The sequence below is a fragment of the Shewanella sp. 125m-1 genome, from assembly GCF_052977065.1.
Map to the genome: position 1 here is coordinate 1 of NZ_JBRILT010000025.1, position 57,671 is coordinate 57,671.

The 57,671-nt window shown below is 43.6% G+C and carries 44 protein-coding genes (1 of these 44 running past the window's edge); 29 read left to right on the forward strand and 15 right to left on the reverse strand.

Annotation, left to right across the window (positions count from 1 at the left end):
• The 3 genes from ACVBIK_RS12180 to ACVBIK_RS12190 all read right to left on the reverse strand — a co-directional run.
• The coding region (locus ACVBIK_RS12180; RefSeq protein ID WP_447169783.1) for a hypothetical protein at positions 1 to 471 on the reverse strand (471 nt) is incomplete at its 3' end.
• Between the two features lie 122 nt (positions 472 to 593).
• The gene (locus ACVBIK_RS12185; RefSeq protein ID WP_447169799.1) at positions 594 to 4,877 is read right to left on the reverse strand and encodes an EAL domain-containing protein; all 4,284 of its coding nucleotides are present in this window, start codon (positions 4,875 to 4,877) and stop codon (positions 594 to 596) included.
• A gap of 297 nt (positions 4,878 to 5,174) precedes the next feature.
• Positions 5,175 to 7,964 (reverse strand): insulinase family protein, encoded by a 2,790-nt coding sequence (locus ACVBIK_RS12190; protein WP_447169784.1) that lies wholly within the window; start codon positions 7,962 to 7,964, stop codon positions 5,175 to 5,177.
• 370 nt (positions 7,965 to 8,334) lie between these two features.
• Between ACVBIK_RS12190 and sixA the strand changes: the two genes are divergently transcribed.
• Positions 8,335 to 8,805 (forward strand): phosphohistidine phosphatase SixA, encoded by a 471-nt coding sequence (sixA, locus tag ACVBIK_RS12195; protein ID WP_447162024.1) that lies wholly within the window; start codon positions 8,335 to 8,337, stop codon positions 8,803 to 8,805.
• Positions 8,806 to 8,900: 95 nt separating this feature from the next.
• On the opposite strand, the gene smrB is transcribed toward sixA, so the two are convergent.
• A complete protein-coding gene (smrB, locus tag ACVBIK_RS12200) occupies positions 8,901 to 9,431 on the reverse strand; it encodes an endonuclease SmrB (protein WP_447162025.1) in 531 nt (176 codons plus the stop codon).
• A gap of 79 nt (positions 9,432 to 9,510) precedes the next feature.
• On the opposite strand from smrB, the gene prmB reads away from it, so the two are divergent.
• The 7 genes from prmB (at position 9,511) to ACVBIK_RS12235 (ending at position 16,485) form a co-directional block, all read left to right on the forward strand.
• Positions 9,511 to 10,455, forward strand: a complete 945-nt coding sequence (prmB, locus tag ACVBIK_RS12205; RefSeq protein WP_447162026.1) for a 50S ribosomal protein L3 N(5)-glutamine methyltransferase — start codon at positions 9,511 to 9,513, stop codon at positions 10,453 to 10,455.
• Positions 10,456 to 10,594: 139 nt separating this feature from the next.
• Positions 10,595 to 11,689 carry a chorismate synthase gene (aroC, locus tag ACVBIK_RS12210; RefSeq protein WP_447164122.1) on the forward strand — a complete coding sequence of 365 codons (1,095 nt, stop codon included), beginning with the start codon at positions 10,595 to 10,597 and terminating at the stop codon, positions 11,687 to 11,689.
• Entirely contained in the window at positions 11,689 to 12,852 is a 1,164-nt protein-coding gene (locus ACVBIK_RS12215; protein WP_447164123.1) for an MFS transporter, read from the forward strand. The genes aroC and ACVBIK_RS12215 overlap by 1 nt, the downstream gene beginning before the upstream one ends.
• 120 nt (positions 12,853 to 12,972) lie before the next feature.
• Positions 12,973 to 14,097 (forward strand): ATP-NAD kinase family protein, encoded by a 1,125-nt coding sequence (locus ACVBIK_RS12220; protein ID WP_447162029.1) that lies wholly within the window; start codon positions 12,973 to 12,975, stop codon positions 14,095 to 14,097.
• Positions 14,098 to 14,246: 149 nt separating this feature from the next.
• On the forward strand, positions 14,247 to 14,516 hold the full coding sequence (locus tag ACVBIK_RS12225; protein ID WP_447169785.1) for a YfcL family protein: 270 nt from the start codon (positions 14,247 to 14,249) through the stop codon (positions 14,514 to 14,516).
• 57 nt (positions 14,517 to 14,573) lie between these two features.
• The gene (locus tag ACVBIK_RS12230) at positions 14,574 to 15,098 is read left to right on the forward strand and encodes an RNA methyltransferase (RefSeq protein ID WP_447162031.1); all 525 of its coding nucleotides are present in this window, start codon (positions 14,574 to 14,576) and stop codon (positions 15,096 to 15,098) included.
• 664 nt (positions 15,099 to 15,762) lie between these two features.
• Positions 15,763 to 16,485, forward strand: coding sequence for a DUF3313 family protein (locus ACVBIK_RS12235; protein WP_447169786.1), 723 nt, complete (start codon positions 15,763 to 15,765; stop codon positions 16,483 to 16,485).
• 229 nt (positions 16,486 to 16,714) lie between these two features.
• On the opposite strand, the gene mnmC is transcribed toward ACVBIK_RS12235, so the two are convergent.
• Positions 16,715 to 18,625 carry an FAD-dependent 5-carboxymethylaminomethyl-2-thiouridine(34) oxidoreductase MnmC gene (mnmC, locus tag ACVBIK_RS12240; RefSeq protein WP_447169787.1) on the reverse strand — a complete coding sequence of 637 codons (1,911 nt, stop codon included), beginning with the start codon at positions 18,623 to 18,625 and terminating at the stop codon, positions 16,715 to 16,717.
• Between the two features lie 230 nt (positions 18,626 to 18,855).
• Here mnmC and fabB point away from each other — a divergent pair, with 230 nt between their 5' ends.
• Positions 18,856 to 20,067, forward strand: coding sequence for a beta-ketoacyl-ACP synthase I (gene fabB, locus ACVBIK_RS12245; protein WP_447162034.1), 1,212 nt, complete (start codon positions 18,856 to 18,858; stop codon positions 20,065 to 20,067).
• 214 nt (positions 20,068 to 20,281) lie between these two features.
• Here fabB and ACVBIK_RS12250 read toward each other — a convergent pair whose 3' ends face one another.
• A complete protein-coding gene (locus ACVBIK_RS12250; protein ID WP_447162035.1) occupies positions 20,282 to 21,205 on the reverse strand; it encodes a LysR substrate-binding domain-containing protein in 924 nt (307 codons plus the stop codon).
• Positions 21,206 to 21,351: 146 nt separating this feature from the next.
• On the opposite strand from ACVBIK_RS12250, the gene ACVBIK_RS12255 reads away from it, so the two are divergent.
• Together ACVBIK_RS12255 and ACVBIK_RS12260 are read left to right on the forward strand one after the other, a co-directional pair.
• A complete protein-coding gene (locus tag ACVBIK_RS12255; protein ID WP_447162036.1) occupies positions 21,352 to 22,518 on the forward strand; it encodes a DSD1 family PLP-dependent enzyme in 1,167 nt (388 codons plus the stop codon).
• A 1-nt stretch (position 22,519) separates the two neighbouring features.
• Entirely contained in the window at positions 22,520 to 23,449 is a 930-nt protein-coding gene (locus tag ACVBIK_RS12260) for an ornithine cyclodeaminase family protein (protein ID WP_447169788.1), read from the forward strand.
• A gap of 511 nt (positions 23,450 to 23,960) precedes the next feature.
• Here ACVBIK_RS12260 and ACVBIK_RS12265 read toward each other — a convergent pair.
• A complete protein-coding gene (locus ACVBIK_RS12265) occupies positions 23,961 to 24,131 on the reverse strand; it encodes a hypothetical protein (RefSeq protein ID WP_447164127.1) in 171 nt (56 codons plus the stop codon).
• Between the two features lie 321 nt (positions 24,132 to 24,452).
• Between ACVBIK_RS12265 and ACVBIK_RS12270 the strand changes: the two genes are divergently transcribed.
• The 12 genes from ACVBIK_RS12270 (at position 24,453) to ACVBIK_RS12325 (ending at position 43,011) form a co-directional block, all read left to right on the forward strand.
• Positions 24,453 to 25,583 carry a 4-phosphoerythronate dehydrogenase gene (locus ACVBIK_RS12270; RefSeq protein ID WP_447169800.1) on the forward strand — a complete coding sequence of 377 codons (1,131 nt, stop codon included), beginning with the start codon at positions 24,453 to 24,455 and terminating at the stop codon, positions 25,581 to 25,583.
• A gap of 2 nt (positions 25,584 to 25,585) precedes the next feature.
• Complete coding sequence (locus ACVBIK_RS12275; RefSeq protein ID WP_447162039.1) at positions 25,586 to 26,602, forward strand: aspartate-semialdehyde dehydrogenase; 1,017 nt, start codon at positions 25,586 to 25,588, stop codon at positions 26,600 to 26,602.
• A 179-nt stretch (positions 26,603 to 26,781) separates the two neighbouring features.
• Entirely contained in the window at positions 26,782 to 29,970 is a 3,189-nt protein-coding gene (locus ACVBIK_RS12280; protein WP_447169789.1) for a FimV/HubP family polar landmark protein, read from the forward strand.
• A 164-nt stretch (positions 29,971 to 30,134) separates the two neighbouring features.
• Positions 30,135 to 30,920 carry a tRNA pseudouridine(38-40) synthase TruA gene (gene truA / locus ACVBIK_RS12285; RefSeq protein WP_447162041.1) on the forward strand — a complete coding sequence of 262 codons (786 nt, stop codon included), beginning with the start codon at positions 30,135 to 30,137 and terminating at the stop codon, positions 30,918 to 30,920.
• Between the two features lie 75 nt (positions 30,921 to 30,995).
• Positions 30,996 to 32,288, forward strand: a complete 1,293-nt coding sequence (gene folC, locus ACVBIK_RS12290) for a bifunctional tetrahydrofolate synthase/dihydrofolate synthase (protein ID WP_447169790.1) — start codon at positions 30,996 to 30,998, stop codon at positions 32,286 to 32,288.
• On the forward strand, positions 32,281 to 32,874 hold the full coding sequence (locus ACVBIK_RS12295) for an SPOR domain-containing protein (protein ID WP_447169791.1): 594 nt from the start codon (positions 32,281 to 32,283) through the stop codon (positions 32,872 to 32,874). The genes folC and ACVBIK_RS12295 overlap by 8 nt, the downstream gene beginning before the upstream one ends.
• Positions 32,875 to 32,989: 115 nt before the next feature.
• Positions 32,990 to 33,478, forward strand: a complete 489-nt coding sequence (locus ACVBIK_RS12300) for a CvpA family protein (protein ID WP_447162044.1) — start codon at positions 32,990 to 32,992, stop codon at positions 33,476 to 33,478.
• A 98-nt stretch (positions 33,479 to 33,576) separates the two neighbouring features.
• A complete protein-coding gene (gene purF, locus ACVBIK_RS12305; protein ID WP_447164131.1) occupies positions 33,577 to 35,091 on the forward strand; it encodes an amidophosphoribosyltransferase in 1,515 nt (504 codons plus the stop codon).
• Positions 35,092 to 35,422: 331 nt separating this feature from the next.
• On the forward strand, positions 35,423 to 37,453 hold the full coding sequence (locus ACVBIK_RS12310; protein WP_447169792.1) for a DNA topoisomerase III: 2,031 nt from the start codon (positions 35,423 to 35,425) through the stop codon (positions 37,451 to 37,453).
• A gap of 255 nt (positions 37,454 to 37,708) precedes the next feature.
• Entirely contained in the window at positions 37,709 to 38,587 is an 879-nt protein-coding gene (locus tag ACVBIK_RS12315) for a helix-turn-helix domain-containing protein (protein ID WP_447164133.1), read from the forward strand.
• A 179-nt stretch (positions 38,588 to 38,766) separates the two neighbouring features.
• Positions 38,767 to 40,851, forward strand: a complete 2,085-nt coding sequence (locus ACVBIK_RS12320; RefSeq protein WP_447169793.1) for a hypothetical protein — start codon at positions 38,767 to 38,769, stop codon at positions 40,849 to 40,851.
• A gap of 105 nt (positions 40,852 to 40,956) precedes the next feature.
• A complete protein-coding gene (locus tag ACVBIK_RS12325; protein WP_447169794.1) occupies positions 40,957 to 43,011 on the forward strand; it encodes a glycoside hydrolase family 97 protein in 2,055 nt (684 codons plus the stop codon).
• A gap of 93 nt (positions 43,012 to 43,104) precedes the next feature.
• On the opposite strand, the gene ACVBIK_RS12330 is transcribed toward ACVBIK_RS12325, so the two are convergent.
• Together ACVBIK_RS12330 and ACVBIK_RS12335 are read right to left on the reverse strand one after the other, a co-directional pair.
• Positions 43,105 to 44,976 (reverse strand): methyl-accepting chemotaxis protein, encoded by a 1,872-nt coding sequence (locus tag ACVBIK_RS12330; RefSeq protein WP_447169795.1) that lies wholly within the window; start codon positions 44,974 to 44,976, stop codon positions 43,105 to 43,107.
• 269 nt (positions 44,977 to 45,245) lie between these two features.
• On the reverse strand, positions 45,246 to 46,139 hold the full coding sequence (locus tag ACVBIK_RS12335; RefSeq protein ID WP_447162051.1) for a LysR family transcriptional regulator: 894 nt from the start codon (positions 46,137 to 46,139) through the stop codon (positions 45,246 to 45,248).
• Positions 46,140 to 46,755: 616 nt separating this feature from the next.
• Between ACVBIK_RS12335 and ACVBIK_RS12340 the strand changes: the two genes are divergently transcribed.
• Positions 46,756 to 47,814: a UDP-glucose--hexose-1-phosphate uridylyltransferase gene (locus tag ACVBIK_RS12340; protein WP_447169796.1), complete on the forward strand. Its 1,059-nt coding sequence runs from the start codon at positions 46,756 to 46,758 to the stop codon at positions 47,812 to 47,814.
• 82 nt (positions 47,815 to 47,896) lie between these two features.
• On the opposite strand, the gene ACVBIK_RS12345 is transcribed toward ACVBIK_RS12340, so the two are convergent.
• Positions 47,897 to 48,091 (reverse strand): DUF4250 domain-containing protein, encoded by a 195-nt coding sequence (locus ACVBIK_RS12345; RefSeq protein WP_447162053.1) that lies wholly within the window; start codon positions 48,089 to 48,091, stop codon positions 47,897 to 47,899.
• Between the two features lie 219 nt (positions 48,092 to 48,310).
• The gene (locus ACVBIK_RS12350) at positions 48,311 to 49,612 is read right to left on the reverse strand and encodes an alpha/beta fold hydrolase (RefSeq protein WP_447164138.1); all 1,302 of its coding nucleotides are present in this window, start codon (positions 49,610 to 49,612) and stop codon (positions 48,311 to 48,313) included.
• A 296-nt stretch (positions 49,613 to 49,908) separates the two neighbouring features.
• Between ACVBIK_RS12350 and ACVBIK_RS12355 the strand changes: the two genes are divergently transcribed.
• From ACVBIK_RS12355 to ACVBIK_RS12365, 3 genes are all read left to right on the forward strand, one after another.
• A complete protein-coding gene (locus ACVBIK_RS12355) occupies positions 49,909 to 50,553 on the forward strand; it encodes an MBL fold metallo-hydrolase (RefSeq protein ID WP_447162055.1) in 645 nt (214 codons plus the stop codon).
• A 352-nt stretch (positions 50,554 to 50,905) separates the two neighbouring features.
• A complete protein-coding gene (locus ACVBIK_RS12360; protein WP_447162056.1) occupies positions 50,906 to 51,394 on the forward strand; it encodes a DUF1097 domain-containing protein in 489 nt (162 codons plus the stop codon).
• 108 nt (positions 51,395 to 51,502) lie between these two features.
• Positions 51,503 to 52,957 carry a methyl-accepting chemotaxis protein gene (locus ACVBIK_RS12365; RefSeq protein WP_447164139.1) on the forward strand — a complete coding sequence of 485 codons (1,455 nt, stop codon included), beginning with the start codon at positions 51,503 to 51,505 and terminating at the stop codon, positions 52,955 to 52,957.
• A gap of 72 nt (positions 52,958 to 53,029) precedes the next feature.
• Here ACVBIK_RS12365 and xthA read toward each other — a convergent pair whose 3' ends face one another.
• From xthA to ACVBIK_RS12380, 3 genes are read right to left on the reverse strand one after another with little or no spacing between them, the layout of a single operon-like run.
• Positions 53,030 to 53,836: an exodeoxyribonuclease III gene (gene xthA, locus ACVBIK_RS12370; protein WP_447162058.1), complete on the reverse strand. Its 807-nt coding sequence runs from the start codon at positions 53,834 to 53,836 to the stop codon at positions 53,030 to 53,032.
• Between the two features lie 17 nt (positions 53,837 to 53,853).
• A complete protein-coding gene (locus ACVBIK_RS12375) occupies positions 53,854 to 54,153 on the reverse strand; it encodes a YciI family protein (RefSeq protein ID WP_447162059.1) in 300 nt (99 codons plus the stop codon).
• Positions 54,153 to 54,698, reverse strand: a complete 546-nt coding sequence (locus tag ACVBIK_RS12380; RefSeq protein WP_447169797.1) for a septation protein A — start codon at positions 54,696 to 54,698, stop codon at positions 54,153 to 54,155. The genes ACVBIK_RS12375 and ACVBIK_RS12380 overlap by 1 nt, the downstream gene beginning before the upstream one ends.
• A gap of 344 nt (positions 54,699 to 55,042) precedes the next feature.
• On the opposite strand from ACVBIK_RS12380, the gene ACVBIK_RS12385 reads away from it, so the two are divergent.
• Positions 55,043 to 55,492, forward strand: coding sequence for an energy transducer TonB (locus tag ACVBIK_RS12385; RefSeq protein WP_447164142.1), 450 nt, complete (start codon positions 55,043 to 55,045; stop codon positions 55,490 to 55,492).
• Positions 55,493 to 55,564: 72 nt separating this feature from the next.
• Here the strand turns inward: ACVBIK_RS12385 and ACVBIK_RS12390 are convergent, their stop codons facing one another.
• Positions 55,565 to 56,968 (reverse strand): multiheme c-type cytochrome, encoded by a 1,404-nt coding sequence (locus tag ACVBIK_RS12390; RefSeq protein ID WP_447164143.1) that lies wholly within the window; start codon positions 56,966 to 56,968, stop codon positions 55,565 to 55,567.
• Positions 56,969 to 57,390: 422 nt separating this feature from the next.
• Between ACVBIK_RS12390 and rnm the strand changes: the two genes are divergently transcribed.
• Positions 57,391 to 57,671, forward strand: partial view of an RNase RNM gene (gene rnm, locus ACVBIK_RS12395; protein WP_447164144.1) — the beginning only. The gene runs 598 nt beyond the window's last position; the window shows 281 of its 879 coding nt (coding positions 1-281); the start codon lies at positions 57,391 to 57,393; its stop codon lies beyond the right edge, outside the window.

Here is a 57,671-nt window from a genome sequence, read left to right on the forward strand (position 1 = left end):
ATACTTGATATGTGGAATACCGGCAGTTTGCAGTGGCTCATACTTGATATGTGGAATACCGGCAGTTTGCAGTGGCTTATACTTGATATGCGGAATACCGGCAGTTTGCAGAGGCTCATACTTGATATGTGGAATACCGGCAGTTTGCAGTGGCTCATACTTGATATGTGGAATGCCGGCAGTTTGCAGTAGCTTATACTTGATATGTGGAATACCGGCAGTTTGCAGTGGTTCATACTTGATATGTGGAATACCTGCAGTTTGCAATGGCTCATACTTGATATGTGGAATACCAGCAGTTTGTATCGATTTATATTTTATGTGTGGGATGCCAGTTAATTCTAATACTTGTTTATGAGCAATTAGATCATCATGACTTAGTTGAGACTGCTGAGTATTCATAGAAGCAAAAGCTGGTAGGGCACATGTAACTGCAACTGAAGTAACTAAACCTTTAATAATTGTTTTCATTGTGTACCTTCTCGTAGAGTTTTAAATATAAAGTAATATTTTTTGACTTATGAGAAGGTTGTTGCAGTTGTTGTGCCAATGTTTTTTTGCGTGTTGTTTTTGTTTTCTTTTAGCTTGCTTTGTTAGCCTCTCTTTGCATTAAATTGTGAGATGGGGTGCTCGGTGGTGTCGTTGAGCAGTAGCTGAGTAAATTCAGGTTCTGTAACCGCTTTACTGAAAATATACCCCTGGATCTCTTCACACTTTAACGCGCGTAATATACTGAGCTGAGAAGCATCTTCGACTCCTTCGCCAACGACTGAAAGCCCCATGTTATGGGCGATAGTGATAATTGAATCAACCATTTTTAAATCACGGTCAGATTTATCAATATCATCCACAAAGGCCTTATCTATCTTTAGCGTGTGGATAGGGAATCGTTTTAAATAAGAGAGGGAAGAGTAACCCGTACCAAAGTCATCGAGGGCTAGACTGACCCCCATTTTAGATAATTGCTGCATAACTTTAATGGCTTTTTCAGGCTCTTTAATAACGGTGCCTTCTGTTATTTCCAGTTCAAGATTAGCGGCTGGTAATTGAGTTAGACGTAAAATTGACTCAATTCGTTGTTGTAAATCAGGTAATGCGAACTGTTTTGACGATAAATTGACGGCGACTCGACCGTTAAATAAACCTTGTGAACGCCATTTTTGCGCAGCAAAGCAAGCCTTTTTCAACACAAGATCACCAATTTCGACAATTAGGCCATTCTCTTCAGCAAGTGGAATAAACTTATTAGGTGGAATGAGGCCGTGTTCTGGGTGATTTAAGCGAACTAATGCTTCCATGCCCGCCATATGGCCAGTTTTAAGGTCGACCTTTGGTTGATAGTAGACTTCAAATAGATCATCTTTGAGCCCCTCTCTAATGAGGTTCTCAACTTCAAGCTGTCTGATTGCATTCTTATTAAGCGACTCTGAGTAGAACTGATATCGGTTACCACCAGCAGATTTTGCATGATACATGGCAATGTCTGCTTTTCTTAACAATGCTTGTTCATTTTGATCATCTTCAGGGTACAGCACAATGCCGATACTTAAACCCACGACGACTCTTTCTTTACTTAAATCAAAAGGTGCTTCGAAAGCATGAATGACATTTTTAGCTATGATTGCGCTGGTACCAATATCGGGGTTTTTATCAACTAGGATGGCAAACTCATCTCCGCCAAGGCGATATATACTAGTATGGCTAGGGACGGCGACTTGAATTCGCTCTGACACTTGAATAAGTAATTCATCACCGACCTGGTGACCTAAAGAATCATTAATTTTCTTAAAATTATCTAAATCGAGTACCATTAACGTATGGTGAGAGTCTCTTTTTACTAAGTTACCTAGGGTCACCATTAAGTTGGAACGGTTAGGGAGATTAGTTAACAGGTCATTATTGGTGAGCTTTCTCAGCTCCTCTTCTTGCTGTTTTCGACGACTGACATCAGAAAATACCCCTACGTAGTGAGACAGTTCCCCTTGTTCATCATATATAGCATCGATAGAGAGCTCCATTAAAAAGCTAGTACCGTTGCCACGAGTTGATTCGACTTCGTTATTCCAGCGCCCCTGCTGTTTCAAAATGGTGCGGATCTGTTCCGAGTAACTGTCTGGGTAAAGATCGAAATTAAATAGGCTACCAATAAAATCGTTTTTACTTTGCATCACCAAATCACAGCATGCTTCATTAACTTCTACAAATTTGAAGTCTCGATCCAGTATGAACATACCTTCGGAAATATTTTGAATTGCTCGCTCAAATAGCCTTAATTGTTCTTCAGCCTGCTTAAAGTTACTGATATTTTTAATTGTACCCGTCATGCGTAGGGCATTATCATCTTCATCACGCTCTACGATTTTTGCTCTGTCTAAAATCCAAACCCATTCATTATTCTTACCTTTAACACGATAGGCGGCTTCAAAATGATCTGTCTCGCCGTAAAAATGTTTGTTTAATGCTTCACGAACGCGCTCTTGATCCATTGGATGAATGTTACTCTCTTCTCCCTCACTGCCAGAGCGTTGACCATCTTGTGGGAATTCCAATGATCCCCAAATATTTGAGCGATAAATCTGGCCAGTTTCAATGTCCCAGTCCCACATCTCATCGCCACTACCCCATAAAGAAAGCTTTAATCGTTCTTCGCTCTTAGCTATCTGCTTTTGAATTTCTCGGCGACGCAAAATTGTTTTGATAATTAAGATTGATATTAATAATCCGCAGATAAAATACACAATTTTTGCCGCCGTTGAGAGCCACCAGGGAGGTGTGATTTCAATTTCTAATTTACGGGTATCCCCATGCTTTCCGGTAACGGGATCGATAGCATAGATAGAAAACTGATAATCTCCTGGAGATAGATTTGTGTAGGTAGCAGAATTTGTTCCTTTTGAGTGAATATAGGTATCAGAAAGGCCTTGCATTTTATAGGCATAATTAATGTTTTTAAAATTACTGCTTGGGCTGCTGAAAGTAATTGTAAACGGATAGTCAGAGTATTTAAGTTTTATGACATCGGTTTTAGATAGTTGCTTGTCTAAAATCTTACCATTTGTACCTTCGCGGATATTAAATATTAACAGATTTTCAAGTATGGCTCTTGGTGCTTCACTTGTCATTAAGTAGTTATTGATTTTTTCAATTGAAATTATACTTAAGCCAGATATCCCACCTATTAAAATGTTTTTATCTGCTTTCAATATAGAATGAGCATTGTATTCATCTTGGACCCCAAAATCACTATTTATTATTGCCACTTTTCCATTGTGTCGGTTGATAGTAATTAGCTCGTTTAATGAGGATGCAACAATATAACTTTTGCTATGTGATATTGAGAATATTGGTTTGTTATTTGAGTGTATAGATTTGATTGTTTTTGATTTAAAGCTGTAAGAATTAAGGCCTTTCCCTGTGCCAAAAAGTAATTCATCATTAAATACATCAATGCTAATAACTAGTTGTTCAGTGTATAATGATTTTACACTACCGTCGAATACTTTGAATAGCCCACCTTGGGTAGCTACATATAAATTGTTATTATACTCTTTTATATCAAATATTGGATTGCTTGAGTCGACGGTGAGTGTTGACACTTCATTTGTTTCAGTATTATAAGTTACTAACTCACCAATGCTAGACCCAATAATAATACTTTGTTTGTCTTTGAGAACCTTAGTTACAAAGAATGTTCCGTTAAGAATTTTTTTGATTTTACCTGAAATGATATCAATAACTTCAAAACCATTAGTACTTGCTACGTATATTTTTCCATTTAGTACCGATGCTGACTTAGGACCTTTAATGTTAGAGTTATACTGCTCCTTCAGTGTTAGATTAGAATCATATATTCGTATAAATGGATCATCAGTTGTAACTAGAACATCTGAAGTATTTGACTCTGAAATCGACCATACATTTCCACCCATCACTTTCTTTGTTTGAACTAAGTTTCTTTTATCGTCAACAATTAAAAAGCCATTATCTTGATTTGATATGAAGGTTCTATCTTTTCCTCTTGTTAATTTTGCGTACTCAATATTTTGAATTGGGGTATTGAGTGTGCCAATAAACTTCGTGTTTTGTATATCCGTAACGTCATAAATACGGTTGTCAGACAAAGCTAAGAATCCCTCTTTTAAGGAGGTGACGCTTGTGTAAGTGGTGTTATTAACTTTGTTTGAAATACCGTTTTCGTAGTGATACACACCTTTGCTTGTAAAAAATGATAGACCACTTTGTTTAGTTAACATGGAATGCACGTTATTGAATACAACTTCTTCACTATTTGTTATGTTTATAACACTGCCAGAATAATTTCGAATAAATATGCTTTTTTCTATGAATGCAATTTCTTTTATTCCTGAATAGTCACCCGTGTAAGCGTCTTCTATATTTAAATGCAACTTGTTGTCGTACATTTCATTAACTATATAAAGTGAGTTTTCAGTTCCTAGATAAAGTTTATCTTTGTTTTTAAATATTGACCAGATAGGTTCATCAAGGTTTAAGCCATATGCAGAAGAGGAAGCAATTCGATCCTTATCTCGATCATAAACAGCGAGGCCTTTATCTGTACCTATATACATCACACCTTGCTCACTGATAAACAGGCTGCGAATAAATGCGCTAGGTAACTCGTTCTCAGGCGAGGGGAAATAATGGCGGAACTCTTTACCGTCATATCGGTTAAGGCCATTAACGGTTCCAATCCAGATGTAGCCATCAGCATCTTCAACAATGGATGTGACATTGCTTTGGGATAAACCGTCCGGGACACCTAAAGAAATGGAGTTAAGCGTTAACGCGACAGCGGAATTCGCCATAAAAATGGTAAAGAGGAGGAAAGTCGCTATTTTTAATAGAGTTTTAGGCATATTTTTTGTTTGATTATTAGCCAGTTTTGACAGGCAACTGTTTGTTATCCCCACTTTTTCAGAAAGTGACTGCATTGTCAAAACCTTGGGTGGTAAATGTAGCTGATAATCATTCTTACCTCTCATATCCATATGTAAGTTAAACTTTATATCGTTGCCTTGGTAGAGTAATACCTTACTTAGGTGTCACTTTTTAGATGAAAGGCCTGCGTTAAGTTGAATTTTATGGTGTTTAAGCTAAAAGGTGTGCTTGGACATAATTGCATATTTATTAAATATTTTTATTAAGTAAATGTTCTAATAATCAAATTGCTGTGCACCTTGCTTAAATGCTCGCAGATCAGTGATCATTTTGTCTGATTCTAAAGGTGGCTGCTCTAAATGTGAGTCACCAGTACTAAACAAGACTAAGCGATCGCAGTGTTTTGTACGCATCTTCTGCATAATAAACTTGATCAAATCAGCACGAGTGAGCTGTTTTATTTGCTCTGAAACACACTCTCTTTGATTAAATTTGTAGTCTTTATTGCCGATACTCGACCAATAACGTTGACTACGAACTTTAAGGCTCGAGTCTTTTACTAGCACTTGATTGATGAGACCGAGTTTAGTTGATTCCCACTGCTCATTGGTTATTTGCAAAACGGCATAAGCAAAGTCGGCAATAAACTCATCTATTGCTTCTAGCAATAGCTTAGGTCCAGAGGTGGGAGATTGAATATAGAAAATAATACCGGGGTAGCGATTCAAAGGGAGATAGCCTGTACCGACCATATAGCCTAGTTGACGCTGGGTTCGCAACTCATGAAAGAAGGTCGACGACATGGTGTGGTTTAGCAGGCTAAACAGTGCCATGGTTTCAGGCGTCGCAACATCGGACTGGTAGTACACAATAATGCTACTGTCTGGATGAGAAACAGGGATCTCACGTAACAGACTGCCTTTGTTTGACAGGTCGATAAGCTCACGAGATGACTCTTTACTCGGGGTTGTTACTAGCGACAAGATTCTTTCTAATCGCTCGCCTAACACTTTGGCTTCACTCTTTAGCCAATCACCATAAACGAGTCCCTCTAAATGAATTTTCTCGTAGAAGCTTTTAACATGATCATGTAGATCATCGAGGGTGATTTCTTCGAGGATCTCAGCCATTCTTGAAGGCTCAAAACTGCGCTTTTGTAGGGTTACCGTTAGGCTGGTAAAGAGCTGTGAGATTGGCTTGGCTTGAGACTGATTATACCAAGCACGTAAAATTTGACGTTTAATTAGATCAAAACGGCTTTGGGTGAAGTTACGTTCTCTGGCTTTTGCGATAACCAGCTCAAGCAGGGCTTCTTGTTTGCCTGTGAAACCAGTTAGATGCAGGGTGATCCCTCCTTGATGAGGATAGATATTATAACTGAGACCCGCCACTTCTGCTTGATAGGTATATTCTGTTAAATAGTCGAGTAACATTTCAACGTATAGTCGGGTCAATGCGGCATGCCTTGGAGATGCAGCAGCTTGAGCCGAGTCAAGTGACAGATACAAATGACCCTTAGGTACATTGAATTCATCGTCTTTACGGTGCCATATACGATAACCCGCTTTTTGTGCAACTACTGTGGGTACTGCCGATTGACTCTTATCGGGTCGAGCAACACACTCTTTATTGATAAAAGGGTTTTTAGGCGGTAAACAAAGCTCGTCACGGATAACTGGCTTTGACCAACGGCTAATATCTTTGCTTGGAATTGCTTTTATCTGATAAGGGGAATGATACCAAGCGGCATTTGTATTGGTATCTAGCTCTGCAGCAATTAACTGTAGTCGCATGTTAGACGGTACCATAAGTGCCAAAAGCTGTTCAGTTTCCGCTATTCTGAGGCCGTCCATACGGTAATCACCGTAAATAATATCCTCAACATCATAATGATGCATATTGATACTCAAGTGGCTGGCTAAATCGAGAGAGTCAACTTGTTCCTGATATTGAAATGCAACTCTTAGTAAGGCAGCCCTTTCATCGTAGCGCCATGCTTGTAAACCTTCAGTACGGATTAACTCGATATATTCAAATGTTGATTCAATAACAGTATGTAAATCTGCAAGACCGCGGTCTGTAAGCTGAATGCTGATATTGAAGTCTTTAAAGTTGTAACCGTTAACGCCGCCACCGGCGGACAGGTTATTGGCAAGTCCTCGTTCTTTTAAATAGGACAATAAGCTTCCTTTACCTTCATAGCCTAATAAATGGCTGATAAAAGTCAGCGGCTTGTGTTGGTAAAACGGTTCTAGAGCGGGGAGGGCAAAAGTAATTGCGACACGCTTTTGTTCTTTAAGAGGCAAAATGTTGATTTGAGCTTGCAGTTGCTCTGGTAGATAAATCGATACATCTGGGTAGTTTTCGACAGGAGCGTGATCACTAATCTCATTAAAGTATTGTATAGCGAGTGACTCAAGTTCATCCAATGATTTTGGCGCAACTAGACACAGGGTCATCACGCTGGCACAGTATTTGGCTTGATAAAAATCAAGTAGTTCCTGCCTTAACAGACTCTCTTCTCCTGCTAGTGTCTTGAGGTTGCCTACTGAAAACTTTGAAAAAGGGTGCGCTGGGTTCACCGTCTCTTTTTGTACTTGGTATACTCTGCGAATATCATCTTTTAGCTTCATACTAAATTCAGATTCAATGGCATGCCGTTCTCGATCTACTAAATCGATATTAAACAGTGGCGCGATAAAGAATTGGCTAAATCTATCGAGTGAATTTTCAAACTGGTCAGCGTGAATACTGTAAAAAAAGTTAGTGTGTTCTGTACCTGTCCAGGCGTTATTGGTTCCGCCGTGATGATTGATAAATGCAGAATACTCCCCAGAATCAGGATATTTCTCGGTACCTAAAAACAGCATGTGCTCAAGAAAGTGTGCCATACCAGGACGTGCGATAGGATCGTCAAAGTGACCAACCGCCACTGCCATCGATGCCGCTGCTTGAGTGGCTTTTTGATCTTCAACCAGGAGTACAGATAAACCATTTTTAAGTGTTAAATGGCGATAGTGTCTGTGATCATTTGGGCTGGTTGTTATCTGTTTAGCTTTGGGCAAGGTATGACTCCAGTATCTGGAAGAGGCAAGTGGGTGACTAAGCCGCTTCCGTGCCAACATTTAGGCAAAACCAATAAACGTAACGCTTTGAGTAGTAACTGTTTGAGTAAAATATTGTTAATTCAATTTATTGAGTTAACTTGCCATCATTTTGGCGTATCTTCAAACACAACGGCTGTAAACTTAAAAATAAACTGATTTTTGGCTAAAAATTGTCACTCTCGTTCAGCTAAAGCGCTTAGCCTTTTAAAAAACATTTTAGTTGCTAGATATCTATTCGACTAATTAATAACTAAATAACGGTATGTTGGCGCATGGATTCGGACTACAATTAAAGCATAACAATAAAGAATCGGGAGTAGCCAGCAGCATGCAGCTATTTTTAATGCGTCACGGAGAAGCGGGTTATAGCGCTCATTCTGATAGAGAACGCACACTCACTGATAACGGACGTCACCACACCCAACTGATGAGTAATTGGTTAGGACTCACTATCAAGCAATTTGATTTAGTGCTAGTGAGCCCTTATTTAAGGGCGCAGCAAAGCTGGCAAGAGGTCAGCAAACACTTTCCAGAGCCTTCTAAATGGATAACCTTAGATGAATTAGTGCCTTCGGGAGATCCTGAGCAAGTCGCTCATCTCGTACTTGCCTACGCTGAGCAATATAAGGCAGAAAATGTGTTAGTGTTAGCTCACATGCCGCTATTAGGTTATTTGGTGAGTGAATTGGTTCCAGGTATCGAGCCGCCGTTGTTTGCCACTTCGGGAGTTACCTTGATTGAAAGACAAAATAACCGAAATACCTTGGTTTGGCAGCACGCGCCGCACTCAATTAGCTAACGCGAACTGAACGGGGTTAGCACTATAAAAAAGTGAGTCATTCTAATATAGAGAAGACTAACTTTTTTATTGGCTGATTTTTATCCACTTATGTATTAGCGGCGATAGGGTTGGTCACCAATGTCGATAAGAATCAACAAGGCCGCATCGCCGCCCCATTCTTTGGTCGCTTGATGAAAGGCTTTTACATGGGGATGTTGTGCAAGCCACATTGGGATATTTTGTTTCAAAATACCGGTGCCATGGCCATGCATAATGCAGCAGCAATGGCTCTGCTGTTTGATGCAGGCCTGGATTAATGCGGCAAGCTCTAGTTTGGCCTCGGTTTGGCGCATACCGTGCAGATCTAATAGTAGATCGGGCATGTAGTCACCACGGCGTAGGCGTTTGACCTCATAGCTGTCCACATCATCTCTGGCCCACTTCATCGGGCCGTTTACCGGCAAAAGGGGCTGATAGGTGTCAGAGAAATAGCTATCTGCATGTAGCTGCTGTTCTTTCTCTTCAATTATTTTTCGGTCTTTAGGAGCCGTAGTGAAATGGCGCTTATTTTGCTGAAAAGGTTTCATGCCTTTTGTAAGCTCAGCAAAAAGAGCCAAATCATCATTATCTTTGCTTTTATTCATCTCTCTATTTTATTGAATCCGATGCCATATGAATAGAGTTCAGTTACAATGAATCGGAATTAAAAAGTTGGAGTGAATTTTGGATAAGATTTTTGTTGATGAAGCGGTAACAGAATTACGCACTATTGGCGATATGCTACGTTGGGGGGTCAGTCGTTTTAATGATGCAAACATTTACTATGGGCATGGTACTGACAACGCGTGGGATGAAGCCATCGCGTTAGTATTCCATGCGTTGCATTTGCCGGAAGAAATTGGTCAGCAAGTATTTCACTCAAACTTAACCAGCAGTGAAAAGCATAAAATCGTTGAGCTTATCATTCGCCGCGTAAGAGAGCGTCTGCCCGTTCCATACTTAACTAATAAAGCAAAGTTTGCTGGGTTAGAGTTTTATGTGGATGAGCGTGTACTTGTTCCTCGCTCGCCGATTGCAGAGCTAATCGCAAATCGCTTTAGTCCTTGGTTATACAACAAGCCAGTTAACCGTGTACTTGACCTTTGTACCGGCAGTGGTTGTATTGCTATTGCTTGCGCTTATGAGTTTGAAGATGCTGAAGTCGACGCATTAGACATCAGTGTTGATGCGCTAGAAGTTGCGCAAATCAATATTGAGACGCTTGAGGTGATGGACAGAGTATTCCCAATGGAATCAGATCTATTCTCTGCTATTCCAAAAGGCCCTCACTACGATTTAATTGTGTCGAACCCGCCTTATGTAGATGCTGAAGATATCGGTGATATGCCTGATGAATATCATCATGAACCAGAAATTGGTTTGGCATCAGGTCGTGATGGCTTAGATCTGACTAAGCGTATTCTTGCCAATGCTGCTGACTATCTCACCGAAGATGGCCTGCTAGTGGTTGAAGTGGGTAACTCAATGGTGCATTTGAACGAGCAGTTCCCAGATGTGCCGTTTACTTGGGTTAACTTCGAAAATGGTGGCGACGGTGTGTTTATCTTAACGCGCGACCAGCTAGTTGAAAATGAATCACTTTTCGTTATCTACAAAGATAGTGAATAATAGACTCTAGCCGTAGGCTTGCCTGCGGCTTTAATACCAATTTGTACTCCTACACCTAGATTGGTATTGAATAGGAAATTTACCGACACAGCGCGGGTAAATGATAATTAGAATAACGAGATAGAGGGCGATAAAGCGAATGTCGGGAAACAGTATTGGTCAAAACTTCGTAGTAACAACATTCGGTGAAAGCCACGGTGTCGCTATTGGTTGCATTATCGACGGCTGCCCTCCAGGGGTTGAGCTGACAGAAGCTGATATGCAGCACGACTTAGATAGACGCCGCCCAGGCACATCACGCTATACCACCGCTCGTCGCGAGCCTGATGAAGTACGCATTCTTTCAGGCGTATTTGAGGGGCAAACAACAGGCACCTCAATTGGCTTGTTGATTGAAAACACCGACCAGCGCAGCAAAGATTACTCAAATATTAAAGATTTGTTCCGTCCAGGACATGCAGATTACACCTATCAACAAAAGTATGGTCAACGCGATTATCGTGGTGGTGGGCGTTCATCTGCCCGTGAAACCGCAATGCGCGTTGCAGCAGGTGCCGTAGCTAAAAAGTATTTGAAGCAAGTTCACGGCGTTGAAATTCATGCATATCTGTCACAGCTAGGTCCAATCTCCGCTGAGACTGTCGATTTTGCACAGATAGAGCAAAATGCTTTTTTCTTCCCTGATGCATCAAAGTTAGATTCATTAGATGAGTATATGCGCGATCTTAAAAAGAGTGGTGATTCGATTGGCGCTAAAGTGTCAGTGGTTGCCATGGGCGTACCTGTAGGACTTGGCGAGCCAGTTTTTGACCGACTTGATGCCGATATCGCTCATGCCCTAATGGGGATCAACGCGGTAAAAGGCGTTGAAATTGGCGATGGCTTTGAAGTGGTTAATCAAAAAGGCTCAGAGCACCGAGACTTAATGTCACCTGAAGGCTTTGCATCAAACCATGCTGGCGGTATTTTAGGCGGCATTTCATCAGGCCAGCCAATCGTTGCCCATATTGCGATGAAACCCACTTCAAGTATCAGCGTGCCTGGTGAAAGTATGACAGCTCAAGGTGAAACTGCTGAAGTAGTGACTAAAGGTCGTCACGACCCTTGTGTCGGTATTCGAGCGGTACCGATTGCAGAAGCCATGTTAGCAATCGTATTGATGGATCACCTCTTACGTCACCGCGCGCAAAATATGGATGTGAATAGCAGTACACCTATTATCGGAATGCGTTAATGTTTCAACCTAAGAGCACAGAGCAGCAATTACGCTGGCTCTGTGCATGTTATTTCTTTTTCTTTTCTATTCTTGGCATCATGGTGCCTTATCTTGGCGTTTTTTTTGATAGTCGAGGTTTTGACGCTCAAGAAATAGGCTTCTTACTCGCAATTTTAATGGGCACGCGGATCATCGCGCCGAACTTATGGGCCATTGTTGCCGATAAAACCGGGATGCGCTCCGAGCTAATTAAAATCGGTGCCGGCGCTGCAGCATTAAGTTATCTCACCTTTTTCTATGATGGCGGTTTAGCTTATTTAGCCATTAGCTTAGCCGTGTATACTTTTTTTTGGAACGCGATATTAGCGCAGCTTGAGGTTATCACTCTTGAAACGTTAGGTGATGACGCGAATCGATACGGTGCGATTAGAAGTTGGGGCAGTGTTGGCTATATCGTGCTGGTGGTCAGTGGTGGTTTTGCTATTGGACACTGGGGACCACAGATTTTACCCTATATTGGTATGACATTATTTATCGGCATGCTAATTAGTGCTCTGCCATTACCGTCTAATCGAGCCGTTGTAGAAAAAAATCAAATCCGTAGGCCTCTGGTGTTTGATAAAGCCTTAATCTGGTTCTTAGTTTCAGCCATGTTGCTACAGATGAGTGCAGGGCCATTTTATGGCTTTTTTGTGCTTTATCTGAAACAGGCGGGATATTCAGAATCTGCTGCAGGGATCTTCGTCGCCCTTGGGGTGATGGCTGAGATCGTCATGTTCATGTACGCCCCAAGGTTATTAGGCCGCTTTGGGGTTAAAACGCTGCTGGTGGTCAGTATTGGTCTGACGGCAGTGCGTTGGCTGTTGCTGGCGTACGGCGTTGAAAATATCCTATATCTTAGTATCAGTCAGCTATTGCATGCTTTCACCTTTGGCTTAACTCATGCCGCATCTATTCAGTTTGTGCATAAACATTTTGATATTAGCCGTCGAAGCCAAGGCCAAGCGCTATATGCCAGCTTAAGTTTTGGCGTGGGCGGTGCATTAGGTACTTGGCTATGTGGCATTATCTGGGGAGATGGCTCTGGGGCCGTGTCGGCTTGGGTCTTTGCGGCGGGCTGTGCATTTTTGTCTATGTTGGCGGTGTTGTTCATTCCTAAAACGCAGGGGAAAATAGCCTAGTAAGCTAGTTTTGACCGGTTTCTGCCTAGGTTTACAGTAAAAATTACCGTCGTGTTTACAGCCAACACAAGCTGTTCGTATTGGCCGTTTAGAGTCAGCATTAAAAATGGAGTATCAATAGTGAGGAAGTTTCGTCTCGGGTTAATTATTAATCCACTTGCAGGCCTTGGCGGCAGTGTTGCCCTAAAAGGGAGTGATGGTGTGGCTTCAGAGGCGATAGCTAAAGGCGCGGTACCTAAGGCTCACCTGAGAATGCAGCAAGCCCTAGCTGTTATCGAACCCTATAAAGCACGTATTGAGGTCATAACCGCTTCAGGCGATATGGGAGAGAAGCTTGCAAAAGAGATGGGTTTTACTACACGGGTGGTTTACCAAGCGCCGAGCGAGACACAGGCTCAAGATACACAAAGAGTAGTCAGTGAGTTGTTAGCTGAAAACTTAGACTTACTGCTCTTTGCCGGTGGTGATGGTACGGCGCGAGATGTGTACGCCATTGCCGACGACAACATTCCCGTTCTAGGTGTACCCGCAGGTGTTAAAATCCATTCAGGCGTATACGGCATAACTCCACATGCGTCAGGCATTGTCGTGAAAATGTTACTAGAGGGAGACTTAGTCAGCTTGATGAGCGCCGATGTTATGGATATCGATGAAGCCGCGTTTAGAACGGGCGTGGTGCGTGCGCGCCGATATGGCGAAATGCTAGTGCCGGCAGAACCTAGGTATGTGCAAGCGGTTAAAATGGGCGGCAAAGAGACCGATGAGCTGGTGCTTGCCGACATTGCAGCCGAAGCGATTGAGCAGATGGAAGATAATCTTTGCATCATGGGCTCGGGTAGCACAGTTGCCGCAGTAATGAGCGAGTTAGGGCTTGATAACACTCTGCTAGGGGTCGATGTTATTCAACAGCAGGACGTAGTTGCTAGCGATCAGTCTGCCTCAGAGCTTCTACTGCTCACTGAAAATAAAGCGATTAAACTCTTTATTACACTCATTGGTGGCCAAGGGCATATCTTGGGGCGGGGGAATCAGCAACTCAGCCCAGAGCTTATCCGGCGTGTAGGAAAAGACAATATTATTATCCTAGCGACAAAAACTAAGCTAAAAGCACTTGAAGGCAGGCCATTAATTGTGGATAGTGGCGACCCTGAATTAGATAAAGCGCTTACGGGGTATTATAAAGTGATTACTGGTTATCACGATTACGTGATGTATCAGGTCGCAAACCCTGATTTAGCTGAATAAACAATACCCATCAGTTTGGCCGTTATCGCATCGATTAAATGATATTTGGCAACTGATGTGCAGCGACTGCTGTAAATTTTAAATGAACGTTTTGACTAGATGCCGAAAGTGTCGACAGCTAGTCTACAATAAAAAATGTGGAGCCCTCGATGATCGAGAAGTACGAGCAAACATTACAAGACTGGATTGAAAGCATTGTTGCCGAAGGTGATGATGATGCGTTATTTGCAAGTGGCTATTTACAAGGTCATTTTGCTGTTGTGTTGTCTCAGCTAGAAGCAGAGAGTGAGCAGGGAATGGACGTACTTGAAGTGAAAATGTCTGACTGTCTGGCTCTGGCAAGAGAAGAGCTAGATGACAATGATTATGCATTAGTGAGCGATGCTTGGACTCAGCTGAGTGCAAAGTTGGCAGCATAACCCTTTAGCCTTGGGTTTTACACGGTGAATATTTAGAGTGATAGAGTTTACGCTTTTATGAGTAAGATTAGTTTCGTTGCAATTGGCCTTGTGAACCCCAAAAGCCCGACCAATGTCGGTGGCATTATGCGTGCGGTTGGGTGTTACAGTGCCGATGCGGTTTTTTATACTGGTAAGCGCTATGAGCTAGCAGCCAGTAATGGTAGTGCTCAATACAATACCGACACTAAGCGTGCAAGCAGCTCAATTCCACTGAGCAAAGTTGAATCCTTACTGGATGCAATTGAATCCGATGTAAAAGTGGTGTGTGTCGATCTGGTCGAAGGTGCTATTCCATTACCTGAGTTTGAGCATCCAGAGAAAGCGATTTACATTTTTGGCCCTGAAGATGGCACCATTAGTCAGCAAGTCATCAACAACGCTGATGCTGTGGTTTACGTACCGACGGTAGGTTGCATGAATTTAGCGGCATCAGTAAACGTTCTGCTTTATGACCGCTTGTCAAAGTCTTCATCAATTGCCAGTGATGAGCTGATCAGAAGTAGCCGCGATACTAACAATCGAGTTAGGGTAAAACGTTAACTTTTGTTGCTCTTTTATACTTTGAAGCCACTTTTATAGTGGCTTTATTGTTTTTAGCCTCTGGCAACTTATACCAATCAGTATAAGACGTTGATCTACTCAGAACGTTTTTGGCAAACTAATTCAAGGCGAATAACTGAAAGAATGGTTGTTCCCTTGTGAAGTTGTTCAACGCAGAAGTAGGCAGCCAAAAACGCACCAGAATGGTGAGTTTTAGCGGCTCTGATACTGTGACTCTTATGGAACAAGAGGGAGCTTAACCTAGTTCAACTATGCGCTTCACTCGTTGCAAACCACATGGTCTTATATGTTCCCGACATACACAAGAGATTTCCTCCATCCCTGAAGGTCAGATGTGGTGAATGTCATTAATGCACGACTATATGGATATAGGAGGTAGAGTAACGCAGGAGCAGTTATCAAGGAGCATTTAATGACCTTGTCTCAGTGCCGCTATACTCTCGCTGAGCGACCAAATCTTTATACTGATTGGTATTACATGCAATGCCTTTTTCATTGGGACGAAATAGGTAAATGTCTTGCTTGATTTATTGACTCCTTTAAGGTTTTTAACCATGTTCTATGAGCGAGCAAATCGCTTTTATACTGATAGGCACAATAGCTGCTTAATCAAATGGGGATAACATTAAGGGATGAATGTAAAATGGCTACAAAGAAAATACTAACCAAGCGAAACCTAATTTTAAACGCGACTCTTTTTGTGTGTTTGCTCGGGGGAGTAGCCTGTAGCTCAGAGCCCGCAACGCTTCAACAGGGCTCAGATGCAGAAAGGACTAAAGAGGGACTTGTAAGAGTCGATCATTCAAGGTTGGCTCTCTCTTATGTTCGACCAGATGTTAATTGGGGTAAATATACCAAACTTTATTTTGAACCCGTTCAAGTCACCAATGATCATCCTGCTGATTACAAGCCACCAAGAATTGATAAAAGAGCCGAGGGCTTAAATGCGACCTATGAGCTGCCGCTAGAGGCGCTCGATAAAATGTCAGAGCAATTTCAGATCACGGTTAAAGAAGTCTTTAATAATGAGCAACCATTTGAGCTGGTAAATATTAAAGGTCCAAACACCTTAGTGATCCAAGCCGCTGTAACCGATATTCGTTTGAGTGCACCCATAGAGTCAAGTCGCCGAAGCTTTAATTCAATGGGAAGAACCTATACTGAAAACTCAGGCTCTATGATGTTATTGGCAGTGATTAAAGATGGTGAAACCGGTGAGGTGCTTGCTAAGGCTGCTGATAGAGGTGAGGGGTTTAATCAGTGGAGTCAAAATACGAAAGTGTTTAACTGGGGGGATGTCAAAACCGTTTACCGCCGTTGGGTGAATGATTTTAAGAATGCCTTATTCGAAGCGGGTGCTGAATAATCCGACTTTTCGGCATAGTGGAAGCATCTAAGCCATTACCTTTAGGTAGCCGCTTAGATGCTTTATTTGTAGGCCGGCATTTATGCCGTCAGCTTTTAGTTACCAGCTCTAGTTATCTGCTTTAGTTACCAGCTTTAGGTTGATACTTTGATGATCACATCTGAAGAAATCAAGCATTGTGAAATCACTATGGACTATGGGTCAAACTACTGCTCTTAGTGGCTTAGTGTTAACTATCACCGCCGATGTCTAATGCTTTACCCTTAAGTAGTTTTCTCATCCACATGCGATTTGGATTTAACAGTGACACAAAATCCAAACTAAGCGGCATCGGCTCATTACAAATTTGTGCCGCTAGTGCCTCGGCAGCTAAGGGGCCTGAACTTAACCCGCGTGAGCCTAGGCCACCGAGAACATATAGGTTTTTATGAATTGGCGCTGGATGAGTTTGCCAAAACTTGCGGCTTTCTGGCGAAAGTTGATGCTGTTGATATAGCGCTAAGATAGCATCTAAATCTGGAACAGGTCCCATCATAGGGGCATGATCTCGAGTCACCATACGGACACCAACACGGGCGCTATGGGCTGATATATCTATATCATCAACCCAATCTTGGCCGATATAGCTATGCTGGATTTTTTGTAAGTTTTCAATCTGTTCAGTCGGACAATAACTTAAATGCTGCGCATTTTTAACGTAACTGGCGCCTAAGCAATGCAAAGAATTGTTACTTGGTGTCATATAGCCGTGGGCGCAAAGTACTGCGCTGAGCTTTGACAGCTTAGTGCGAGAGGGCGCGTGGCTCACCTGTCCCCTAAAGCCAGTTGCTTGTAAATGTTGGGTTTGAGGAAACCGTGTCAGCGATTTGCCATTTGCAATGACTAGCGCGCTAAATGGGCCAAAGAGGTGTTTGTCGCTTCTAAGGTACCAAGCCTCGTCTTTAAAATGAATGTCGGTGATCTGGGTGTTAAGCTGCAGTGACGCATTGGCAATCTTTTGCGCTTGGTTAAAGGCGGCTTGAGTAAAATCTTGCGGCGACACCCAGCCACCTTGTGGGTAGAAGATCCCGCCATCATCAATCTTTACGCCTGCGATTGCAGATGCTTGCTCAGCGGTAATGCTCTTTGCTATCTGCTCGTCCCAATTATGACTGTCAATAATTTTAGCCACACGCTTACGGCTTCGCTCATCATGACCGGTATGCACCACGCCGCACAGGTCAAAATCGATTTTGTGTTCTTTGGCGGCGAGTGTTTTCAGCCTCTGTAAGCTAAACAGGTAAGCTTGCTGAAAATATTGGCTTAAGTTGTTGTTATCTGGCGTCAGTAAGGGATATAGCGCACCTTGCTTGTTACCAGAGGCGGCTTGAGCGAGTGCCGAGTCCTCACAAAACAGAGAAATTTGCTGGCCTCGCTCAGCAAGCGATAATGCCAAGCTTGCACTGGCTACGCCGCCGCCAATAATGGCGATACCATTATCGTTTTCTTGAGTCATTAAAGCGGCTGAACAGGCTGGATAGGGGGCTTGTAATTGTCGGCTCTGTGAGCGCATCGCAGCGCGTTCTTGAAAAGTAATGTCATCATAGCTTAGTGGCAACTCACTATATAAACCGACTTGCTCTGCAAGGGTTTGGATCTGCTGCTGAGCTGCTGGCGCAAATGAGTTATCGAGGCAAAATAGGCTGTCATTATGGGTTAATTTTGCCATCTGCCAGAAAAGTGCCACATCCAATTGCTCTAGCGCTACATTGCCTGCCATGTACCAGCCATCAATCACCCCCGTACTGGCACTCGGCAACTGTTGTAATTGTTGAGTGTAACTTCCAAAGTGAAAATCAATATACAGCTTGCCATCATTGACAATCATTCGCTGGCAGCCTTCTATAGCCACTAAACTTACGCGCAGGGTTGGGTTTGAGCTAAGCTGTTCTGCTAATCCGAGTTTAGAGATAAAAGCGTGTAAGTTTGAGTCAATATGACTAAAAATTTTCAGCGTGACTCTGCGCTTGGTTATAAGTTGAGACTGCTCAATGATGAGCTGCTTAAGGTTTACTAGAGAGCCTAAACCTAACTGCGCAATCACTATTTGCTGAGTATTTTTACTATCAATAATTTGCTGAAGAATTTTACTTACTGTCATGGTTACGTCTTTAATGTTAAATTAAGCACTCATAAATATGCTTTATAATCGGTTTTACTTGCTGAAATTGTACATTCTTATGGGCATATTTTGGCAAAGATTATACGTAAGGTCTCATAATGAGCATTATTTTTGTGTTCTTTATGGAAAGCTGACCACTTAAATGGATGAAAAGCGATACCATTGGTGCAGCAAAATTGGTACTAGATGTACAAAATGGAAAGTTAATAATGAAAAGAGTCGTGATCACCGGACTTGGCGTTGTCTCAAGTATCGGTAACAACAAGCAAGAAGTCACTGAATCATTAAAAGCGGGTCGTAGTGGTATTACCCACTCAGATCAGTTTGAAGAAATGAAGCTGCGTAGTCATGTTTGGGGCGACATTAAGATTGACCCATCAGAACATATTGACCGTAAAGCACTTCGCTTTATGGGTAATGCAGCAGCCTATGCACACATCGCAATGCAAGAAGCGATTAAAGATGCTGGTTTAGTTGAAGAGCAGTATTCAGACCCACGTGTCGGTATTATCGTAGGCACGGGCGGCGCATCTTCAGCAAACCAGGTTCAAGCAGCAGACACGTTACGTGAAAAAGGCGTTAAGCGCGTTGGCCCGTATATTGTGCCGCGTATCATGTCGAGCACTGCCAGCGCATGTTTGGCAACGCCATTTAAGATTAAAGGCATGAACTACTCAATCAGTTCTGCTTGTGCAACGAGTGCACACTGTATCGGCCACGCGGCTGAACTTATCCAAATGGGTAAGCAAGATATGGTGTTTGCTGGTGGTGCTGAAGAAGTCGATTGGACGCTAACCATGGGTTTTGATGCTATGGGCGCACTATCAACTAAATATAACGATGAGCCAACGAAAGCATCTCGTACCTATGATGCAGACCGTGATGGTTTTGTTATCTCTGGTGGCGGCGGTATCGTCGTTGTTGAAGAGCTAGAGCACGCATTGGCTCGTGGCGCTAAAATCTACGCTGAAATCATCGGTTATGGCGCGTCATCAGACGGCTATGACATGGTTGCGCCATCAGGTGAAGGTGCGGTTCGTTGTATGCAGATGGCGCTTGCCGATGTAGATACGCCAATCGATTACATCAACACTCATGGCACATCAACACCAGTGGGTGATATGCGTGAGCTTGAAGCACTACGTGAAACCTTTGGTGATAACTTGCCAGCCATCGCATCGACTAAGTCTCTGACTGGTCATGCACTAGGCGCTGCAGGTGCGCACGAAGCGATTTACAGCTTGATCATGATGGAAAGCAGTTTCATCGCGCCAAGCATCAACATCGATAATGTCGATGAAAAAGCTGCAGGCATGCCAATTGTGACCGAAATGACTAAGAAAGAGCTCAATACCGTGATGAGCAATAGCTTTGGTTTTGGTGGTACAAACGCAACCTTGGTAATGCGTAAGTACAAATAAACAATACTGACACATTATTCAAAGATTGAAAAAGGAAGCCTAGATAGTATCTAGACTTCCTTTTTTGTTTTCTGCTATGCAACTAATGCTCACAATCAGCACTGACAATGACTCAATCAGTGCGAGCGTAAGCTCACTTTAATCGTCAATCAGCCTTTCACTGCTCTATACAAACGTTATTCAAACTTTGAACTCAGTCCAGCATCGGGGATGATTACTTCCAGGGGGGCGGGTTAAGCCTCTGTTTTAATAGTTGAATAAATCCTGATATGCGTGCAGAACGCTCCTTTTCTGGGCTACTTAATAGTGCAACAATATTCGCGTTGGGTAATGAATATTCCGGCAATATGCGCACCAGTTCACCGCTGTTTATCTGCGGCTGCACATCCCATTCAGAACGCATAATGATGCCAAGTCCTGCAATAGCCCAATCTTTAATGACACGCCCCTCGTTGCTTGCAAGTGTTGGGGTGATCCTAATCATTTCAACTTTGGCATTATCATGTTTGCCGTCGGCAAGTTTGGTGAAGGGCCACAAGGTGACATCTTCGTTATTCTCCCTTAGAGCGATGCTCCTATGATTGAGTAGTTCTTGAGGGACCTTCGGTGTGCCCATTTGCTGGAGGTATGTTGGAGCGGCGCAGATAAACCTCTGATTAGTTGCTAGTGTAATCATTTTTAATGAAGAATCATTGAGCGCACCTATATAGATGATGACGTCCCATTTATGGTGACTCGACCAATTCGGGTTATCGGACAACTCAAGCTCGATATCTAATTGAGGGTGTTTAACTTTATACTCCCCAAGCAATGGGGCGATATAGTCATTACCAAACCCTAGTGGGGCTAACACCTTGAGCTTGCCGCACACATGTTCCTTTAGTTCATCGAGCTGCTCTTGTAACTCATCGAGTCCGCGTAGAATTTTCAGGCCTTTATCCAGTAAAAGTTGCCCTTCTTCGGTAAGGCTCACGATTCGAGACGGCCGCTGAATAAGTTTAATCGACAGTTTTTTTTCAATATGTTGCAGTCGTAGGGTCACCGAAGGTGGGGTGATATTTAAGGCTCGCGCGGCATCTGCTAGCGTTCTGTGACTAGCAATTGCTGTAATGAACCTGAGATCTTCAGTGGTGATCATTTGGTTTGAACCTAATCTATATCTTAATAAGTATTAATGTAAAACAAAACGTACTTCTTGGATACTCTTGTTCTACTTGCTGGTTTGATGGCGCTCACGTGCATCATATCCACAAATGAATTATTTGATAGATTAGGAAAATTAGCATGTTACGTAATGAAATTCTAAATCCACAATTATTGATCAAGTATCAGACTCTCGATACGCCATTCATGCTGGTTGATAAACAGGTCGTGCTTAAAAACTTAGCGCGATTACGCGATAAGACTGAAGGTTTGGGGGCTGAATTACGGCCGCACTTTAAAACCGTTAGAGCACTTGAAGCGGTTAATGACTTATTGCCGCAAAACAGTTCAGCCATTACTGTATCAACGGTAAAGGAAGCTGAGGCACTGGCAGCTGAGGGCTATACCAATATTGTTTATGCCGTCGGTATATCTGAGGCAAAATTACCAAGGATCGCTCACCTTATTGCTAGAGGGACCGAGGTAAGAGTGCTACTCGACACAATAGAACAAGCGAAGTTTGTTAATCGCTATTGTGAGCAGCATTCGTGTGTCATTCCAGCATTAATCGAAGTTGACTGTGATGGACATAGAGGTGGCATTCACCCAGATGATCCTACGTTAATTGAAATCGCCAACCTGCTCCATCAAGGAGCTGCAAGCTTTCACGGTGTGTTAGCTCATGCGGGGGAGTCCTATCTTTGCTTCGATGAAAAGTCTCTAGCAGAAGCTGCCAGCAACGAAGTTAACATGACGCTAAAAGCGGCCAATAACCTTCGCGCCGCAGCAATTCCATGCGATATCGTTAGTATTGGTTCAACGCCTACCGCTCACAGCTATCAAGACCTAACCGGGATCACCGAAGTGAGAGCTGGCGTTTATGGTTTCTTCGATTTAGTCATGGCTGGGATCGGGGTTTGTAAATTAAACGATATTGCAGCTAGCGTGGTAACAACGGTTATTGGCCATAACAAAGAAAAGGGCTGGTTGTTCATTGATGCAGGCTGGATGGCACTGTCAGCTGATCGTGGTACAGCGGGTCAACCCAAAGATTGTGGATATGGCTTGGTCTGTGAAGTCAATGGTACATTGCTTGAAGGTCTGCAGGTTATCTCTGTTAATCAAGAACACGGCATCATTGGCACAGTAGGTAATGACCTCATTAAGCTTGAAGATTTCCCCGTCGGCTGCCGATTACATATCTTACCTAATCATGCCTGCGCCACAGCATCTATGCATCAGCACTACTATGTGTTTGATACGCGGAGCGATACATACGAAATCTGGAACCGAATTCAAGGCTGGTAACATGCAATATTTAAATGAAGCGCAAACCGCAAAATTGGTCACCCATCAACTGGCTTATTCTGCTGTAAAAGAAGCGTTTATCGCAGCGACTACAGATGAAGCAACACTGTTTCCAGTGGTTAACGCATCAGGCCCACAAACGGACTCAATGTTTTCATTAAAATCAGCTTCTACAAAATCGCTGGTGGGCTGGAAAACTGGTAGTTACTGGCCAGGTAATCAAGTTAAGAGTATGCCGTGCCATGGCACCAATGTATTTCTGTTAAGCGCTGAAACCGGTGAACTTGTTGCTGTGGTTGCAGCAACACAAGTTAATGCCTACCGCACCGCGGCGGCCGATGCAGTTGCTGTGAATTACCTAGCAAGAGAAGATGCTAGCGTGTTGACTGTCTTTGGTACTGGGCATCAAGCTGAATACGAAGTATTAGCCATCGCAGAAGTACGTGATATCACAAAGGTGTTAGTGGTTGGCCGTGATAAACATCGTTGTGAACAGTTCGTTAAACGACTGATAGACAGTGGCTTACAAGCTGATTGCGAAGTGGCAAGCGCTCAATATGCCTGTGAACATGCAGATATTATCGTAACCGCAACCACAGCCACTGCGCCGTTATTTAAGGCTCGCTGGGTTAAAACGGGCACTCATATTTCAGCCATGGGGGCTGATAAAGTCGGCAAGCAGGAGTTACCAGTGGAGCTTTATCAAGACGCAAGGTTATTTTGTGACTACCGAGCGCAGTCGCAGGTGATTGGTGAATTTCAGCACGCAGAAAATGTACCAGTGACAGAGATAGGTCACGTCATAACATGCAAATCCGTAGGGCGCTCTAATCATGATGAAATTACTATTTTTGATAGTTCAGGCATCGCTATTCAAGACTTATTTGTTGCTGCTAAACTGCTAGAACTGAATGAAGAGCTAAGTAATTAACTAGGGTTTAGTTAAGTACTAGAAGCTAGTAAAACATAAACTGTGATAAATGCGCAAAGAACCAGCAGCCCAGAACTGCTGGTTTTTTTATTGGCTATAAATGTTGAAGTTCAAATTGCTAATATGCTCTTTACAACAGCTCCAAGCAACACTCGATAGTCAAAAGTGACGGGGTATGGGGTTACTTAAACTGCATTATTTGATGATGCTTTACTTTTGACTAAGCCTTTAGATAAAAATATGACTGATAAGAGTAAAAAGACTGCAGAACCAAACAGATCCTGTTCTATCACGTTATAAATCAAACCTAAAAACATGAGGAGGGATGCCCAATAATATCTGCTAGGCGTTGATAATAAACTGGTTCTCATTGAGGATACCTTTCTGAAAAAAAAACTGGTACTTACATGTACCTTTAACACTCGACAAAGGTGGGGCGTATTAGCACGTTGTTGCCCTGTTCCCATATAGCGTAATAATTCGCGGCGCTTGTTAGAAGGCGATGGATAATTTAATGAGGGGGAACCTCATCATGCTGCAAAATCAACGTCCCAATAGCTGAGCTAATTTTAATTCCGGCGGCTAAAACTAATACTCCAATAAAGAACACCGCTAATGTCATGAGCCCTGTTTTCTCTTTTTCGGCAACATCACTCCACCGGTTTCTTAATCCATTAATCATTCAATTATTCCTTAGTTATCTAATCAGTCGTTATCTAACCAATGACTTAGCGTGCACGCCACTAATTTCACTAGTAACGTTTTCGCTTAAAAACTAGTTAGTAATTTAATATTTTTGCCATTGATTAACCTAGCATTTGTCAGCTTTGCTGAACAACTCATTAGGTACGTAGTCAATATGAAAAATATTGTACTTAAGAGTTTGCCTGTTCGTTATCTTGAGTTGGTTAAATGGCCATATTTTCAATCCGTTGTTTCTATTGGATCTGCCATCTTGTTAGAATACAGCCCATACACATTCTGCACACTTTTAGGAACCACGATGAAGATCCTTGCCGATGAAAATATGCCTTATGTTCAGCAGTTATTTGGTGATTTGGGCACGATTGAAACCGTAAACGGCAGGGAGCTAACGCCTGAGCAAGTTAACGATGCCGATGTGTTACTTGTCCGTTCAGTGACTAAGGTTAACCAAGCATTGTTAGCTCAGAATAACCAACTTAAATTTGTTGGTAGCGCCACCATAGGCACAGATCATATCGATTTGGATTACCTTGCCAGTCGCAACATTCCTTTTTCTAATGCACCGGGCTGTAATGCAACAGCAGTAGGGGAGTTCGCCTTTATCGCCATGCTTGAGTTGGCGCAGCGCTTTAATAGCCCACTAAAAGGTAAAGTGGTGGGTATTGTCGGCGCCGGTAATACTGGAACCGCGGTAGCGAAATGTCTTAATGCTTATGGGATAGAAGTGTTACTTAATGACCCATTGCTAGAGCAAAGCGGTGATCCCCGTGATTTTGTGACCTTAGATACACTCATTGAAAAGTGTGATGTGATTAGCTTGCATGTACCGATTACTCAAAATGGCGAGCACAAGACCTGGTACTTGTTCGACGCGGCACGCTTAAATAGCTTGCGTGAAAATACCTGGCTGATTAACTGTTGCCGCGGTGAAGTGAACGATAATCGTGCTTTAATCAAGTTCAAGCAACAACGTGATGACGTAAAAGTGGTGCTCGATGTATGGGAAGGGGAGCCTAACCCTATGCCTGAGCTGGTGCCCTATGTTGAATTTTGTACGCCGCATATTGCGGGTTATTCCTTAGAGGGTAAAGCGCGCGGCACTTTTATGCTGTATCAAAAGTTAGCCCAGGTGCTGCAAATTAGCGCTGATAAGCAGATGGAATCATTATTACCGCCGCTTTGGAGTGAGCAGGTTATTGTGCAGCGAATTGATGATGAAAGAGCCTTATTACAGCTTGCGAGATTTGTATACGATTTGCGCGATGATGACCAATTATTTAGAAAACAGTTTTTAAATCAGCAAGGGTTCGATCATATGAGAAAAAATCACACCCATCGCCGTGAATTTAGTGCATTAAAGGTAGGCAATACGGGGCAAACTAATGTAAATTGGTTATCCAATTTAGGGTTTTCAGGAGTCGAGCTGTAATTATGTCGCAGGAATTTAATGTTGTCGTATTAGGTGCATCGGGCGCAGTGGGTCAAACAATGATTGAGATCCTAGAAGAGCGTAACTTTCCGGTTGCTAATTTATTTCCATTAGCCAGCAGTCGCAGCGCCGGTAATACGGTCAGCTTCCACGGTAAACAGGTCGAAATTTTAGACGTTGACACCTTTGACTGGTCACAGGCTCAGATTGGTTTCTTTTCTGCAGGTGGTGACGTTTCAGCTAAGTGGGCGCCTATCGCTGCTGAAAACGGCTGTGTTGTTATTGATAACACCTCTCACTTCAGATATGACATCGACGTGCCATTGGTGATCCCAGAAGTAAACCCTGAAGCGATTGCAGACTTTAGAAATCGTAACATCATCGCCAACCCGAACTGTTCAACGATTCAGATGTTGGTTGCACTAAAACCTATCTATGATGCATTCGGTATTTCACGTATTAACGTGGCGACCTATCAGTCTGTGTCGGGTTCAGGCAAGCAAGCTATTGAAGAGTTGGCAGGTCAGTGCGCGAAGCTGCTACAAGGTTTACCGGTTGAGCCAAAGACTTACTCGAAGCAAATTGCGTTTAACGTATTGCCACAAATTGATAAGTTTATGGACAACGGCTACACCAAAGAAGAGATGAAAATGGTGTGGGAAACGCAAAAGATATTTGGTGATGACAACATCGTTGTAAACCCAACGGCTGTTCGCGTTCCGGTATTTTACGGTCACTCTGAAGCGATTCATTTAGAAACACTACAACCTGCTGACGCCGAAGATGTTAAATCGGTATTACGTGGTGCAGAAGGTGTTGAACTATTTGATACCGATGATGAGTATCCAACAGCCATCACCGAAGGTGCTGGAACCGATCCTGTTTATGTTGGCCGAGTGAGAAAAGATATCTCTCATGAAAACGGTATAAACCTTTGGGTTGTATCAGATAACATCCGTAAAGGTGCGGCACTTAACAGTGTTCAAATCGCTGAAGTATTGATTAGAGATTATTATTAATTTTTAGATTAACGATGCTTTGCTGAATAAAAAGCCCGCACAATGCGGGCTTTTTATGTTTTAAAGATGTGAACAGTAGCAGGGCAGCGGATTCTAGTTTATAGTAATCTTAATAAATACAATTGCCTAAAGCTCGTCACCAGGGTGGTGACACCAGCGTGCTTTAAAGGGAAGGATTGATGAACTTTCGCACTTCGCATCTTGTCGGCTTAATAGCCACGGGGATAGTGGCTATTGCAGCCCCTTCGATTAATTCAGTTGCTGCTGAGCCATTAAAAATTACAGGGCCAGATGGCCAAGTAAAGCAAAGCATTCGTCAATATGGTCCAACAACCTCGCAAGATACTTTTTGGAGTATCGCTCAGGCGGTTAAGCCAGACAATAGCGTTACTGTTTACCAGGTTATGTCAGCGTTATATGACGCCAACCCTCATGCTTTTTCTAGCAAAAACTATAACAGTTTAGAGCGCGGCATGATTTTGCTGGTGCCAAATAAAGCTGTGATACAGCAAACCTCTCAAGCAGATGCTAAGGCTCGCGCCGAACGTAACGATCGAAAGTGGTCACCATCAGGGGCTAAACCTAGCATTGCGCCAAAAACGGTGGCTGCAAAGATAGAAAGCCCTCAACCGAGCGTGGTCGCTAAAACACCGGTTTCTGTGAAGCCTAATCCATTAATTGCAGATTTATCGGCCGAGGTTGAAGCCTTAACTAGGCAGATGGAAGCGATTCAAGCTAAAAATCTAGAACTAACCGATGAGTTAGCACGAGCGAGCGATGAGATTGTTGTTGGTTCGTCTGATACGGCAGCATTTCAAGATGAAATAAATCAGCTTAAAGAAGAAAACGCTTTATTAAAACAAGCGCTGCAAGACTCCAAATCTGAAAATGAAGCGCTAAATCAAGAAGTACAACTTAAACAGAAACAACTCGCAGCATTTAGTGTGCCAAAGCAAGAGCCAGCGTCAGATCTATGGCGAACCATAATGGATAATCCTCTGTTATTGGTGTTAGGTGGCGTTTTACCGGCATTGCTTGTTGTGGTGCTATTTTGGTTGTTTATTAGACGCAGAAATGACGCTAACGCTGAAGAGCAACAGAACCAAGATGCAAACGCTGCTGAAAAGCCTATAAGTGCAGCACCAGAAGGGGCGATTTTAGAAGATAAGTCTGATGATGCCGAAGGTTTAGCTGTTCATCTCGATACAGATGATGCGTCTAATATCGACCCATTAACAGGGGCCGTGGCCGCGACTACCGTGCAGGCGGCACTTGCCGAAGAGCAAGATATTATCGTTGAAGACTCCCAAGACGAAGGCCAATCATTAGATGATTTATGGGCTGAGGCGATGGGGGAGCAAGATCTAACAGACACTGATGAGTTTGATGCATTCAACAGCACTGCAACTACTAATGATTTAAATACCACTTCTTCAGATATTAGCGATTCCAAATCATCTGATGAAGACGATCTCGATTCACTGCTTGCGGGCTTTGATGTACCTGCAGAAGACAGTTTTGAACAGCCAGCAACAAACAGCAGCGATGATGATCTCGATGCTCTGCTAGCAGGTTTTGATAATGATGATAGCGAGGTGGTTCAATTAGAGTCAGGCAGTAACGCAGATACGGCTGCAGAAGATGATTTAGATGCTCTGCTAGCAGGTTTTAATAGTGATGACGCAAATGATGAAATCCAATCTTCATCTCAATCCGCAAGTGAAACAGGCACTGCAGCTGACAGCGCGGAAGATGATTTAGATGCATTACTGGCAAGCTTTGGTGAAAGTGTTGATGACAACGCACTTGATACGAAAGAAGACTTTGCTTTTGATGCCGAAGTTAATGCTAATACTGTGACCGATACTGCGGCTGAAGATGATATTGATGCATTATTGGCAGGTATTGACGAAACACCTACAGAACCTAGTTCAACAGATACTGCAGAAGATGACATTGACGCTTTGCTTGCAGGTTTTGATAGTTCAAATCTGCAGACTGAGCCCGTTTTCAATACTGATACTGAGGTAGAGGATGATCTAGATTCATTGTTAGCAGAGCTTGAAGGCGATGATGGAGCTCAAGAGGATAGCAATGAGATCCCTGATATCGATGCACTTTCTGATGAGATGGCGGCAGAACTAGAGCTTGGATTTGAAATTGCTGCAGAATTAGATTTAACCGCCACAGACGATGCAGACCAAGAGAAACCTGAAAGTGAGCTTGACAGTGAACTTAATGCCTTGCTTGCAGATCTCGAAGCGCCGTCAGAGCTAGAGCAAACTGCAAATGTTAAGCTTGATTTAGATGAAGAGCTAGCATTAGCGCCTGACGTTGAACTTGAGCAGTCTGAAGAGCTGACGAAAACGGCAAAGGACTCAAATAGTCTAGATTTTGACTTAACGGGTTTTGATATTGATGGACTAAATTCAAGCGCGCAAAGCACTGTTGGGATGGGCTTGGCTGCACTTAAGTCAGATAGCGATAACCTTGATGCAGATGCTGATACCGCGGTTACTAAAGCATCTGAAAGGAAAGTATCTGAAAACAAAGCAGACGATATGCTTGAGTTTACTTTGCCTGAAGTTGACGTTGAGCCTGACGTTATAACTGATATTAAATCCGATCTTGTATCTGAACTAGAAACCGCAGTAGTAAAGAGCGAAAAAGAAAGCGGCTTCTTCGATGATCTTAAAGGTGACAAAAAGACAGAGGCAAACACGTTAGATTGGGAAAGTATTGCTAATCAAAGCGATGCCGCTGACGAAGCCCTAGCGCTTTCAGCGTCCGCCCAACTATCTGATGATGAGCTATTGAGTCGTTTGGCCGCCGAAGGCGATTCACAAGATCAAAATCTTGATCTCACTGAAGATGATGACGCATTCTCACTTGACGACTCTAAGATGACCGTTGATGAAGCATTGGCAGCGCTCGATGCTGAGGAACTTGGCGTTAAAGAGCTAGATGATAATGAACTAGATGTTAATAAGCTAGGTGATAAAGATTTAGGCGAAAAGTCTTCAGCAAAAAGTGCCGTCGCGATGCACGACTTAACCACTTTCCAAAAAGATAATGGTTTTATCGATATTGATATGCTTCTAAGCGAGGCCGATGAAGATAGCGGTGATACCGATCTTTATAAAGAATTGGATGTCGACATGGGCGAGTTAGACTCTCTAATGGGTAACTCACCTATGGTTGATGTCGATGATGAAGAAAACTCGGTTAATGCCAAGTTAGATCTAGCCCGGGCTTACATCGAAATCGATGACAATGATAGTGCACGAGCACTGCTAAAAGAAGTTGAGCTTGATGGCAATGACCGACAACAGGCTGAAGCCATGGGGTTACTTAACGAGTTGGTGTAAACCACCGCAATAAAAAACGGCGCCTTTGGCGCCTTTTTTATACTTATCGTTTGCTTCGAGTATGTTAGAATCGCCGCCTATTAAAAGATTTCGTTTATCCGAACAGTTCGCTAAAACACAGTGGGCGGTCGAATAGCAGTTTAACCGAGTTATAGAGGTGTGGGATGCGGGTTGCGCTAGGTATAGAGTACGATGGTAGTCAATATTTCGGATGGCAACGTCAGGCCGAAGTGGATACTGTTCAAGAGCGGCTAGAAAAAGCGCTTTCAATCGTTGCTAATGAGCCTATAGCGGTGCAATGTGCTGGCCGTACTGACGCAGGGGTTCATGCCACCGGGCAAGTGGTGCACTTTGAAACCAATGCCGTGCGTAAAGATACCGCTTGGACACTTGGCGTGAATGTCAACCTGCCTGACAATATTGCAGTGCGCTGGGTAAAAGTCGTTGATGATGAATTTCATGCACGTTTTACTGCAACGGCAAGACGTTACCGTTACATGATTTATAATCACCAACTTCGCCCAGGTATTTTGCGCAGTGGTGTGAGCCATTATCCTGGTAATATCGATGAAGCCAAAATGCACCAAGCGGCGCAGTATCTACTTGGCGAACAAGATTTTACCAGCTTTAGAGCCGTGCAATGTCAGTCTAACACGCCGTTTCGCTGTGTGCATGAGGTCAACGTTAGCCGTCAAGGCATGTATATCTGCGTTGATATCAAGGCGAATGCATTCCTGCATCACATGGTGCGTAACATTGTCGGCTCGCTATTAGAGGTGGGCTTAGGTAATCAACCCATGGAGTGGATTGAGCAACTGTTAGCACTTAAAGACAGAAATAAAGCGGCGGCAACAGCTAAACCTAATGGTCTGTATTTAGTCGATGTCACTTACCCTGAAAGCTATCAATTACCTAAGTTGGCACTTGGCCCATTATTTATGTTGGACTAAGCATTATTTATGGGGTTAAGGACAATCTTAACGGTGAAGGTCTGGGCCTTATACGTTTTAAATGGATAAAAGTTTGTGATTGAACAAGACACATTAAAGCCGGTGGCACCCAAGTCAGGTGCTGCGTTGAGTAACTGGTTAGACTTTTTATTAGCGATTCATCCAACCGAGATTGATATGGGCCTTGGGCGTGTGTCGCAGGTTGCCAAACGCATGGGCTTAACCGATTTAGGTGAGACCAAGGTCGTCACTGTGGCGGGCACGAATGGCAAGGGCACCACCTGCGCCATGATTGAAGCTGCATTGCAGTTGACAGGAAAAACCGTGGGCGTATACAGCTCTCCTCATCTGCTTAATTATAATGAACGCGTGCGGATCAATGGCCTTGATGCGACAGATGCTGCGCTGGTTAATGCATTTGAAGCGATAGAAACCGCCCGCGCTGAGATCTCATTAACCTTCTTTGAGTACGCAACTCTAGCCGGTTTATACCTGTTTAAAGCTGCCAAGCTTGATGTGGTATTGCTAGAAGTTGGGCTAGGCGGGCGACTAGATGCCACCAACATCATCGATGCCGATATTGCGGTAGTGACCTCAATCGATTTAGATCATCAAGAGTACCTCGGTGATACGAGAGAGCTCGTGGGTGCAGAAAAAGCGGGTATATTCAGAGCAAACCGCCCAGCAATCGTGGGTGAACCTGACTGTCCGGCTTCTCTTATCGAAGTGGCTAATCATATCGGTGCCATAGTGTATCGGGTTAATGAGGATTTCAGTTACCAATGCAGCGACCACGATTGGCATTATCAAGGTCAGCATTTCGATTTAACCAAGTTACCACTGCCATTTTTACCTCAGCCCAATGCGGCTACGGTTATTGCGGTACTTGAGCATCTTTGTCCACCGATTTCTGCTGATATTATTGCTAAAGCGGTGGGAGAGACCCAACTGGCCGGGCGATTAGAGCAGCTCAACGATTCACCACGAGTGATTGTTGATGTCGCACATAACCCCCATGCGGCACGTTATTTAAGCTCACGTTTAGCTGCCATGCCCAAGGGGCGGTTAATTGCGCTATGTGGCATGTTAAAAGACAAGGATGTGCGCTCGGTGTTACAGGAACTATCAGCAGATGTTGATCAGTGGTTCCTGTGTGATCTGTCTGTGCCGCGGGGAGCTACTGCTGCAAACTTGAAAGCCTGCCTGCCTGCACAGATACAAGTACAAGCTTCAACGTTTACCAACATGAGTCTGGCCTGGAATGCGCTTCGAGCGCAATTGCAGAGTGAAGATGTGGTAATTGTATTTGGCTCATTTTACACTGTTGCAGGTTTTAAAGATTTGTTTAAGGGAGAAAGTCTTGTCTAGTCAATTTCAAAACCGTCTTGTGGGTGTCATTGTGATTGTGGCATTAGGGGTGATATTTTTACCCGATATTTTGGACGGTAAAAAACAGCGCGAAGAAGAGCAGTTTGCTGAAATTCCCCTTAGACCCGAGATCCAAGAGAGTCACTTGCCGGAGCAGAATATCGAAACGGTCGATTTGGGTCAGAACACTCAGCAAGCAGCGCAAGATACGGGATCATCCGGCGACGCTTCTTGGCACATTGCTGAGGAGGACGAACCGGTCAAAGCGGTTGTAGCTAAGGCAAAAGCACAGGTTAAAACAACGCCTAAGCTAGAGTCTAACAGTACAACAAAGCCTAAGGCTGCTTGGACGATTCAGTTGGGCAGTTTTAACAATGCAGCTAACGTGAAAGGGCTGGTTAACCGTCTTCGCGATAAAGGGTTTACCGCCTACACGTTGCCGACTAAACCCATAGATGGCCAATTAACCAAAGTGTTCGTTGGGCCTAATGTGTCAAAAGATAAGCTTAACCGTATGCAGCGTGATATCGAAAAGCTGACGCAGTTAAAAGGCCGAGTGGTTGCTTATAACCCCGTCGAGAAATAATAAATCGTGATTGTCTTTGTTTGAGAAAAAGTTATTTCGCCGTGAAAGCGTGAGAAATAACTCTGTCTCTGATAGAATCGCGCCGTCTTAAACCCTATGCTGGATTACCTCTTAAATGGTTTGGATTGATTACGCCATCATTATTGTTATCGGACTATCAACTCTGATTAGTTTGGTCCGTGGTTTTGTAAAAGAGGCCATGTCTCTTGTCGTTTGGTTTGCTGCTTTTTTTATTGCCAGCCAGTTTTACCTCAAACTCGCTACGCATCTGACTCAGATGCAAGATGAAATGGTTCGAAATGGCGTGGCGATAGCCATTCTGTTCGTATCAACGCTCATCCTTGGTGCTCTCGTTAACTACCTAATTGGCCAATTGGTTTCTAAAACCGGATTGTCAGGCACAGATAGAGTGCTCGGCTTATGTTTTGGTGCGCTAAGAGGCGCATTAATCGTGAGCGCGTTACTGTTTTTTATGGATGCTTTTACCGGAGCACCCAACACAGATTGGTGGCAAGATTCTACACTCGTGCCCGAATTTGGAGTTGTGATCCAGTGGTTCTTTGACTACGTGGAAAACACCTCAAGCTTTGTACCCAAAATATAAAATGCACTAAAGCATTACTTGGCTTTATGTGAGTATTTATACTCACATAAAGCAAAAATATTAAATAATAGAACATCTTACAATGAGGAAGCTTACCCATGTGTGGTATTGTCGGAATAGTTGGCCAGTCATCGGTTAATCAAACCATTTATGATGCACTGACTGTGCTCCAGCATCGTGGACAGGATGCTGCTGGCATTGTGACCGTCGATGGAAGTGCGTTTAGATTACGTAAAGCGAATGGTTTGGTGAAAGACGTTTTTGAACCAAAGCATATGCAGCGCCTGCAAGGTAATGCTGGCATCGGTCACGTTCGTTACCCAACGGCAGGAAGCTCGAGTGCTTCTGAAGCTCAGCCGTTTTATGTTAACTCTCCATTTGGTATTTCATTAGCGCACAATGGTAACTTGACCAATACGGTTGAGCTGCATGAGCGTTTATTGAAGCAGCGCCGTCATGTTAATACCACTTCAGACTCAGAAGTGTTACTTAACTTACTCGCCGATGAACTGCAGCAAACCACTACAGACGATCTTAACGCTGAGGAAGTGTTTAACGCTGTGACTAAGGTGCATGAGCTGACTCGTGGGGCTTATGCGGTTGTTGCCATGATTATTGGCCAAGGTTTAGTGGCATTTAGAGATCCATTTGGTATTCGTCCGTTAGTGCTAGGTAAGCATGAAACACCAACGGGTACTGAATACATGGTTGCCTCTGAAAGCGTGGCATTAGATGCAGTAGGCTTTGAGGTCATGCGTGATGTCGCACCGGGTGAAGCGGTATACATCACTCTTGATGGTGAGCTTTATACCCGCCAGTGTGCCCACTCGCCAAGCTACTCTCCTTGTATTTTCGAATTCGTTTATTTTGCTCGTCCAGACTCTACGATTGATAACATTTCTGTTTATAGCAGCCGTGTCAATATGGGAACCATGCTGGGTGAGAAGATTAACAAAGAGTGGGAAGATCATGATATCGATGTCGTGATCCCCATTCCTGAGACGTCATGCGATATCGCACTTGAAATCGCGCGTCATATGGATCTGCCTTACCGCCAAGGTTTTGTTAAGAACCGCTATATCGGCCGTACCTTTATCATGCCTGGGCAACAAGAGCGTAAGAAGTCTGTGCGCCGTAAACTTAACGCGATAAATGCCGAGTTTAAAGGCAAGAACGTATTATTAGTTGATGACTCAATTGTTCGTGGTACCACTTCAGAACAGATCATCGAGATGGCACGTGACGCCGGCGCGAAAAAGGTCTACTTCGCCTCAGCAGCACCAGAAATTCGTTTCCCTAACGTGTACGGCATCGATATGCCAACCACAAATGAATTGATTGCTCACGGTCGTGATGTTGAAGAGATCAACAATTTGATTGGTGCTGATGGGATGATCTTCCAATCATTACCAGATTTGATTGAAGCTGTACGTCAACAAAACCCTTCAATTAAGCGTTTTGAAACGTCAGTATTTGACGGTAAGTATGTGACTAACGATGTAAATCAAGAATACTTAGATTACATCACGCAGTTGCGTAACGATGATGCTAAGGCAAATCGTAGTAAAGATATTGGCACTAATTTAGAGATGCATAACGTTTGTCATCCTTAAGCTAGATGCGATATAAAAAAGCCGAGCAACCGCTCGGCTTTTTTGTTTTCAGCCTTAATTGATAACGATGATAGACGATGTCTATGCTCATGCTCATGTCCATGTCTGAGAGTGTGACAGCTCCTGATGGGGATAAGCACAACGTTAACCCTTAAAATGACAATTGAAATTAAAACGCTTAATGAGAGCCGTTCTCAAAAAGTGTAACACTCTTTGAGCAAATGAATGGTTTTGAACGATTAATACATTCTGCTTTAAGAGTTTCGTTTGCACCGCTTACAGCTTCAAGGTACAGTTACTGTTAATTTATACAGTAATCCTAGTCTCGCAGATGATCTTATATATTGCCGAAAAACCCAGCCTTGGAAGAGCCATTGCCGATGTGTTGCCTAAGCCTTTAAAGAAAGGTGACGGATTTATTCGCGCAGCCAATGGTGATTGTGTCTCTTGGTGCGTCGGCCACTTGTTAGAGCAAGCTGAGCCAGACGCATATTCACCTGAATACAAGTCATGGAAATTTGAGCACCTGCCAATCGTACCAGATAACTGGAAGATGAAACCTAAAGCTAAGATGCGCGGTCAAATAGCTGTGCTTCGTGGGCTTGTTAAAGAGGCGACTCAGTTAGTTAACGCGGGCGATCCTGATAGAGAAGGACAGCTATTAGTCGATGAGATTATTGCGCATCTCGGGGTTAAAGGTGCAAAGTTACAACAAGCTCAGCGTTTATTGATCAGCGATTTAAATCCTCAAGCGGTAACAAGAGCGCTGGGGCAATTGCGTTCAAACCGTGAGTTTATTCCCCTATCAACTTCAGCGCTAGCGCGTTCTCGCGCCGATTGGCTCTATGGCATGAATATGACCCGAGCCTATACAATCCAAGGCCGAAAAGTGGGTTACCAAGGTGTGCTGTCAGTGGGACGGGTACAAACGCCGGTACTTGGGCTTGTGGTACGCCGTGATGTTGAAATTGCTGAGTTTGTGTCTAAGCCCTTTTATGAAGTGTTAGCGCATTTAGCGACCGATAACCAAGATCGATTCAGTGCAAAATGGCAACCGAGTGAAGCGTGTCAGCCCTATATGGATGAAGAGGGACGGGTACTGGCAAAAGGTTTGGCGCAAAACGTTGTCGGGCGTATCAACGGCCAAAGTGCCTTGGTAGAAAAGGTGATAGCTCAAGACAAGAAGCAAAATGCTCCCTTGCCTTATAGTTTATCGGCGCTACAGATTGATGCGGCTAAACGCTTTGGTATGAGCGCAAAGTCAGTGCTCGATACCTGCCAGTCGTTATATGAAAAACATAAGCTTATCACCTATCCACGCTCTGACAGCCGCTATCTGCCTGTTGAGCAACATGGATTAGCGCCGAGTGTTATTCGCGCAGTATTAAGTGGTGCGAGTGAGCTATTGTCTGGCTGTGATGAGCCAAATGCCAAGCTCAAATCAAAGGCGTGGAACGACAAAAAAGTTGATGCCCACCATGCGATTGTGCCAACCGAAAAAACGGCCAATCTATCTAGCCTTAACCAGGCTGAGAAACAGTTGTATTTGCAAGTTGCGCGTCAGTACTTGATGCAGTTTTATCCGGCTTATTTGTATAAAGAGACTCAAGTTGAGATCATCATTGCCGGTGGCTTATTTAAAACGAAGGCCAAACAGGAAGCTGCGCTAGGCTGGAAGCAGTTACTTAAGCAATCACCCAATCAGAAACAAGATAGCGGAAGCTCGAGTGATAAATCGCAGACTGAAGATGGCGATCATCTTGCCAATATCCCAGCGCTTAAAAAGGGCCAAGTTCTGCTGTGCGAGCGTGGCGAGTTATTAGAAAAAAACACCCAAGCCCCAAAGCATTTTACCGATGCGACTTTACTGGGGGCAATGACGGGGATCAGCCGCTATGTCACCGATAGTGAAATCCGGAAAATCTTAAAAGACACCGACGGCTTAGGCACTGAAGCGACGCGTGCTGGCATAATAGAGCTACTTTTTAAGCGCAATTATCTAACCCGCCAAGGTAAATCCATTTTGGCTACCGAGGTGGGCAAAGGCTTAATTAATAGCTTACCGCAAAGCGCGACAACGCCTGATATGACCGCGCTGTGGGAAAATAACCTCGATGCCATCAGCCGTAAAGAAGCCAAGTATCAGAGTTTTATGGATCCCTTAGTGAGCTCCTTACAAGGCTTGATTGAGCAAGCGGGCTCACAGTTACCGACTTCTTTACAAGGGGTTCAGTCGCCGGATAACGGCTTTAAAAAACGTCGTTATAGCGCAAAAAAGGCTGCTACATCTAAATCATCTGCCGTTAGAAAAACGCCGACTAAAAAAACAAGTACGAGTAAGAGAGCCCCTACTAGTAAGTGATAGAGGCTTTATTGAGGGCGTCGACTCTTTTGAAGCATTGTACTTAAGTATGGAGTGGCGCAAAGCTAAGCTAAGCAGATTGGAATAAGGTTAAAGCCAGTTATAACTTACTTATTCCCAAACCATATTTCTAAACTATTTGTTTAAACTGTATTCCTAAATCATCAGCTTGATATCTTGTTTAGTAACTTTCAATTGTGTAACTAAGACCTATGGGTTAGCTTGGCTTTTAACAGTGGTCATGAGGTTAGGCAGATGTTTGATTGGGTTGAAAAAATTGCTTTTAATGAGGCGAGCCCCTTAACGGTGCAGGCGCAAGATACGCAGTTTGGCTTTCACCGTAAACAGCCTGCTGTGATGGAGCACAGCCATTGGCATGGCCACATTGAAATTAATTACCTGTTTGATTGTTCTGCTGACTATTTAATTAATGGCCAAGAAATCACTGTCCCAGAGGGACGTATGATTATCTTTTGGGCGTCATTTCCCCACCAAATGACCGCTTCTCGCGGAGAAGGCGAGTTGGTTAACATCTATATCCCTTTGCAATCTTTTCTCACTTGGATGCTGCCTAGCACCTTTGTTAGCCAGCTGCTGCATGGCGAGGTCATTGTGTCTGACAGTTTATATGCTTGTGACAAGCAGTTAACACAGATCTGGGAAACCGACATTAAGCGAAATGAGCCGCTGTTGACTAGCCAAGTGATTAATGAGATCCGCGGCCGCATTCGTCGCATGTCAATCGAGCAGTACAGCACCTATGATTTAGCCAATAAAGTGAGTAAACGTGAGGATAGGCCTGTATTTGGTGGCCTAAACCATATTCAAACCATGTTGCGTTATATTGCCGATAACTACGATCAAAAAATTACAATTGAAAATGTTTCAAGCTCAACGGGTTTGCATAAAAACTATGCGATGAAGTTATTTAATCGGGTGATGAAAGTGTCGATTAAGCAATACATTAATCAGCTTAGGCTACAGCACGCTCAAGCACTACTTATTGATACCCAAAGCCCAGTGCTTAATATTGCACTGGAGGCAGGTTTTGGCTCGGTTAGCCGTTTTTACGATATTTTTCAGCGCGAATTTGCCATGTCACCGTTAGAGTTCCGTCGTAAGGTGAGTGGCTGAGGTGATTTTTTAGGAAGGCTTTACGACTTTCTCGTAAGCGAACTTGAGAGTGTTCGTGTTTCAATCAGTTTCAATAACTTCTTTATTATTTTTAATGGTCTACAGATTTTGATTCAAAATTTTGATGGCAGTAACGAATAATAAACTGACTTGAATAACGCAAAACATACGAGAGTTTTATGAAAAAGCTATTTATCACCTCAGCCTGTGCTATTGCCATATTATCTGCCTGTTCCAATGACTCTCAAACTGCAAGTAATGCGAATGTTGAACGACAACCTGACGTATTGCCCGCAGCTGCGCAAGTACAAGACAACAAAGTGTTAAATGGCTTAGCCGCGACCTTAACGGACCGCTGGCAGTTAACTGACAATGGTTTGGTTTGGGATGTACAAGATAGCCATGAAGATCATATCGAGATGAGTGGCGAACAAACATCTGCCATTATCTATTATGGCAGCGATGTTAACGGGAACTTGAGCTTAACGCGAAAGCTGGTGTGGCCTATGCTGCGCACCATTCCAAATGATACTCATGCGAGTCTTATTCATGATTTTCCGTTATCTGTTTCGCCGTCTATTACCGTTAATGAGCAGAGTATTACGCAAGAGAAGCTTAAACAGGCTCGTATCGATGGGCGCCTGTCGTTGACAAGCCTTATTGCTGAAGGTGTTGAGTTGACTCGTATCTTGTCACCAAGTACGACTCAGCCAGTAATAGTTGAAGCGTTGACCTTTGGTAATACTAGCAATGAAAGCGTAAAACTGAGCATTGGCGAGCTCGATTATCGCGTTGAGACTCCAGCTGAAAGTGGGGTATATGGTCGTTATCGTATAGAAGCGGCTAGCGACAAATCCGGAGTATTTGAATTAGCAGCGGGTGAGACATTAACGGTTTACCTAGAATTCAAAGCCACTAAAGCTGGGCAAAATCGCGAGTTTGATGCCGCAAGAGAACTTGAACTGCGTCAAGACTATGTGACGAGCTTGAATAACAACCTTCAATTAGTCACCCCCGATGAAAACATCAACAAGATGTTTGAGTTCGCCAAAATTCGTAGCGCAGAATCCATTTTTAGAACTAAGGGCGGTTTGATGCATGCGCCAGGAGGCGGTCGCTATTACGCCGCTATCTGGGCTAACGATCAGGCTGAATATATCAACCCGTTCTTTCCATTTTTAGGCAATGCTGTCGGTAATGAATCGGCAATTAATAGTTTCGAGCATTTTGCTCGCTTTATGAATGATGACGGCAAAGCCATTCCATCTTCTATTATTGCCGAGGGGGATGATATCTGGAACGGCGCTGGCGATAGAGGAGACTGCGCCATGATCGCCTACGGTGCAAGCCGATTTGCACTGGCTTATGGCGATGAAGAGCAAGCTAGGGCGCTACTGCCTTTAATCGATTGGTGTATCGACTTTAGTTACGGCAAGCAAACAAGCGAGGGGGTGATTGCATCGGATAGCGACGAGCTAGAAGGGCGATTCCCAGCAGGTGATGTTAACCTAAGTACCAATATGCTGACTTACGGCGCGCTGATCTCATCGAGTTATTTAAATGAGGAGCTTGGGCGTACAGCGATTGCCACAGACTACCAGTTACGAGCCAAGAAGCTGGCACAAGATATCGAAACTTACTTCGGTGCAAATGTTCAAGGCTTCGATACTTACCAATACTATCAAGGTAACGACAAGTTAAGAGCTTGGATTGCACTGCCATTTTCATTTGGAATTTTTGACCGCAAAGATCAAACCTTAGCGGCGGTATTATCGGAGCAGCTGTGGAGTGAAGATGGGATCTACAGTGAGGCGGGCAATAAGACTTTCTGGGATAGAGCAACACTCTATGCGTTTAGAGGTATTTTTGCGGCTCAAGAGACCGATACGGCAATGCGCTACTTTAAGTATTATTCACGTAAGCGTTTGCTCGGCGAGCATGTACCTTACGCCGTAGAAGCTTGGCCTGAAGGTGATCAGCGCCATCTATCTGCTGAAAGTGCGCTCTATGCTCGAGTCGTCACTGAGGGGATTTTTGGTATTGAGCCAACAGGCTTTAAACGTTTTGACGTCGCGCCTTATTTACCTTCAGGCTGGAATAATATGTGCTTGAAGCATATTCGCGCGTTTGAGAGTAATTTCGATGTCTGTGTGAGTCGTGTTCAAGACGCAGATAAAGGCTTTAGCATCACCATTGAGCAGCAGCAAGGTGAGTTGCAGCAGATTAACTGGGACGGACAATCACCTATCAGCGTTAGCCTATAAAGACGGTAAACAGATGAGGTTAAGTCGTAATGACTTAACCTCATCACCATAAGGCTTTGCACTCCCCTTCGACTCTATTGACTCAAGCTTGCCTACGAGACCGCTATGATTATCCATCCCTATAAATTTGCAGCATTTTTTTTATTTATTGCCAGTTTTCCCCTTGTGCTATCGATTCCGTTTAATGCCGCTAATCTAGCTCATTCCGCTGAAAACACGGTGGCATACACCTTAGCCTCACCCAATGGGCAACTGCAATTACGTGTTTCTCAAGACGCTGAATCAGGAGTTAATTACTCATTAACCGTATCCGGTAAGCCCGTTTTGCAAGATGCCGTCGCCGACATAGTGATTCAAGGCATGCAGGCTAATTTATCTAAGGCAAAACTTGTTGATATGGCGCGAACGAGTGTCGATCGTCAATTACAGCCCCATGTACAGCAAAAGTCTAAATGGGTACATGAGCAATACAATCAATTGGCATTCACTTTTGATAACCAGCTTACACTCACTTTTAGGCTCTTTGATCAAGGTTTAGCCTACCGCTTTAGCACTGAACAGCGGGGAGAGCTAGTGGTGATGGCTGAAACGGTAGGGATTAATTTTGCTGCTGATCATTCGGTACTGTTTCCCGAAGAATCCAGCTTTATTAGCCATAATGAACGTTTGTACTTACCTAAAAAGTTATCTGAAATTACGCCTGAGCAGTTTGCTAGCTTGCCGCTGCTTGTTGACGCTGATGCCGGTATCAATGTCAAAGGTATTAAACTCGTTATTACCGAAACGGGCTTGAGGGATTACCCGGGGCTATGGCTTGAAGGCAGCAACGCATTAGGCTTTAACGCTCGCTTTGCCAATGTCGTGCTTGATAGTGAACTTAAACAAGACTCTGATAGAAATGAGAATATCCTCAAGCGCGCAGACTATCTTGCTAAGAGAAAGTCGATAGAGCTTGCACCTAAAGCGGGCGTTTTTCCTTGGCGAATTTTTGCCATTAGCCAAGCTGATGCTGACTTGCTCACTAACGAGTTGTCGTACTTATTAGCAGACGAGTTAGCTATTGACCCTACATGGGTGAAACCCGGGCAAGTGGCGTGGGATTGGTGGAACGCTAATAATGTATTTGGCGTCGATTTTAAAGCCGGGATTAACACTCAGACCTATAAGTACTATATCGATTTTGCAGCCAAATATGGCATCGAGTACATAGTACTGGATGAGGGATGGCATTATTTAGACAGCGTGTTAAATGTTGTCGATGATATCGATGTTAAAGAGATTATTGCCTACGGTAAGAGTAAAAACGTCGATGTGATCCTCTGGGTGATCTGGAAGACGTTAGACAATGAACTTGAGCAGGCATTAGCACTATTCGAGCGGTGGGGCGCAGCGGGCATAAAAGTCGACTTTATGCAGCGAGACGATCAAGCCATGGTCAACTATTACTGGAAGATTGCTAAGCAGGCCGCTAAGCATAAACTCTTGGTCGATTTTCATGGCTCGTATAAGCCAGCGGGTCTACGCCGCGCTTACCCCAATGTGATCACTCGAGAAGGTGTGCGTGGTCTTGAGCATAATAAATGGGCCGATTACATCACCGCCGAGCATAACTTAACTCTGCCGTTTATCCGCCAGCTTGCGGGCCCAATGGATTACACTCCTGGTGCGATGGTGAATGCTCAACCCGATAATTTCAGGATTAATTTTAATCGTCCAATGAGTAAAACCACAAGAGTACACCAGATGGCGATGTATGTGGTGTTTGAAAGCCCATTGCAGATGCTCGCAGATACACCGTCTCATTATTTGCGTGAACACGAAAGCACTGAGTTTATCACCCGTGTGCCAACGGTATGGGATGAAACTAAGGTATTGTCTGCCAAAATAAGTGATCACATTGTTATCGCAAGGCGTTCAGGTAAACAGTGGTTTATCGGTGTAATGGGTAACTCAAGGCCGCGCGAATTTACCTTGAACTTGAGTTTGCTCGGATTGAGCGAGTCACAGCAATATCAGATGAGCAGTTTCGCCGATGGCAATAACGCCGATAAATATGCCAGTGATTATCAAACTAAGACTGAAACGGTGACATCAAAGAGTGCAATAAACATTACCCTTGCCCCCAGTGGTGGATGGGTGGCGCACTTAACGCCGCATTAATCGATTTATGTATTAGAAAAAAAAGGAAGCGCTAGCTGTGTCATTAACAGATTAGGCTTCCCTTTTATCGCTCTATTTATCGCAGTTTAGCGTTTACAAGATAAAGGTTGCGACCTTTGAGTTGAGGTTGTCGGCTCTATCTTTTAGTGCTTGCGCTTGATCCAGATGTGCTAATGCTGACTCAGTAATGTCATCTGTCACATCTTTAATCGCTACCGTGTTTTGGGTGATTTCATTAGTCACCTGAGTTTGCTCCTCGGCTGCAGTTGCGATTTGGCCTGCCATATCTGAAATCACATTAACCGCTTGAGTGATCTCCTCTAGTGCATGGGCCGCGGCATTAACATCAGTAACACTGTCACTGGCAAGCCCTTGGCTACTTTCCATTAATAACACCGCTTTTTTGGTGGTGTTTTGCAAGGTTTCGATAGTGGTGTAGATCTCTTGTGTTGAGTCTTGAGTTCGACGTGACAAGACTCTCACTTCATCGGCAACCACGGCAAATCCTCGGCCTTGCTCACCCGCGCGAGCGGCTTCGATAGCTGCGTTTAATGCCAATAAGTTAGTTTGCTCAGCAATGCCTTGAATGGTTGTTAAGATGCCTGAGATAGCTTGTGCATGAAGATTTAATTCGCCAATCACATTGGTCGCTTCACCGACTTCGTTTGCTAACGAATTAATCGTGCCGCGAGTTTTGTCGACTAAGTCTTTGCCTTCTTCACTGCTGGTGGCAGATTGCTGCGCCGCAGTTGCGGTATTTTCTGCGTTGGCGGCGATCTCATGGGTAGCACTGGCCATTTCTGTCACGGCAGTAGCAACCATAGCCACTTCTTGTTGCTGGCGTTGTAACTCGTCTACCGTGGTTTGATTGGTCACTAAGCTGTGTTGGGCATCGCTATCTAACTCATTGGCGAGTTGTCGAATATGGCTTATCAGTTGGTGTTGGCTGCTTACAAAACGGTTAAAACTTGTGGCTAACACACCGACTTCATCCTGAGTATCCACTTCAATACGCTGGGTTAAGTCGCCATTACCGTCAGCAATATGGGCTAGTGCTTGGGAGACGCGGCTCAATGGCGCGAGCAGAATGCTTAAGAACCACGAGATGGCAAGTACACTAAAAAGCAGCGCAAGTGCTGACAACCCAAGTTGGGTCAGTAGTAATTTGCTTAGCGGTGCTTCCAAGGTTTCTTTATCGAGAACAAAAATAAGCTCCCAATCAGTATTGGGGACTTCAGAGCCCCAAAGTAACTTGTCACGTCCCTCACTTTCAAAGTAAAGCGGTAACAAGCTACCCGCTTGACGACTTTTAGACGCGATTTGAGCATTAAGCTCGCGGTCAATATTTTGTATGGGTCCCATGGCTTTTGCATGGTCTTTATAAGCGATAACAGTGCCATCTTTATGCATCATGATGGCGTAGCCTTTTGCAGGCAATTTCATGTTGTTAACGCTATCTACTAGGCTAGCAATCGATAAGTCGCCACCGACTACGCCACCTTTAGCAGGCTGCGCAATTGTCACCACTAGAATATTGTAGGCTACATCGATATAAGGTTTCGTTAAGATGGGGCGCTGTTTAGCCATGGCTTGCTTATACCAATCACGGCTACGAGGATCATAGCCTGTACGGTCGATATTCGGATCGGAATCTAGCATTAATCCCGTTTGTGAACCGAAATACGCCAGCTCGAAAGGGGCCGAAAGTTGAGCCTGCTGCAGTACATTTAAACTATCACCGTCAATTTTTGTCGCGGTAGCATTAATAATGGTTTGACGATCGGCTAGCCATTCATCAATTCGAGCCGCTTGCTGCTCGCCAAGCTGCCTGACCTGGTCAGCGCTGCTTTGCAGTAGTAGCTGCTTTTGGCTGGAAAAACTTTGCCATGATAGCAGTCCAATTACGATGGAAAAGGCTAACACAACAGAGATAAGGATCTTTTTCTTGAGCGAATAGGAGTTCATATTAAGGTCTAATTTTACACGTTAGGTGAAGTTCAGGCTGGTAGGGACACTAGCGCTCTGATGAGTCGTTAACTGAAAGTTAACTACTCGTTTTAGCTATTTTCGCATATAAGACCAAGAGTAAATAGCGTGAAGCGTCTAATAGTGTAAAAAAATTACACAATTAGACCTGTTTAACACTTTATATAAAGGAGGGGCGAAAATAAAACTTAACGGCTTGACAGCATCTTTAGCACATAAAGCATAAATTCAGACTTTAATTGCCAGTGCTATGAGTGCTTGTGGCTTGATTGTAATAGCGCTTGTACGGCGTGGTAACGTGCTGGTAGTTCACGGTTGCGTTTATAAACCAAGTAAAGGGGCTCAGTCACGGCAGAATGCGGGCGATGGACATACAGCAGTTCTTTATCTGCAAAGCTATCAAATGCGCTTTTTGGGAGTACGGTAAACCCCAGTCCTTGAGAGATTGGCACAAGGATTTGGCTTAGCTGATTGACATAGCTTGTGGTAGGTAAAGTCTCAATATTGAGCTCTGAAAACTCAGGATTTGCGCATTGGTCAAAATAACGTGATAGGTAGTGCGCAGCGTCAGGGTGCGCTACAACACCACATTGCAATAGGCATTGAGTATCAACGACTGTATTTTGATACTGTTTTGGCATGATAAGACAAAGGGGCTCATGGCCTATCGCTTCATAATGGAACTCACTTACGCTAGGGATTTGAGTGACCACGCCTATGTCGACAGCTCCTTCGGTTATATCTTTAAGTATTTTATAGTTTGGCGCCGCTTCGATATAGGTCGATAGTGCAGGGTGTTGCTGTTGTAGGGTTAGCAACTTGGGATAATATAACAGCGCTAAAGCACCTGAGCACGATAGACGGCATTGTCCTGAATAGGGATCATCAAAATCTAGGCTTTCTAGCAACTCATCTTCTTGAGCCGCCACTTTTCGCGCATATTCGTAGACCTGACGCCCTTGTTCGGTAATTTCAAACTGCTTATTAATACGTTTGATAAGGGAATGGCCACAAGCTTGCTCAAGCTTTTTGATCTGCTGACTGACACCAGGCTGAGTCATGTACAATTTCTCAGCCGTTTGAGTAAAATGGCCAATATCTATCAGTGTTTTAAATGTTTTTAACCAAATGGGATTGAGCATAAAGATCTCCGACCTTGATGTATATTTTGCGTTGAGCTTGGCTTGGTGCGCCGAACACTAATTGTCAATTGAATATAGTTGCTTGAATGTAGCTAATAGAATGCTAATCATTAACCGAGTGAATAGTAGATAGGCGACCGCTATGTTAGTTGGCTAAGTACAAACTAATGATAACGTAATATTATTAAAATTATGAAGTGTAATCATTTTAAATTTTTAACTGAGTCTTTAGCTGTATAAGAGTTTGTAGTTTGTAGCTGTAGCTGTAGCTCTAGCACTAGTTTGAATTTATTGATTGAGGCTCGGCTATAATCGCAAGCGCTGTAATGAAAGATTTCAGTGCGACACTCTAACAAGCGTGCTAGCTAGGATTAGTTTAGTTATCTAGGTAGTTATTTAGGTAGTTATTTAGGTAGTTATCAATTTAGTTATCTGGTTAGTCGCATGCAGGTGCTGTTATTGCGTAGCGTTTCTGCCTCGATTGAGCCGATACGTTATTTGCGCTGAGATAATCATCAGAGCTGTTTTTTAGGAGCTAAATGCGCCTTTTTAGGAATGACTATTAAGCCTAACTAGCTGAGCATAGGGTATTTAAACTTTACTATTATTCTTGGTCATGACGCAAATAACCCATGTACATTTTGATCCTAGCGAGCACTCTCATCGCCGATATAACCCATTAACATCTCAGTGGGTGTTACTCGCTCCTCATCGTGCAAAGCGTCCTTGGCAAGGACAGGTTGAAGCGCCAGCTCTCTCAGCGTCCCCAAGTCATGATCCTCACTGTTTTTTATGTGCAGGTAATATTCGAGTTAACGGCGAAACCAATCCTGACTATCAATCCACTTTCGTGTTTAAAAATGACTTCTCAGCTTTAGTGCCCGATACGCCGCAAGCGAGTGTTGATGATCCGCTATTTAAATTTAGCACCGAGCGAGGCGAAAGCAGAGTTATCTGTTTTTCCCCCGATCATTCTAAAACACTAGCTTTGTTATCTGTACCGGAAATTGAGCGGGTCATTAATACATGGCGTGAGCAAACTGCTGACCTTGGGCAAGACTATGCTTGGGTACAGGTTTTTGAAAATAAAGGTGCTGCGATGGGTTGCTCTAACCCGCATCCTCATGGACAAGTGTGGGCGCAGCAACAGCTCCCCAGTTTAGTAGAGACAAAACAGCGAAATTTATTGGAGTATGAGAAGCAGTACGGCAGTAACTTATTAGCTGATTACGTCGAGAAAGAGTTAACGCGGCAAGAGCGGATTGTGGTGAGTAATGATGACTGGCTGGTGGTGGTGCCGTATTGGGCGGGTTGGCCCTTTGAAACCTTGGTATTACCTCGGTTTAATATTCAGCGTATGACAGAGCTAAACGACACTACGCAAGCCTCGTTAGCGGAGATCTTAAAGCTGTTAACAACCTGCTACGACAATCTATTTCAGTGTTCATTTCCTTACTCTATGGGGTGGCAGGGCGCACCATTTGATGGCTGTGAACATACAGAATGGCGCCTGCATGCTCACTTTTATCCGCCATTACTTAGAAGCGCTAGCGTTAAAAAGTTTATGGTTGGCTATGAGTTATTGGCTGAAACTCAGCGTGATATCACCCCAGAGCAGGCGGCAATGCGACTACGGCATGCAAGTGGGGCCCACTACACGTTGGATTGCAATTAATGCTAAGCAGCCAAGCAGCCAAATAAAGAAATAGGTAAATAGGTAAATAGGTAAATAGAGAAGTAAGTAAATCGATATTAAGTTAACGCGGCTTATACTGATTGCAATTTTTGTCGTACACAAAGCCACTTGCAGCCAATTTTTGCTCTAGTAGTTCACTTGCAATATCAAGATCATAAAACAGCGCCTGGCGGTCTTTGCAGTTTAAACGTAGGTGCTCATTAGCAATGCCGACTAAGATCTCGCCAGGTAGCGTATCGAGTTTATCACTGTTCATCTATTTACCTTAAGCACATATGCTCACAAGTTAAGGGGCAACAATTTAGGGTCATAGCAAAAGTATGTGCCGTTAATGGCAGATTTTCCAATACAGATATAGAGTGAGGGGTCTTCGACAAAATGAGGCAAAAAAAAGCAAGCCTTAATAAGGCTTGCGAAAGTGATACAGGTGAGGAACAGATTACATAATGTTCCATCAAGCTTAAGTGTTTATTAATTAACGTAGCGTTTCCCCACGATTAATTGTGATTAATCTATCGAGGATGTGCTCACCATCCATTCGAATCCCATTGTGTTCATATTCTGAAGTCAGCCAATACTTAAGGTTACCGATTTTCACAGCGGTTTCTAGGCTGTACTGCATCTCTACAAACATATCTTCACTATAAATAGCAGCGGTAACGGGGACTTGATTATTTGCAAGTGTGTCGGCTTGGTAAATGGTTGGCCAATCCTGTTTTTGTGCCAGAAGCTTCGATGCTTGTTGCAGGGGTTTTAGGTTATTAAACTGCTCAAACATCCATGGGTAGATCATCTCGCCAGTAAATAAGAAAGGCTTTTCGCTGCTGTAGTTGAACTCAGGGTACTCAGCTCTCACTCGGTGAGCGGCCCAGTTAGACGCAGTTTGTTGGCAATAGATAGACTCATGTAGCAGTGCAAATATTGGATTGGTGTTGTAATCAAGCAACTGACAAAAATGCGCGAGGAACAGCGGATTAACTTGTGTACCCGATGCCGTTTCTATCAACGCCTGCTCTAGCAGGTAATAGATGCTCTCAGGGCCTTGCTCCATGCCAATATTGATCCCGAGCAGCTGCAACATCTCGACAGTAAGGCGCTCGCCAGTGGCTAAGGTTACTGGGTTTGCTTGGATATGACTGGCTAGGTTTTTAATCAAGTCTTGTGCATCGCTAAAGCGCTTAAAAAAGTCTTGGTTTTTTGCAAGTACCCGTTTGTAGGTCGCTTGATAAACCTCATCTGGACTGCGAGTCAGTGACGGAATGCCACCCGTGATATAGGCTTCAGTTAAGCCTTCAGGCGCATCATTTAAGTACTTAAGTACACAAAAACCACCAAAGCTTTGTCCTAGAATGGTCCACTTCTCATTATCGGTGAGCCGTTTACGGATAGACTCAGCATCGCGAATGATATTATCGGCTCTAAAGTGGGTCAGGTATTCGGCTTGTTCGCTGGCAGACAGATGCGCCAAACTGGCATAGCTTACTGGCGTTGAAAGGCCTGTACCTCGTTGGTCGAGAAGCAACACGCGGTACTCTTTAAGAGCCCGCTTGATCCAGCCACCATTCGCCGCGGGGCGCACGGCGCCAAACCCAGGTCCGCCTTGAAAGAAAACAATAAAAGGTAAGGCTTTACCCTGATTGTCTGGACTTGAGAGCTCACGGGCAAATATTGAAATTTGCTCGCCATCAGGTTCTTGATAGTTAAGTGGTAAACGAAATTGATGTTTACGGGCAATCATGCCTGCAAAAGTGAGTTGGGCTGAACATTCAGAAGTCATCGAGTCGACCTTTTATAAAGAGTTCTTGTTAGGTTATAACTTAGGATTGCTATGTCAGTTTTGCACTGAACTGACAGCGAACGAGTGTTGACGATTGTATACCAAAAAATATGACCAATGCAGTGTTTATCCCGCAGGAAAGATAAAGCGACAAACGGAGTTAGGATGGGGCAAAAATTTAATGCAGATTTTGTGAGCGTTAGAGCAAAATATCCTAATAATAGATAGTCGAAAAGCCCAACATGGCGTAATCTTTATTCATTCACAGCGAAACATAGAGCCTTAGGTGATTATCGATGAAGTATCAGTTAATACCCGTCACCCCATTTCAGCAAAATTGTAGTTTAATCTGGTGCGAGCAAACAATGAAAGCGGCTGTGGTCGATCCCGGTGGTAATATTGAACGTATTCTAGAGGAAGCAGCTAAAAACAAAGTGGTGGTGGAAAAAGTATTACTGACTCATGGTCATATTGATCATGTTGGTGCGGCAAAATTATTAGCGGATCAACTGAATGTGCCTATTATTGGCCCTCATAAGGCTGACGACTACTGGCTCGACAGTTTGCCGAAACAAAGTCAGCACTTTGGGTTTGTACATTGTGACGCCTTTGCACCGACACAATATCTTGAAGAAGGTGACCAGGTTAGCGTGGGTCAGCAAGTACTCAATGTGATCCATTGCCCGGGTCATACTCCAGGACATGTGGTGTTTTTTGCTAAAGACAGTAAAACAGCTTGGGTCGGTGACGTTTTGTTTAGAGGCTCTATCGGCAGAACCGATTTTCCATTATCAAACCATCAAGATTTAATTGAGTCGATAACGACAAAGCTTTGGCCTTTGGGTAATGATGTGCAGTTTATTCCTGGCCATGGTCCATTATCGACGTTTGGGGATGAACGAGTACAAAACCCATTTGTTGCCGATCAATTATTTGACTAACGGTAGCATCAATTTGTTGTTTGCGTGAGTCAGTTCTACTTTGCAATCGCTCTAATATCACCGAGTTGAAAAGTGCCTTTAGGCGCTTTTTTATTGGCTATTTCATCCAGACTACAGCCAAGGCCTAAGGCATAAGCCATATTTTGAATATTTTATATTGGTCTGTTTGTTTACCTTGTAGCAGCGTGAAATTAGTTTTTTTACTACAAAACTGGGCTTTTTGTGCACTTTATCGGCAAGTAAGCCGGATAATTGGCGCTAGATCGTGTTTTTTTACATATAAAAAAGGTAATTTAGATCACCTGATAGTAACTCACTTGCTGTAAGTGGGTTAACGGTAAAGAGGTAAGCTATGGAAAATCGTTGGCAGATTGCTATTTCAGCAGGATTACTTGCAGCTATTTGGGCCGGTGTGGCAGATGTACTACATCTTGTTACCTGGATAGGTTTTCTAAGCTGTAGCACCTTCTTTGCCCAGACTCATGCCGGCGTAAAAGGCATGTTGATGGCGATGGCTACCAATCTTTCTGGGGTTTTCTGGGGCTGGTTAATTATTTCAGGGAGCAGCTTCTTTGTCTCGCCATTACTGGGTTACACCTTAACGGGGATCGCAACGGCAGCAATGTGCTTGCAGGCTAGCCATCAAAAACTGGCATTTATCCCCGGCGCATTTATTGGCTGTTGTATCACTTTTGCCATGGGTGCCGATATTGCTGCCATCATTCCGCCATTACTATTGGGCGCGGTACTCGGTTACTGCATGAGTTTACTTACTGGCCAATTGATCAGTTTAACCAAGAAAATGCAGGGTAGTGTCACAGCTGAGGCCAATGAGTCTTAACAAACAGTCTGCTTTACGGTACATCAATAAATATAATAATAGTAACCTCTATGGTTCGGTGAAGAGCCGGACCGTACTTGAGGGTGGCTTTGGCCAAGGGAAGATAGAATGAAACAGATTAATTTCCGTAAGATTGACGCTCTGTTGATCAAATTAAGTCTAAATGGCAAATTTTGGCTACTTTGTACTATGGTGACACTGCTCAGTGCCACCGTCGCATTAACAAACTATCATCACAGTAAGCAGTTTATCGAATCCACCTCATTGGCACGCGCACAATCAAGCATTGATGCTTATGCCAATATCGCTAATGCAGAACAACTTACAGGCAGTTCGCTGAGCAAATTTGCACAAAAAGCGGGAATTGAAGTTAGCAATGCGCTATCGACTTCACGCCATGGTGATATGCTTTTAGTCAGTGCACAAGTGGGTAGCAGCGCGCTAAGTCAACAAGTGCATGTAGGGAGCTGGGAGAAGCAGGCACTTTCACAAGCTAATCTAATGCTACTTCTGGCCTTTGTTGGGCTACTGCCCTTGTATCTTTTGAGTTATTGGGTGTCGACATCATTAGGTGGCGGGCTATGGGATATGTACATGGCGATTAAGCGACTTGCTGATGGTGACTTAACCCATAGACTTCACTTTTTCGGTAAAGATGATTTCAGCCTTATCGCCCGTGAAATTGATAGAAGTGCCGATAACATGAGTGAAATGGTGCAGGCGATTTCAAGCAATGTTCAAACCCTGAATAATGCAGCTGACGAGTTTACCCAGCAAGCGAGTCGCAGTGAAGAGTTGACGCATTTTCAGCATCAGTTTTTAGATACTGTAGCTGTAGCCATGTCGCAGATGACGGCTGCGGTGGAGGAGGTGTCTCATAGTGCATCTAATACCTCTGAGCAAACTCAGCAAAATGCGGCGCAAGCGGCTAATAGTCAAACTCAAATCGCTGAAGCGGTAACCCGTATAGGCGTGCTGACGAGCAAAATTTCTGAAGCATCGGCGTCAGTAGAGGACTTAAACCATGCAGCAACAGAAATTGGTGCAATGGTGACTACGATTAACGGCATTTCTGAGCAAACTAACTTACTGGCGTTAAATGCAGCCATTGAAGCTGCTCGTGCAGGTGAGCAAGGTAGAGGTTTTGCCGTTGTTGCAGATGAAGTTCGCACGTTAGCGAGCCGCACACAGCAAGCAACGGTTGAGATCCAGTCTATGATTGAGGGCTTGCAAATGGGCACGGGTAAGCTGTCAGACATTACAAATGAGATCGTCTCACAAGCTGACAAAGGTCGTGTAGCTATCGAATCAGTAGGCCATGACGTTGACAGTATGGCCAGTTCAATCAGTATTGTGTTTGATATGAGTTCACAAATTGCTGCATCGTCAGAAGAGCAAAGTGCAGCCTCTCGTGAGATCTCAACACAACTGAATGATATTCGCGGTCAAGCGGAAATAATTAAAGAAACCGCGCAAAGCTCGGTGAGTTCGGCCAGCAGCTTAGCGAGTTCATCAAAAGGACTTGAACAGATTTTAGGTCAATATACTTTGGTAAAAAATTAAGCTAACTCCTTTATTTTAATCATAAAAAAGCCAGCAGATTGCTGGCTTTTTTGTGAGGAACCAATTTGGTTTTTAACTAAAGGTGCTCCAGATTGGCGCGTGATCTGACGGTTTTTCGATACCGCGTAGATCATAATCCACATCTGATTCAGTTAGGCGTTGAGCCAAAGATTTCGTTGCCAAGACCACATCGATACGTAGGCCGCGATTATCGACAAAGCCTTTACTGCGATAATCGAACCAAGAGTAGCGCTCGCTGCGAGTCGGGTGAAGTTCACGGAAAGTATCGACTAGACCCCAATCCATCAGTGTTTTTAGCCACTCACGTTCCTCTGGCTGGAAACTACATTTCCCCGTTTTTAACCAGCGTTTAGCATTCGGCTCACCAATACCAATATCGAGATCGACAGGAGAGATGTTGATATCGCCAATAATAGCAATGTCTTCATCTGCATTGTGATACTCATTAAGGTACAGCATTAAATCTTTGTAGAACTTACGCTTAGCTGGGTACTTAGTCTCATGGCTGATGTTATCGCCTTGAGGAAAGTAGCCGTTGAGCACTGTGAGTGGACGACCATTTTCCTGCACAAAGGTACCCATTATCATACGACGCTGGGCGTCTTCTTCATCAGTAGGGAAACCTTTTTGAACCTTTGTTGGCTCTGCTTTTGATAGCATAGCTACACCATAATGGGCTTTGCCGCCATGGTAATGGACGTGATAGCCCATAGCCTCTACATCGGCCAAAGGAAACGCTTCATCGTGCACTTTTGTCTCTTGCAGGCCGATAATGTCGGGCTGATGAGTGTCGATGAGTGCTTGAAGTTGGTGTAATCTAGCTCGCAATCCATTGATATTAAATGAAACAATCTTCACTTGTCAGTCCTTTTTATTTACGGCAATACAAGTTTGTATGGCTTAACGATAACGCTTTCATACACACCTGCAGCAATATATGGGTCAGCATCGGCCCAGCACTGTGCATCTTCAAGTGAAGCAAAGTCAGCGACAACCAGCGAACCTGTGAAGCCTGCTTCACCCGGATTCTCACTGTCAATGGCTGGGTGTGGACCGGCAATCAACAGACGACCTTCGTCAGCAAGAAGCTGCAGGCGAGCTAAATGGTCTGCACGGACAGATAAACGTTTTTCTAGACTATTTTCAATATCTTGCGATGAAATCATGTACCACATTATTTGAGTTCCTTACGATCTTCTTCAGACATGTTTTTAAACAGATAGAGGACGGTTAACACAGTATTGATAAGTGTTAGCGCAGTCAAACCGAATACCTTGAAGTTAACCCAGGTTTCTTGTGACAGACTAAAAGCAACATAGATGTTAACCAGGCCAAAAATGACAAAAAAGCTAACCCAATACCAGGTTACATGCGCCCATATTTTATCTTCTACAACCAATTCTTTTCCGAGCATACTCTTTAAAATTGGCTTATTCATTACCTGGCTTACACCCAGTGCGATGGCAAACAAGGCATAGACTATAGTGACTTTCCATTTGATAAATGAATCATCGTGCAAAATAAGTGTTAGCGAGCCAAATACCGTTACCATGACAAAAGTAATAAGATGCATTTTTTCAAGCTTCTTATATAGCATGTAACTGATGATAAGTTGTAGCGCAGTTGCCGCGATTAACGCGCCACTGGCAACGTAGATGTCGAAAAATTTATAAACAGCAAAAAAGATAATAAGAGGTAAGAAGTCGAGCAACTGTTTCATAGGGGCGTGTCAGTTTAAAAATTAATAAAAGTGAGGCTGAGTGTAGCATGCAAGCTTGCGAGGAAAAAGTGATAGCCGATAGCTTAAGTAAGCTTGAGCAACCGGGTTATAAGCTCTGTGAAGTGGTTAATATTAAGAACAATCTTGTCAACAGCTATTTACAATAATGCTAAGGTTATTTCGAGTTGAAGTTACCGCTGAAAATTTTGAATAATTCTATTGGCAATCTATTAGATTAAGGTTAAAGCTGTATCGGAACTTTATTTTAGGAAGAATGCTTTTTGCTCTTGAGTAATGTAGCCTAGATTGTCACCTTAAGCTCAAAGTTACACAAAGGAATGTATATGAAATTAATTGGATGCACGGTGCTATTACTGTTATTTCCGCAAATGAGTTACGCCAAAATGGGCAACGAGAATCGCATTTATGGGGAAGTTTTGCAGACTGAGATTTCCATGGATACGCCGAAAACCTGGCATCGAGAAGAAGTTAATGCACCGAACTATCCAATAGAATTTGCTCGAGCTAGAGTTCAAGGTTGCACCGTTTTGTCATTTGATATTACTGAAAATGGAACGACTGAAAATGTTGAAGTAGTAAGCTCAATTCCGAATAAGCACTTGGGTAAGTATTCTAAAAAACTGATTAAACGTTGGCGTTGGCAACAGATAGAACCGCAGCAAACGGCGATAGCTGAAAAGCGGGTGTTAAGATTCGATTATTGTCTTGGGGTTGAATCGGCTGAGGACTCTGCAGCGCAGTGTCAGCGTCAAGTGAAATTGAATTGTGGCTAAACTTACCCTATGCCGCAATAAACGTCACCCTAACTCAAGGTTAGGGTGACGGCATATTAACAAATTAAGCGATTATTTACGCATTAAGCCTTGATAGGTTTGACTTAAGCTAACCATTTCAACCGAAGGCACAATCACTTTATCTTCTAGTAGTAGATCTGCAACACTTTGATCGAACGAGCGATAATGTAGCTTGGTTTCAACACTATATTCCGCCACGCCAGTAGGCAGAGTAAACGGGTAGTTAACTGTTTTCGAGCCTTTGGCTGGAATCGTATTTTGTACTGAGAAGTTGGCGACCCTCCAAGGTTTATGTTCAGGCTTACCGTGAACATCTACAGAGGTGTCTTGAAAAACCACTGTACCTTCCGGTAATGCATTGTCTGCCGTTAATGAACCAGAACGCATGATCTCCTTACCGTTTACATCACGCACAATCACTTCTAGCCAGATCTGGCGAATAAAGGTGAGACTAGTCGGTAAGTCATGGCCTGCACGGCGATTGTGCACCGTCACTTCAAGTACTGGGGAAGTCACGGTTCCTGTGACTTTAGCATCTAAAGCTGCGGCTGTTTTTAAACGCTTAATTGCTTCATTTGCGTGAGCCTGGCCATTTTCAACACCCAGTAATGGAGCCAGCACAGCGTTACCACCAACAAAACCATGGTCGTGCACTAAGCTTCTAATCGGCCCACCAGATGCGGCTTTACCACCTAAACGGTGATCCACAAGCTTGTTTGCAGGCAGCATTTCATCAGCCACGCGCATGGCGGTTTCCACTGGCACCATATGGCAATCCTGACATTGGATGTCGGCAGCAGCGTAGGCTGACTTTTTCCATTCATCATAAGTATGTTCTAGCGCAAAGTTATCGTGAACAGGGTTGAACACATTATGACAATTGGCACAAAACTCTGATTTAGTATGCAGCTCAGAATACTCGGCTTTGTGGCCACGAGGCTTAGCGTCGTCAAATGGACCGCGTTTAACTTTGTCATTGGCGATAGCTAATGACGCATTACCGTGCTCACCCATGGCTGTGTGGGACATGTTGGTATCAACGACGCTATGACAGACTTCACAAGATACGCCTTGATTAGCAATTGCTTGGGTCGTGAAACCGCCAAACTTACCGGATTCAGATTTAAACTCAACGGTTTGGGTTACGGTACCTAGCACTGTGTGGCAACCACCGCATAGATTTTTGGCTGCCCCATTGGTTTCTTTTTCCCCCATCGCCCATTCAGCTTGAAACACAGGGTCGATAAAGGCAATGGAGTGCATAGAGCCTTGCCAGCCTTTCCACTGCCGAGGGTGGCAGCCTTTGCAGCTTTTAGCGTCGCGCCATTGTTTTAACTCCGGCTTTTTATCACCTTCAACACTCAGATATGAAGGTGCAAATTCCATCTCTTTTTCGGCATGAGCTAGCAAGGGCATAGTACTCAGTAGCACTAATGCTAGGTATGTCTTTTTCATTTTTATATTTACTCTATAACAAGGGTAATGATTTGATGGCTCAACCTCGCTTAACTGATGAGGACGTTGAACCTGGTAAGAACCATTAATGGCGTAACAATAATAAGTGATTTATAGCGCTGGAACTGTCGATGTGAACATGTAAAGTGGTTGAAATAGCTGGTATTTGTTGAGTGTGTTCAAAAAAATGTATAAATGGGTTTACTTAATTAGTCGAATCGTTTTTTTGATTTTATAAGGAGTAAAAGGCCTATTTAATATGCGTGTAAATGGTTGCGGCTAAATGAAGCGGATAACCGATGTTTCTCTGTTAATGCTTAATATAAAAGTGTGGGTTTTTAAGTCGGTTTAGGCGCTTGAGTTGGAGTAAATGACTAAAAACCGGATTAAAGTCACCTTTACTGGATAAACTCAAGTATCATATGCCCATGAAAGATGAAAATACCACAGACATTAAATTGGTTGACTTGCACAGCCACACGACCGCATCCGATGGTCAATTAACCCCATCAGAATTAATAGCACGCGCGATAAGTAAAGGCGTGCATATGTTTGCCATTACCGATCACGATACGACAGAGGGCTTGAAAGAAGCCCATGACTTTAATCAGTCTCATGAAACCCCATTAGAGCTGATTAACGGTGTTGAGATCTCAACCCGTTGGAATAATTTTGATATTCATATCGTTGCACTCAATGTAGA

Coding starts and splice junctions, on each gene's coding strand:
- ACVBIK_RS12275 (WP_447162039.1), top strand. CDS start 25,586: ATGTCGCAGGAATTTAATGTTGTCGTATTAGGTGCATCGGGCGCAGTG.
- ACVBIK_RS12350 (WP_447164138.1), bottom strand. CDS start 49,612: ATGACTTCTGAATGTTCAGCCCAACTCACTTTTGCAGGCATGATTGCC.
- ACVBIK_RS12320 (WP_447169793.1), top strand. CDS start 38,767: ATGAAAAAGCTATTTATCACCTCAGCCTGTGCTATTGCCATATTATCT.
- ACVBIK_RS12235 (WP_447169786.1), top strand. CDS start 15,763: ATGGCTACAAAGAAAATACTAACCAAGCGAAACCTAATTTTAAACGCG.
- fabB (WP_447162034.1), top strand. CDS start 18,856: ATGAAAAGAGTCGTGATCACCGGACTTGGCGTTGTCTCAAGTATCGGT.
- ACVBIK_RS12375 (WP_447162059.1), bottom strand. CDS start 54,153: ATGTGGTACATGATTTCATCGCAAGATATTGAAAATAGTCTAGAAAAA.
- truA (WP_447162041.1), top strand. CDS start 30,135: ATGCGGGTTGCGCTAGGTATAGAGTACGATGGTAGTCAATATTTCGGA.
- ACVBIK_RS12390 (WP_447164143.1), bottom strand. CDS start 56,968: ATGAAAAAGACATACCTAGCATTAGTGCTACTGAGTACTATGCCCTTG.
- ACVBIK_RS12325 (WP_447169794.1), top strand. CDS start 40,957: ATGATTATCCATCCCTATAAATTTGCAGCATTTTTTTTATTTATTGCC.
- sixA (WP_447162024.1), top strand. CDS start 8,335: ATGCAGCTATTTTTAATGCGTCACGGAGAAGCGGGTTATAGCGCTCAT.
- smrB (WP_447162025.1), bottom strand. CDS start 9,431: ATGAATAAAAGCAAAGATAATGATGATTTGGCTCTTTTTGCTGAGCTT.
- ACVBIK_RS12265 (WP_447164127.1), bottom strand. CDS start 24,131: ATGATTAATGGATTAAGAAACCGGTGGAGTGATGTTGCCGAAAAAGAG.
- ACVBIK_RS12355 (WP_447162055.1), top strand. CDS start 49,909: ATGAAGTATCAGTTAATACCCGTCACCCCATTTCAGCAAAATTGTAGT.
- ACVBIK_RS12385 (WP_447164142.1), top strand. CDS start 55,043: ATGAAATTAATTGGATGCACGGTGCTATTACTGTTATTTCCGCAAATG.
- ACVBIK_RS12270 (WP_447169800.1), top strand. CDS start 24,453: ATGAAGATCCTTGCCGATGAAAATATGCCTTATGTTCAGCAGTTATTT.
- ACVBIK_RS12255 (WP_447162036.1), top strand. CDS start 21,352: ATGTTACGTAATGAAATTCTAAATCCACAATTATTGATCAAGTATCAG.
- aroC (WP_447164122.1), top strand. CDS start 10,595: ATGTCGGGAAACAGTATTGGTCAAAACTTCGTAGTAACAACATTCGGT.
- ACVBIK_RS12260 (WP_447169788.1), top strand. CDS start 22,520: ATGCAATATTTAAATGAAGCGCAAACCGCAAAATTGGTCACCCATCAA.
- ACVBIK_RS12335 (WP_447162051.1), bottom strand. CDS start 46,139: ATGCTCAATCCCATTTGGTTAAAAACATTTAAAACACTGATAGATATT.
- ACVBIK_RS12215 (WP_447164123.1), top strand. CDS start 11,689: ATGTTTCAACCTAAGAGCACAGAGCAGCAATTACGCTGGCTCTGTGCA.
- purF (WP_447164131.1), top strand. CDS start 33,577: ATGTGTGGTATTGTCGGAATAGTTGGCCAGTCATCGGTTAATCAAACC.
- mnmC (WP_447169787.1), bottom strand. CDS start 18,625: ATGACAGTAAGTAAAATTCTTCAGCAAATTATTGATAGTAAAAATACT.
- ACVBIK_RS12225 (WP_447169785.1), top strand. CDS start 14,247: ATGATCGAGAAGTACGAGCAAACATTACAAGACTGGATTGAAAGCATT.
- ACVBIK_RS12310 (WP_447169792.1), top strand. CDS start 35,423: ATGATCTTATATATTGCCGAAAAACCCAGCCTTGGAAGAGCCATTGCC.
- ACVBIK_RS12250 (WP_447162035.1), bottom strand. CDS start 21,205: ATGATCACCACTGAAGATCTCAGGTTCATTACAGCAATTGCTAGTCAC.
- ACVBIK_RS12280 (WP_447169789.1), top strand. CDS start 26,782: ATGAACTTTCGCACTTCGCATCTTGTCGGCTTAATAGCCACGGGGATA.
- ACVBIK_RS12185 (WP_447169799.1), bottom strand. CDS start 4,877: ATGCCTAAAACTCTATTAAAAATAGCGACTTTCCTCCTCTTTACCATT.
- ACVBIK_RS12300 (WP_447162044.1), top strand. CDS start 32,990: ATGGTTTGGATTGATTACGCCATCATTATTGTTATCGGACTATCAACT.
- ACVBIK_RS12365 (WP_447164139.1), top strand. CDS start 51,503: ATGAAACAGATTAATTTCCGTAAGATTGACGCTCTGTTGATCAAATTA.
- ACVBIK_RS12345 (WP_447162053.1), bottom strand. CDS start 48,091: ATGAACAGTGATAAACTCGATACGCTACCTGGCGAGATCTTAGTCGGC.
- ACVBIK_RS12340 (WP_447169796.1), top strand. CDS start 46,756: ATGACGCAAATAACCCATGTACATTTTGATCCTAGCGAGCACTCTCAT.
- ACVBIK_RS12315 (WP_447164133.1), top strand. CDS start 37,709: ATGTTTGATTGGGTTGAAAAAATTGCTTTTAATGAGGCGAGCCCCTTA.
- ACVBIK_RS12230 (WP_447162031.1), top strand. CDS start 14,574: ATGAGTAAGATTAGTTTCGTTGCAATTGGCCTTGTGAACCCCAAAAGC.
- ACVBIK_RS12330 (WP_447169795.1), bottom strand. CDS start 44,976: ATGAACTCCTATTCGCTCAAGAAAAAGATCCTTATCTCTGTTGTGTTA.
- ACVBIK_RS12360 (WP_447162056.1), top strand. CDS start 50,906: ATGGAAAATCGTTGGCAGATTGCTATTTCAGCAGGATTACTTGCAGCT.
- ACVBIK_RS12380 (WP_447169797.1), bottom strand. CDS start 54,698: ATGAAACAGTTGCTCGACTTCTTACCTCTTATTATCTTTTTTGCTGTT.